The sequence below is a fragment of the Mycoplana rhizolycopersici genome, assembly GCF_013378445.1.
Classification (GTDB): Bacteria; Pseudomonadota; Alphaproteobacteria; order Rhizobiales; family Rhizobiaceae; genus Mycoplana; species Mycoplana rhizolycopersici.
This window is the reverse complement of sequence record NZ_JABXYK010000001.1, coordinates 510,847-564,467: the sequence shown is the minus strand read 5'-3', so window position 1 is coordinate 564,467 and position 53,621 is coordinate 510,847. Positions and strand designations below refer to the sequence as shown.

The window sequence follows — 53,621 nt, the reverse complement described above, 5'->3', positions numbered from 1 at the left end:
CCTGTCGGCTTCAATGTGCCCGCATCTCCTAGAAGAACCTTAGAGCGAGTTCGTCGGTCGCCAGCAGCGCCGCCGCCCTCGTTGGTGAGGCGGTTTCTACGGCCCAACACAAAACAAGTCAACAGCCGATTTCGAGAAAAATGATATTTCTCATAACAGACTGATCTTACAGGGAAAATTGTTAGTCATGCCGCAAGGGGTACCTTTTCGGACAATCGAGAATTGCATTCGGCTTCAAAATGGAAAACGGATCAACCATGGCGGGCAGGCCTGCCCCGGACAGGCCTGCGGACGCTTTCGCCAACCCGGACAGCAGGCTATTGAAGCTGCAGTAGACGTGAACAACGGAGACGGCATGGCTGCCCGACGATATGCCAGCGAGATCGCCTGCATGCCTATGCGCGCGTATGCGAGGAGGCCCGTGCAGTGAGCGAGCCCAGCTTCACTGGCGCGACTCGCATTTCACCAGGGGCATTGCCGAGGCTCCCGGTCAGCGAGGTGCTGCCGCAACTCTCCCAGGCGCTTGTGGACGGCAACCGTGCCATACTGGCGGCGCCGCCCGGGGCCGGCAAGACCACGCTCGTGCCGCTGCACCTCCTGAATGCCCCGTGGCGCGGCAGCGACGGCCGCATCATCCTGCTGGAACCGCGCCGGCTGGCGGCACGGGCGGCAGCCGGACGGATGGCGGAGCTGCTGGGTGAGAACATCGGGGACACCGTAGGGTACCGGATGCGGCTGGAAAGCCGGATCTCGGCCCGCACGCGCATCGAAGTCGTGACCGAAGGCGTGTTTGCGCGCATGATCATCGAGGATCCGGAACTTTCGGGCATCGCTGCGGTCCTCTTCGACGAGTTTCACGAACGCTCGCTTGACGCCGATCTCGGACTGGCGCTGGCGCTGGACGCGCAGTCGGCATTGCGCGAGGACCTGCGCATCGTGGTGATGTCGGCAACCCTCGATGTCGACCGCGTCTCACGCCTGATGCACGCGCCTGTGATTGAAAGCGCGGGACGAAGTTTTCCGATCGATGTTCGCCACGCCGACCGCCCGGCAGGGGAGCGGATCGAGGACACGATGGCGCGCGCGATCCGCGAGGCCCATTCGGGTGAAACCGGATCGATCCTTGCCTTCCTGCCGGGACAGGCCGAGATCCGCAGAACGATGGAACGTCTCGTAGGACGCTTCGACGAGAACACGGCACTGATGCCACTCTATGGCAACCTGACGCAGAAGGAACAGGACGAGGCCATCCGTCCGACAGCGCCGGGCCGACGCAAGATCGTGCTCGCTACCTCGATTGCGGAAACGTCGATCACCATCGACGGCGTGCGCGTGGTGATCGACAGCGGCCTGCAGCGCCTTCCGGTGTTCGAGGCGTCGACCGGCATCACCCGGCTCGAGACGGTGCGGGTCTCGCGCGCGTCTGCCGAGCAGCGCGCCGGCCGCGCGGGCCGGACCGAACCCGGCATTGCCATTCGCCTGTGGCATGCCGGGCAGACGGCGGCACTCCCCGCCTTCACGCCGCCGCAGATTCTTGCCAGCGACCTCTCCGGCTTCGTGCTCGACCTGGCGCAATGGGGCGTGACGGATCCATCGAGCCTCGGGCTGATCGACCAGCCGCCCCCGGCCAGTCTCGAGGAGGCGCGCACACTGCTGCGCCTCCTCGGGGCGATCGACGCCTCCGCTAGCCTCACGGCGATCGGAAGGCGGATGCGTTCGATGGCGCTGCCGCCGCGACTGGCGGCGATGGTCATCCATGCCGCCCGGGACAATGCTGCACTGGAGGCGGCGTTGCTGGCGGTCCTCCTGACCGAACAGGGCCTGGGTGGGCCTTCCATCGATCTCGAGGAGCGGCTGCGGCGCTTCAAGAGCGAACGCGGCGAGCGGGCCGAAGCCTCGTGCCGGCTGGCCGGCCGCATGGCAGCGGCGGCGGGAGGGAAGGCTGCGGCGGCAGCGGTTCAGCCCGGCGCTTTGCTGATGCACGCTTTCCCGGACCGTATCGCGCTGCAAAGGGGCGGGCGTGGCCGGTTCGTCATGGCGAACGGACGGGGCGCGGAACTTCCCGAGACAGAAGGCCTTGCTGCAAGCCCCATGCTGGTCGTGGCGGACCTGACCGGCCAGGCAGGCAGACAGCGGATCCTCGCTGCCGCCGCGGTGAGCCGGGCGGATGTCGAGGCGGAAATGGCCGACAGCATCGTGCGCGAGGACCAGTGCCTGTTCGATCCCGAAAGCCGCCAGGTGCGCGCGCGCCGCGTCACGCGCCTTGGCGCCATCATATTCGAGGAAACGCCCCTGCCGCGGCCGACAGGAGCGAACGCCGCGCGCGCGCTCGCCGAGGGCGTTCGGCAGTTGGGGCTGCAGGCCCTGCCGTTTTCCAGGTCCGGCGGCCAGCTGCGCGAGCGGATCGGCTTCCTTCACCGCAGCGTCGGCGCTCCCTGGCCGGACATGGGCGACGAGGCGCTGCTCTCCCGCCTGGACGAATGGTTCACACCCTTCCAGGAGCAGACGCGCGGGCTCGACGACGTCACGCCGGCAAGCCTTTCGGAAGGGCTGATGGGGCTGGTCCCCTACGAGTTGCAGCGGGACCTCGATCGGCTCGTTCCCACCCACTTCGAGGCCCCGACGGGCCAGCGCCATCCGATCCGATACGACGGAAACGAGCCGACCCTGCCGATCCGCGTCCAGGAGCTGTACGGGCTGCGCGCGCATCCCGCCCTCGCCGGCGGCCGTTTGCCGCTCCTGCTGGAGCTTCTTTCGCCGGCGCACCGGCCGATCCAGACGACCCGCGATCTTCCCGGTTTCTGGGCGGGCTCGTGGAAGGACGTGCGTGCCGAAATGAGAGGCCGCTATCCGCGCCATCCCTGGCCGGAGGATCCCGCCAACGCCGCCCCGACGACACGAGCGAAGCCACGTGGTACATGACGAACTGCGGGAAAGTGGCCGGCTGGCGCAGACGCGCAGCCGCAGGCAAGACGCAAGCATCAGGAGTCCCGATGGCCGGAAAGACCATACCGACGTACCACGACATCACCGAGATCAGCCATAGCCGGCAATTGCGGCTGGAAACACTGATCCGGCTCAGGTGGCTTGCGGTGGTTGGCCAATCCATCGCGGTCATCGTCGTCGCATTCTGGCTCGGCTTTCCCTTGCCCTTCGCTGCCTGCTGCGTGCTGATCGCGCTGTTGGCCGCAGCGAACTTCTATCTGACGTTCCGTTATCCACCGGCGCACAGGCTGACGCCGGCCGCCTCGCTCGTGCTGCTCGGTTTCGACCTCAGCCAGCTGATGGCGCTGCTTTTCATCACCGGCGGGCTCGCGAACCCCTTCGCGCCGCTGGTCTGTGTCCCGGTGATTATCTCGTCGTCGGCCCAGCCGATCCGCCACAGCATGGCGCTCGGCATCCTTGCCGTGGCGGGGATCACCGCGCTCGCCTTCACCCCCTTTCCGCTGCCGTGGTATTCGGGCTCGATCCTCGTCATGCCGCCGATCCTGATCGCAGGCGTGTGGTTCGCCATCTGCTCCACCACCGGCTTCGCCGCTTTCTATTCCTACCGCGTTTCGCTGGAGGCCTCCGAGCTTTCGGATGCGCTGGCGGCGACGGAACTGGTGCTCCAGCGCGAAAAGCACCTGTCCCAGCTGGACGGGCTCGCGGCGGCGGCGGCGCACGAACTGGGAACTCCACTCGCCACCATCAGCGTCGTCGCCAAGGAAATGGAGCGCGAACTCGGCAAGGACCCCCGCTTCGGCGAGGACGTACAGCTGCTGCGCAGCCAGAGCGAGCGATGCCGCGATATCCTTCGCCGGCTGACGACGCTTTCTGCCGAGGACGAGGCGCACATGCGCCATCTGCCGCTTTCCTCCCTGCTGGAAGAGGTGATGGCGCCGCATCGCGAGTTCGGCATCAAACTAACCCTGAACGAGGAAAACGAGCGCGACGGCGAGCCGATCGGCCAGCGCAACGCGGGCATCCTCTATGGGCTTGGCAACCTGCTGGAGAACGCGGTCGACCATGCGAGGTCGGAGGTGCGGGTCACCGCCAGCCACAACGCCGAGAAGGTGAAGATCGTGATCGAAGACGACGGAGACGGCTATGCGCCGGACATCCTGCTGCGGATCGGCGAGCCCTATGTGACGAAGCGGCAGCGGGACGATCGCGCCGGCGGCCTTGGCCTCGGCCTGTTCATCGCCAAGACCCTGCTCGAGCGCTCCGGGGCGCGCCTGACCTTCGGCAACCGCCAGAACGGCGTGCCCGGCGCCCGGGTGGAGGTCGAATGGCCGCGGCATCGGATGGACATCAATCTTTCGATTTGACTTTACCCGCCGCGCTCGAGCGGTCATAAGAAATTCATCTGAAAGCAGGAAATACAGCGCGGAATTGCAAGATGGCCGACAACACCGATGCCACTCAAACCGATCCCGGATTTAGTGATGCCGACTATATCGGCGCGGATCCATCGCTTCTGCTGGTCGATGACGACGGCCCGTTCCTGCGCCGCCTGGCACGCGCCATGGAAACACGCGGCTTCGTCGTCGATATCGCCGAATCGGTTGCCGAAGGCATTGCAAAGGCCAAAAACACGCCGCCCAAATATGCCGTCATCGATCTGCGGCTCGGCGACGGCAGCGGCCTCGACGTGATTGCCGCCATCAGGCAGCGCCGCGACGACACCCGCATCATCATGCTCACCGGTTACGGCAACATCGCAACGGCCGTGAACGCCGTCAAACTCGGAGCCGTGGACTATCTGGCCAAGCCGGCGGACGCCGACGACATCTTCGCCGCGCTGACGCAAAAGCCCGGCGAAAAGGCGGAGCTACCCGAAAACCCGATGTCGGCGGACCGGGTCCGCTGGGAGCATATCCAGCGGGTTTACGAAATGTGCGAACGCAACGTGTCGGAGACGGCACGCCGGCTGAACATGCACAGGCGCACGCTTCAGCGCATCCTGGCCAAGCGGGCACCGAAGTAAGAGACATTCCTGATGCAGGAAGCCGGCAGGCTGCGGCTTTGCCGCGTTAGGTCTTTGTTTTCGCGCATGTCGTTCTGCAAAACCGCGGCACACTTTTGCGCGCCATGCTTTGGGCGACACAAGCGCTGTGAAGTCAGTCGCGGGCGCCGGAAACGATGGCGGCCATCTCCGAGCCCTCCCCCGCCTTGTCGGTCAGCAACTCGGCCTGAAGCAGGCGGCCTGCCGCAACCCTTGCGAAGGAGAAGGTCACGGACTTCCGGGTCGGCGGCGCAAGCTTGTGTTCCGGCGCCTCGCGCAGGATGTGGGCGCCGTAGCCGTCGGAGACGATGAGACCGCAGTCTTCCGGAAAAATGTCCAGCGGAACGCCCCTGTGCGTGGCGAAGAAGAGCCGGTCGCAGTGCAGCCGATAGTCGGGCCATTTCCTGTCGACGCGGAAATCCTCGATCGACGTCTTGATCTCGATGATCCAGATCTCGCCCTTAGGCGAAAGGCTGATCAGGTCGGCCCGCCTGCCGCTCGCCAGAGTCAGTTCCGCCAGCACCGCATGACTGAGTTCGCTGAACAGGCGTTGCACGCCGCGCCGCACCATCATGGCACGCTCCGACTGCCGTCCGTCGAGGAGCGGATTGTCATTGTGCAGCGACAGGATCGTCATCGTCGAATCTCCAGGTGGACGCGATCGCGCCACCTTATCAGCTTTCCGGAAAAGGAACCGCAACCGCCTGCGGCATCGGGAAATGTTGCAAAAAAGCAAGCCGCCGCCTTTTTGCTTCTGCGCAACCGCGCAGAACCGCCGACCCACTTGCAATGCGCCGGCGAAGGAAAATAAACGTGGTTGCAGACGTCCGGAATGACCGGCACGCCACCTCCCGAGTCGAAGAGAATTAGATGCGCCTCCGCACTGCCCTTTTTCTATGCGGCCTTGCAGCGTCCGCGACGCTTGCCGGTTGTTCTTCCGTTCCCACGTCCACGCCGATCATCGGCGAGAAGGTGGCCACCAACCAGATCTTCACCTCCGAATACGGCTCGGTCGAGGATCACGGCTACGCACTGCCGGCCATTCCGATCCAGCGCGTCGATCCGAAGTATCACCGCCAGATTGTCGATTATAAGACCGACCAGAAGCCGGGCACGATCGTGGTCAACACGCCGACCCGCTTCCTCTATTTCGTGCTGCCCGGCGGCAAGGCCGTGCGCTACGGCATCGGTGTCGGCAAGCAGGGTTTCGCATGGGAAGGCGAGGCCTATATCGCCTGGAAGCAGGAATGGCCGATGTGGCATCCGCCGGAAGAAATGGCCCAGCGCAAACCTGAAGTGGCAAAGTATGTAAAGGAAGGCATGCAGCCGGGCCTGACCAACCCGCTCGGCGCCCGCGCCCTCTACCTCTTCAACGCCAAGGGCCAGGATACGCTGTTCCGCCTGCACGGCACGCCGGAGTGGAGCTCCATCGGTACGGCTGCCTCCTCGGGCTGCATCCGTCTGATGAACCAGGACATCATCGACCTTTATTCGCGGGTTCGTCCCGGCAAGGGCGCGCGCGTCGTCGTCCAGCAGTAAGCTTAAAGCCACCAGCAAAGAGGAAGAAAGCCGCCGGTCTCCCGGCGGCTTTCTTCATTTGTGTGGCAGCAGGCTGGAGCCCGGCCAGGTGATCGAGACACGCTCAGACCGGCGATCAGGATGCCGATCAGCGGGCGCGGGCAGCCTTGAGTTCGCGACGGCGGCGATGCAGGACCGGTTCGGTATAGCCGTTCGGCTGCTCGCGTCCCTTCAGCACCAGCTCGCAGGCCGCCTGGAACGCGATGGAACCGTCGAAGTCCGTCGCCATCGGCGTATAGAGCGGGTCGCCGGCGTTCTGGGCGTCGACGATTGCAGCCATCCGCTTCATCGTCTCTACGATCTGCGCCTGGGTCACCACGCCGTGGTGCAGCCAGTTCGCCATGTGCTGGGCGGAGATGCGCAGGGTGGCACGGTCTTCCATCAGGCCGACATTGTTGATGTCCGGGACCTTGGAGCAGCCGACGCCCTGATCGACCCAGCGCACGACATAGCCGAGGATACCCTGGGCATTGTTGTCGAGTTCCTTCTGGATCTCGTCTGCCGTCCAGTTCGGGCGCGTCGCGACAGGTACCGACAGGATATCGGAGAGCTTGGCGCGGGGGCGGCTTTTCAGCGCTGCCTGCAGGGCGGCCACCGAGACTCGGTGGTAGTGCGTCGCATGCAGCGTCGCCGCCGTCGGCGACGGCACCCAGGCGGTGTTGGCGCCGGCTTTCGGGTGGCCGATCTTCTGCTCGAGCATCGCCGCCATCAGGTCCGGCATCGCCCACATGCCCTTGCCGATCTGCGCGTGGCCGGAAAGGCCGCATTCCAGACCAATATCGACGTTGGCGTTTTCGTAGGCGCCGATCCAGGCGGACTGCTTCATGTCGCCCTTGCGGATCATCGGGCCAGCCTCCATCGAGGTATGGATCTCATCGCCGGTCCGGTCGAGGAAGCCGGTATTGATAAAGAAGACCCGGTCCTTCGCAGCCCTGATCGCCTCCTTGAGGTTGACGGTCGTGCGCCGCTCCTCGTCCATGATGCCCATCTTGATCGTGTTCGGCGCCATTCCGAGCGCTTGCTCGACGAGACCGAAGATCTTGCTGGCAAAGGCGACCTCTTCCGGGCCGTGCATCTTCGGCTTGACGATATAGATCGAGCCGGCGCGGGAATTCTTGCGGCGACCGTTCGGGCCGACGTCGTGCAGCGCGATCAGCGCCGTGACCAGCGCATCCATGATTCCTTCGGGGACTTCGTTCCCCTCTGCGTCGAGGATCGCCGGATTGGTCATCAGGTGGCCGACATTGCGCACCAGCATCAGCGAACGGCCGGGCAAGGTGATGGTCGAGCCGTCCGGCGCGGTATAGGACGCATCGGCATGGAGCTTGCGGGTGAAGGTCTTCCCCGCCTTCTCGACCTGCTCTTCCAGGTCTGCCTTCATGAGACCCAGCCAGTTCCGATAGACGACGACCTTGTCGGCTGCATCGACCGCGGCGACAGAATCCTCGCAGTCCATGATCGTCGTCAGCGCCGCCTCGATGCGGACATCGGAGACGTGCGCGGAATCGCCGCCGCCGATTTCGGTCATGGGATCGATGACGATCTCGATGTGAAGGCCGTTATTGCGGAGCAGGATCGCGGTCGGCGCCGCAGCTTCCCCAAGATAGCCGGCGAACTTTTCGGGCGATTTCAGACCCACGGCCTCGCCATCGGATACGACAACCTGCAGCGCACCGTTCCTGACGCTGAAAGACCTCGCCTCGCTCCACAGTGCGCCGACGAGCGGCACGCTATCGTCGAGGAAACCGCGTACCCAGGCGATCACCTTCTCGCCGCGCTTGGGATTGTACCCCTTGCCGCGCGCAGCCCCGTCGTCCTCCGCAATGGCGTCGGTTCCGTACAGCGCATCGTAGAGCGAGCCCCAGCGGGCATTGGCCGCGTTCAGCGCATATCGGGCATTCATGACGGGAACGACGAGCTGCGGCCCCGCAACAGTAGAAATCTCCGGATCGACATTGGCGGTCGTCACGGCGAAGTCCGAGCCTTCGGGTACGATGTATCCGATCTCGCGCAGATAGGCTTCATAGGCAGCAAGGTCTACCGGGGCGCCGTTCTTCTTGTACCAATCGTCCAGCTTCGCCTGCAGCCCGTCGCGCTTTTCAAGAAGGGCGCGGTTCTCCGGCGCAAGCTCCGTAACGATCGAGGCAAAGGCTGCGAAATAAGCATCGGCATCGACGCCGGTGCCTGGCAGGGCTTCCCTGACGAGGAACTCCAGCAACTCGTTGTCGTAGGAAAGCCCGTTCTTCTCGGTGTAATTCATCGTGATGCGCTCCGCGGCTGCGAGGACGTTCAGGTCCGTGATGCTGCCACTTTCTGCAAGCTTTCATTGCCAGTCAATTCAGCAATGGTACAAAGAATTTATTCCGCCAGAGAACAAATCGCCGGCTATTGATCGATAGCGATCCTAGGGCGCCCCGTCGCCGTCGCGGTGAAGCGCGCTTCCACCAGTTTTCGCTGGCCCTCGATCTCCGGCGCCTCGATCAATTCTGCCAGGGTCACGGCGGGTTCATCGGCACCGCTGAGGTGCGCCGCATGCAGGGCCGCGCCGATCGCGCGTTCGCGCGCCAGCGAGAAGGCCTCCTCCTCCGCCAGCAGCCGCACGCTTTCGCCCGATCCGCCGACAATGAAGATGCCCTCTTCCGGCACCGTGACGAAGACGGTCGCGCTTGCCCGCACCTGGCCGACGACGGCACCGATCGCGTTGGCCACGTCGGCGTCGAACGGGATGGCCTGCTCGGTGTCGAGCATGTTCGCGATGGCCGGATAGTAGACCGGCGCGGAAGCGCCGAGGCCGATCAGCGGGCGATCGAGATGGATGCGGAACTGGACGATCCCCGGTCGACGCAGCAGGGCGCGGTCGACGGGTAAGGATTCTGCCGGGTCAATCGCGCCTACCCCGTCCTCGGCAAGGCAAGCGCCCATGATGGCGTCGCAGGACTGCCGCGCCAGCCGGTCGACGATCATGCGCGCCAACCGTTCGGCCGAATCCGCGATGGGCCTGCCCGACCCGTCCTTCGCCCGAGCCGCTAACTCGAGCCCCAGCCGGGCTGCCTCGCGGTCCCACTGGTCCTGTCGGCCGAGGACATGCATGGCGTCCGATGGCGTAATTGCGCTGATATGCACGAGACCGCGACCGACGAGCCGGTCGAGGGTCGCCTTCTGCAATGTGCTGGCCAGGAGCTGGTCCAGCGGCAGCGGCACGCCGGTTATGCGGTCGTAGAGTGCCTGCTCCTGCGACTGCAAGCCGCTCGCAAGGTGGTCCGGCAGGCCGGTGCGCACGGCAAAACGACCGTCGTACCGCCCGACATGCGATGCCCGGAGCTGTCGTTCCAGCGCAGTGCGAACGACGTCGCCGTGAAGCGTGGACGCAAGGCTGAGGGGCAGGAAGCGCCGCGGGCCGAGATCGAGCCGGGCGGTCAGGCCGCGGTCGTTGATGCGCACTTCGGAATCGCCGCCGAGGCCGTAGGTCCGCATGGCGACCGCCTCGACCATGGTGCGGTAGCCCCCGACAACCGCCCCCTCGGCGTCGAGCCGCGGGCGCCCCTTGTCCAGTATCGCCACGTCGGTGGTCGTGCCGCCGATGTCGGAGACCACTGCGTCGTCCATACCGGTCAGGTGGCGGGCGCCGACAAGGCTCGCCGCCGGTCCGGAGAGGATCGTCTCGATCGGCCGCAGCCTCGCCTCGGCCGCCGAAATCAGCGCGCCGTCGCCGCGCACGACCATCATCGGCACATGGATACCGCGCCGGTCCAGATAGCCCTCGCAGGCGCCGATGAGGCGGTCGATCATCGAGACCAGCCGCGCATTCAGCAGCGTGGTCAGTGCCCGCCGCGGACCGCCGAGCTTGGAGGAAAGTTCGTGGCTGCAGGTCACGGGCAGATGCGAGACCTCCCGGATCCGGTCGCGCACGCGCTGTTCGTGGGCGGGATTGCGCACGGCGAAATAACCGGCGACCGCAAAGGAGGAAACACTCTGCGCCAGATTCGGCAACGCCGCATCGAGTGGCGACATGTCGAGCGGGGTTTCGTGTCCATGCACGTTGTGGCCGCCGGGCAGGAACAGGACAGGGTCGTTGCCGAGCGCCTCGCCGAGCCCGTCGCGCTTCAAGTCCTCCGGCCCGAATCCGATCATGACCAGGCCGGCACGGCCCCCCTGCCCCTCGACAAGCGCATTGGTGGCAAGCGTCGTTGACAGCGACACGAGGCTGATGGCGGAGACGGGCGCCTTCGCCTGCTCCAGCACCGCCTCGACCGCCCCGGATATGCCGACCACCAGGTCGTGCCGCGTCGTCAGCGCCTTGGCCTTCGCCACGACGCCGCTCTCCTCGCTGAAGAGGACCGCATCGGTATAGGTTCCGCCGGTATCGATGCCGAGTAACAAATGGTCCGCCACGTGATCCACCCGGATTGCCGCGTGCCCTGCAGACACGCCAAATAAGGTTGCCGAAGGTGTTATTGCATCTTGGCCGGGATTGCCACAGCTCCGCGCGCGACAGGCTGCACCGAGAATTGATTGACCGGACCGGCCCGCGCCGCATCGCCGCCAGATCGGATCGAAACGATCGGTGGCGATAATTCAGGCGGCGCGGGCGGTGACCGTCATGGGGAGTCCCCCGGCCGGCTGGGTGGTCAGGCGCTGCACCGGCCACGGTCGGGTCTGCGGCGTCAGGTCGAATCGATAGCGGCTCATCAGCACCGCCAGCGCGATGACGGCTTCCTGAAGCGCAAAGGTGGCGCCGATGCAGATGCGCGGGCCGGCACCGAAGGGGAGGAACTGGAAGCGGTCGATGCGGTCGCGGTTCTCCGGAAGAAAGCGCTCGGGAACGAAGGCGCGCGGCTTGTCCCAATAAAGCTCGTGGCGATGCAGCGTCCAGGGCATGATGAGAACGGTGATCCCTGCCGGGATCTCGACGATCTCTCCGCCCGGGCTGGTCCAGCGATCCGCCGCGATCGCGGCGCGATTGATCGAGGGGGCCGGCGGATAAAGCCGGAGCGCCTCCTCGAAGGCGGCGCGCGTCCAGGGCATCAGCTCCAGCCATTCGACGGGCTCGGCGCCGGACGCCATCACCCGATCGACTTCCTCCTCCATAGCCGCGCGCGCATGCGGCACGTTGGCCACGCAGTAGAGCGTCCAGGCAAGCGCGCGGGCCGTCGTCTCATGCCCGGCGCCGATGAACGTCAGTATGTTGTCCTCGATCTCCTCGTTGGTAAGCCCGTCGGGGCCCGCCTGCTGCAGAAGCAGCGTGAGGAAATCCCGCGGTGCTGCGTCGGGCTCGGCGCGCATGCGCTCCAGCCGGAGGTTCATGGTGTTGCGGACGATTAACCGGAATTTCTCCAGGACCTTCTGGCCACCGATCCGCGTCAGGCGCGGCACCCAGGAAGGCGCCTTCAAGAGATCGAACGGATCGACCCGGCCCATCCGATGCAGCAGCGCGTTGACGTCGTCGGCAAAGTTTCCGCTCGAAGAGACGATCTCGCCGGAAAAAAGCGTGTCTGCGAGAATGGCGAACGTCAGCTCGGTCATGTCGTTGGCGATGTCGAAGACCGTGCCGTCCCTGCCCGCGTCCACATATTTCGCAGCGTAAAGTTCGGACTGGCCCAGCATCTGGCCGGCGAAGCCGCGAGCGTGGCGAGGGGTGAAGATCGGCGCAACCGCCTTGCGCGAGCGCTTCCAGACAGCCCCTTCCGCCGTCAGCAGACCATCACGCAGGATCGGGCGCAGAACCAGCTGGCGCACGTCGCCCATCCGATAGTTCTGGGCGTTGTCGACCAGGACATGCCTTATCAGGCCGGGGTCGTTGACGATCAGCGTGTGTTCGCGAAAGAAGCGCGTCTCGATCCAGGGCAGCGTATAGGACGGCTCGCCCCAGAGTTCGAGCGGATTACGCAGGATCGTGCGGATGATTTCCAGCCGCGACGGCGGCACGGTCCGTGGGAGCGGTGCCGGGGGTTCGAACGGCTGCGGTCGCATATCCATGGCGCTCCCTCGCACGTTACACATTCTCGCTCGGGCGGAGATCTCCACCCGCATTCATTCTAGACTAGAGCAGCCCCTGCAATTCGGCCAGCTTGTCGTTCACGAGCCAGCCGTAATAGTTTTCCTCCGGCCAGGGAGAAGTGCCCTCGGCCCGGCGCCGGGCGAAATCCGCGGCGCGCGCATCGGGGTTGCCGACGTTGTAGAGCGTTGCCGTGATACCCGGATTCCTGGAGATATCGACGTCGGCAAGCTGCTTGTAGACATCGATCGAATGGCGGATCGATGCTGCCATGTAGGCCAGCGAGATATCCGGGTCCATGATCGCCTGGTAGACGCCAGCTGCATCCTTTTCGTCCAGCCGCTCGTAGCCCGAAACACGTACGACGGCATCCGTCAGCATCAGCGCCGTAAGCGGATTGATCTGGCCGAGGCCGAACGTCTGGCCGGCATAGAAGGGCTGGAAGAACACGGCGCTGAAACGGTTGTTCGGATAAGCGACGCCCCCGACGGTCTTGCCCTTGAACTGGCGGCTCCAGACGGATTCGCGGCACGACCAGACCGCATAGGAGCCCTTCTTGCCCTCGCAGGCCGAAAACTCGGGACGATCTACGAACGTGTCCACGCGCTCGCCATTGTAGGCGAAGCGAAAGCTGTCGCCGGCATAGGACGCGGCCTTGATGTAGTAGCTCTGGAGACGATCGTAGGCGTCGACGTTGTAGGTATGCTCACCGACGATCGCGCCGACCATGTGGATCGGGGCGATGCCATATTGTGCCGCCACCGACTTGATCTTGGAGACGAGTTCGCGGTCGCTGGCCAAAAGGTCGCGCACCTTGTCGTACTTGGCGTCGAAGCTCGTCTTGCCGGCCTTCGTGCGGCGAACCGAAGCGCCGGGCACGTCCGGCTGCTCGGCATTGCGATTGCCGGGCGGCACCACTTCCATCGCCGAAGCGGGTGCTGCGGCAAGAAGGGTGGTGGCAATGGCAAGCAATGTCAGCAGATGTCGCACGATCCGGTTTCTCCGACCTTCGGACAGGGTCACTTCCAGCATATGTTGATTTTCGCGGCACCCATGCAGGCCAATCGTGTCGGAATGATGCCGCACGGACGCACGAAAACGCCGCGTTTCTAGAGCGAAGCGCGGCGCGTGTCGAGGAGACGGCGATCAAAATCGCGGGACCGGCGGGCTGGCCGCCGGCCGCGCTGTCAGAGGATATAGCGGGACAGGTCGGTGTTGGACGCCAGCGCACCGACGTGCTTGCGCACGTATTCGGCGTCGATCGACACGGTGCTGCCGGCCGAATCCGGCGCCTCGAACGAGATCTCGTCGAGGACCCGCTCCATCACCGTCTGCAGGCGCCGCGCGCCGATATTCTCGACACTGGCGTTCAGCTGGACGGCGACATCGGCGAGCGCGTCGAGCGCGTCCTCGGTGAAGTCGAGCGAAACCTGCTCGGTTTCCATCAGCGCCTTGTACTGGCGGATCAGGCTCGCCTCCGTCTCCGTCAGGATCCGGCGGAAGTCTTCCTTCGTCAGGGCGCGGAGCTCGACGCGGATCGGCAGACGGCCCTGCAGCTCCGGCAGCAGATCCGAGGGCTTTGACACGTGGAAGGCACCGGAGGCGATGAAGAGAATGTGGTCGGTCTTCACCGGCCCGTACTTCGTCGCCACGGTCGTTCCTTCTACGAGCGGCAACAGGTCGCGCTGCACGCCTTCGCGCGACACGCCCGCACCGATGCCGCCATCACGGGCTGCGATCTTGTCGATCTCGTCCAGGAAGACGATGCCGTCGTTCTCGACAGAACGCACAGCCTCGCGCTGGATCTGCTCGTTGTCGATCAGCTTGTCGGACTCGTCGTCGATCAGGAGCTTGTAAGAGTCCTTGACCGTCGTCTTGACCTTCTTGGTGCGACCGCCCATCGCCTTGCCGAACATTTCGGAAAGGTTGAGGACGCCGACATTGGCGCCGGGCATGCCCGGGATCTCGAAGCCGGGCATGCCCGAACTGCTGTCGGCGATGTCGACCTCGATTTCCTTGTCATCCAGCTCGTTGTTGCGCAGCTTCTTGCGGAAGCTGTCGCGCGTGGCTGGCGAGGCGGTGGCGCCAACCAGCGCATCGAGCACCCGCTCCTCGGCATTCAGATGCGCCTTGGCGACGACCTCGGCGCGCTTCTTCTCACGCACGAGGCCGATACCGACCTCGACGAGGTCGCGCACGATCTGTTCGACATCACGGCCGACATAGCCGACCTCGGTGAACTTGGTGGCCTCGACCTTCACGAAAGGCGCGCCGGCGAGCTTGGCCAGGCGGCGAGAAATCTCCGTCTTGCCGACGCCCGTCGGGCCGATCATCAGGATGTTCTTCGGCATCACCTCGTCGCGCAGGTCGTCACCGAGCTGCTGGCGACGCCAGCGGTTGCGCAGGGCGATCGCGACGGCGCGCTTGGCGTCCTTCTGGCCGATGATGTAGCGGTCCAGTTCGGAAACGATCTCTCGGGGGGAAAAATTACTCATCTCGCTCTCACTTTCGGCGACGGTCCCGAGCCATCATCAGCGCCGGTCCGTCCTCTGTGCGTCGTTCATCGAATGCGTGGAAACCCGCCTTCTCGTAAGCCCGGATCGCCCGCCTGTTATCGGGGTGCGGATCGATGACGACCCGCCGGACCCCCTGTTCGAAAAGCCCTGTGACAAAGGCTTCAATCATTTGCGGCCCGAGGCCCTTTCCGATGAGCGAAGGTTCGCCGATGAACTGGTCGATGCCGACCGTTCCTGCCGGCTGGTCTCCATAGGGATGCCCGGGTCCGTCGACCAAATAGCTCTGGAGATAACCGATCGGCCGGCCATCGAGAAAAACCAGATAAGGCTCAACCGTGGGATCGCCGAAATGATCTCTGATCCCTGCTGCCTCCGTTTCCGGCTCACCCCACCATCGCCGCACATGCGGCTCTCCCAGCCAGCGCAGGAGCAGCGGCATGTCCGCCTCCGTGACCGGCTGGAAGGCGATCACCTCCTAGCGCTCGGCATCCAGCGTCTCCACCACCACGTTGTGATTGGTGTAGACGCAGATATCGCCGGCGATCTGCATCGCTCGGCGCGCAACTTCCTCGGCCGACTTGTCGCTGTCCATCAAAGCGCGTGCGGCCGCGAATGCGTAGTTGCCGCCGGACCCGATCGCGAGCGTGCCGTGCTCCGGCTCCAGTACGTCGCCGTTACCCGTGATTGCCAGCGTGATGTTCTTGTCGGCGACAAGCATCATAGCCTCCAGATTGCGCAGATACTTGTTGGTTCGCCAGTCCTTGGCGAGCTCGACCGCAGCCCGCATCAGTTGGTCGGGGTACTGCTCGAGCTTTTCCTCGAGCCTTTCGAGAAGGGTGAAGGCGTCCGCCGTCGCCCCTGCAAAACCGGCGATGACATCGCCCTTGCCGAGCCTGCGTACCTTGCGCGCATTGCCCTTCATGACCGTCTGGCCGAGGCTCACCTGGCCATCGCCCGCAATGACCACCTTGCCGTCCTTGCGCACCGTGATGATCGTGGTGGCGTGCATCGTTCCGTAGGGATCGTGTTCACTCATATGAATACACCTGAATAATCCGCACCCGCCGAAGCCGGGCGCGCGCCGCCCGAGATGGGCCGGCTCACTCGCTTCCTATGTAGGGGGCGAAATGCCGATTGCAATCGGCACCGAAAGCGGCAAGGCAAGCGATCCGGGAATGCTGGCATTTTGCCCGTGCGCCTGATATGGGGACGGCGAAGACCTTCTGCGAATACCAGGGTACGCACGTCCATGAGCCGCACAGCCAGCATTTCCCGCAAGACCAACGAGACGGCCGTTTCCGTGACAGTCGACATCGACGGCACGGGCACCTCGAAAATTTCGACCGGCGTCGGCTTCTTCGACCACATGCTGGACCAGCTGTCGCGCCATTCGCTGATCGACATGGAGATCGAGACGACGGGCGACCTGCACGTCGACGACCACCATGCGGTCGAGGATACCGGGATCGCGATCGGCCAGGCCATCGCCAAGGCGCTGGGAGACCGGCGCGGCATCACCCGCTATGCCTCTCTCGACCTCGCCATGGACGAGACAATGACGCGGGCGGCCGTCGACGTCTCCGGCCGGCCCTTCCTCGTCTGGAACGTGGCGTTCTCGGCGCCGAAGATCGGCACCTTCGATACAGAACTGGTGCGGGAATTCTTCCAGGCACTGGCGCAGAACGCCGGTATCACCCTGCACATCCAGAATATCTACGGCGCCAATAACCATCATATCGCCGAGACCTGCTTCAAATCCGTCGCCCGGGTGCTGCGTACGGCAACCGAAATCGATCCCCGCCAGCAAGGCCGCATTCCCTCGACGAAGGGTTCGCTGGCCTGACCGGCAGACCGGCAGGACAAACCACGGTGACCACCGCGAGCTACCTGATCCTGACCCCGCCGGGCGCTCCAGCCGCGACCGAGAAGGCAGCGTTCATTCGTGACGGATTCCGCTGGACCGCCTTCTTCTTTCCGGCCATCTGGCTGTTCGTGCACCGGCTGTGGTTCTGGGGCGTCGTAGCGATCGTGCTGCAGATCGCCGCCACCAGCCTTTCCGGCATGCCGGATTTCGCGCTTGCCGGCCTGGTCCTTGGCATCGCCGTCTCCCTGCTGACGGCCCTGGAAGGCCCGCAGGCGATCGTGCGGGCGCTGGAGGCGCGCGACTGGACGCTGCGGAGAGCCGTCCAGGCACGCGATCTGGCAACCGCCGAGCAGCTCTACTTCAGCGACGTGCCGACGACGGAAACCCCATCCGCTGCGGCCCTGCTGCCACCGACGGACAAGACAACCGGAGCCGCCCGACCTCCCGCGCTCGGCCTCCTCGGCTATGACGGAGAATGACCATGCGCGTGGCAATCATCGACTACGGATCGGGCAACCTGCGCTCCGCCACCAAGGCTTTTGAACGTGCAGCGCGTGAAGCGGGCATTTCCGCCGAGATCGACCTTACCGACCGCCCCGAGCGCGTGGCGACCGCCGATCGCATCGTTTTGCCCGGCGTCGGGGCCTATGCCGACTGCCGGCGCGGACTGGACGCCGTCGAAGGCATGACGGACGCCCTTCGCGAAGCGGTGGAACTCGGCGGCCGCCCCTTCCTCGGCATCTGCGTCGGCATGCAGCTGATGTCGTCGCGGGGGCTGGAGAAGACGGTGACGGAAGGGCTGAACTGGATTGCCGGCGACGTCACGCTGATGAAACCCGCCGATCCCAACCTGAAGATTCCGCAGATTGGCTGGAATACGCTGACGCTGAAACGCGAGCATCCGCTGTTTTCGGGCATTCCCACCGGCGATAGCGGCCTGCACGCCTATTTCGTCCATTCCTACCACCTGCAGGCCGAAAATCCGGACGACGTGGTCGCGACGGTCGACTATGGCGGGGCGATGACCGCCTTCGTCGCCCGCGGCAACAAGGCCGGCGCGCAGTTCCATCCGGAAAAGAGCCAGTCGCTCGGACTGGCCCTGATCACCAATTTCCTGCGCTGGAAGCCCTGAGCCCGCGCAACCGAACGGACAAAGACAAGATGATCCTCTTTCCCGCCATCGACCTCAAGGACGGCCAGTGCGTTCGCCTCAAGCTTGGCGACATGGACCAGGCGACCGTCTACAACCCCGATCCGGCCGCCCAAGCACGCGCCTTCGAGGAGCAGGGCTTCGAGTGGCTGCATGTGGTCGACCTGAACGGCGCGTTTGCGGGCGAAACGGTCAACGGCGCTGCCGTTGACGCGATCCTGAAGGCGACGAAGAATCCGGTGCAGCTCGGTGGCGGCATCCGCACGCTCGACCACATCGAGAACTGGCTGTCGCGCGGTCTGGCGCGGGTGATCCTCGGCACGGTCGCGGTGCGCGATCCGGCGCTCGTTATCGAGGCCTGCAAGCGCTTCCCCGGAAAGGTCGCCGTCGGCATCGACGCCAAGGGCGGCAAGGTCGCCGTCGAGGGCTGGGCGGAGGCGTCCGAACTCGGCGTGATCGAGCTTGCTAAGAAGTTCGAGGGGGCCGGTGTCGCCGCGATCATCTACACCGACATCGACCGTGACGGCATCCTGACCGGCATCAACTGGGCCTCCACGCTCGAGCTTGCCGACGCCGTCTCCATTCCCGTCATCGCGTCGGGCGGCCTTGCGTCGATCGAGGACATCCGGCGGATGCTCGAGCCCGATTCCGCCAAACTCGAGGGTGCGATCTCCGGCCGCGCGCTCTATGATGGCCGGATCGATCCAAAGGAAGCGCTGGCACTGATCCGCGCGGCGAAAGGAAAGACGGCATGACCCTCACGCCTCGCGTCATCCCCTGCCTGGACGCCAAGGACATGCCGCGACGCCCGCAGCCGCATTGCGGCGAGGACGCGCAGGCAAACAAGAAGGAGGCCGTCATTTGACCCTCAAGGCCCGCGTCATCCCCTGCCTGGACGTCAAGGACGGCCGCGTCGTCAAGGGCGTCAGCTTCGTCAATCTGGTAGACGCCGGCGACCCGGTGGAATCAGCCAGGGCCTATGATGCGGCTGGCGCCGACGAGCTGTGCTTTCTCGATATCACCGCCTCCTCCGACAACCGCGACACGATCTTCGACGTCGTCGCGCGCACGGCCGAGCACTGCTTCATGCCGCTGACGGTCGGCGGCGGCGTCCGTTCCGTCGCCGATATCCGGAAGCTGCTCCTTGCCGGTGCGGACAAGGTCTCGATCAACTCTGCAGCGGTAAAGAACCCTGATTTCGTGGCGGAGGCCGCAGACAAGTTCGGCAACCAGTGCATCGTCGTCTCGATCGACTCCAAGAAGGTGTCGAAGGAGGGCGAGGCGGACCGCTGGGAGATCTTCACCCATGGCGGCCGGCAGGCTACCGGCATCGATGCCGTCGCCTTTGCCGAGAAGATGGTCGAGCGCGGGGCCGGCGAACTGCTTTTGACATCGATGGACCGCGACGGCCAGAAGGGCGGCTACGACATCGCCTTGACGCGCACGATCGCCGACCGCGTCCCGGTGCCGGTGATCGCCTCGGGCGGTGTCGGCAACCTCGACCATCTGGTCGAGGGTATTCGCGACGGGCACGCGACGGCGGTGCTGGCCGCCTCGATCTTCCACTTCGGCACCTACACGGTCGGCGAAGCCAAGCGCTACATGGCCGAACACGGCATTGCCATGCGGCTCGACTGAACGTCAGGACAGGAACCTCCGATGAGCGAATTCACCCTTGCCGATCTGGAACGCATCGTCGCCACGCGGGCGGCGGCGTCTGCGGACGAATCGTGGACGGCAAAGCTTGTCGCCGCCGGCCAGCCGAAGGCGGCGAAGAAGTTGGGCGAAGAGGCCGTGGAAACGGTGATCGCGGCGATCGAGGGGGACCGCACCGCATTGGTAAGCGAGAGCGCCGACCTGCTTTATCACCTGATGGTGGTCCTGAAGATCGGCGGCGTCGAACTTGCCGACATCATGAACGAACTGGAGCGGCGGACCGGCAAGTCCGGCATCGCCGAGAAGGCGGGCCGGACGAAATGATCACGCAGCCTCTGCATGGCATGAATCGGGCGGACATTCCCGACGACTACGGCAACCATCATTATTCGCCCTACCGCTTCTTCTCCGCCGAGGAATGGTCGCAGTTCCGCGCCGACACGCCGTTGACGCTGACGGCCGACGAGGTACAGCGGCTGCGTTCGCTGAACGACCCGATCGACCTTGACGAAGTGCGGCGCATCTACCTATCGCTGTCTCGCCTGCTTTCCGCCCATGTGGAGTCGTCGCACCTGCTGTTCCAGCAGCGCAAGCGCTTCCTGAGCCTGTCGGACGAATCGAAGACGCCGTTCGTGATCGGTATCGCCGGATCGGTCGCGGTCGGCAAATCGACCACCGCCCGCATCCTTGCCGAACTGCTGTCGCGCTGGCCCTCCAGCCCGAAGGTCGATCTCGTCACCACGGACGGCTTCCTGCATCCGAACGCGGTGCTGAAGCGCGAAAACATGATGGATCGCAAGGGTTTTCCCGAAAGCTACGACATGGGAGCGCTGCTGCGCTTCCTGTCGGCGATCAAGGCCGGGCAGCCGAACGTCAAGGCGCCGACCTACTCGCATCTGACCTACGACGTGCTGCCGGACCAGTTCCAGGTCATCCACCGGCCGGATATCCTGATCTTCGAGGGAATCAACGTGCTGCAATCGCGCAGCCTGCCGGCCGACGGCAAGGTGGTGCCGATGGTGTCGGACTTCTTCGACTTCTCGATCTACATCGACGCCGAGGAGGCACTGATCCACAACTGGTACGTGGAGCGCTTCATGCGGCTGCGCGAGACCGCCTTCAAGAACCCGGATTCCTACTTCAACCGCTATTCGCAGGTCAGCGAGGAAGAGGCGCTGTCGATCGCCGAAGGGCTCTGGCAGAACACCAACCTGAAGAACCTGCGCCAGAACATCCTGCCGAGCCGGCCGCGCGCCGACCTCATCCTGCAGAAGGGCCAGAATCACCTCGTCGAAACCGTCGGCCTGCGCAAGATCTGAGCATCCTTCCGCCGGTCGCGCACGCCAAGACGTCTCGCGTGAAAGAGGATTTACGCGACACGTCACACCTGTGTGCGACGTGCTTTATGGCTCGACGCGACGGAGTGTGAGGTTGATGCGCCCGCCGTCTTTCAGAAGCGTGGACGTACCCGGATAGATCCGGTCCACCCCATGGAAGCTGAGCCGACTGTCACCGCCCAGAACCACCACGTCGCCGCTTGAAAGCCGCAGCGATCGTGTCGGATCGCCCCGCTCGGTGCCGCCGATGCGAAAGAGGCACTGGTCCCCCAGCGAAACGGAAACGACCGGCGCCTCGAAGTTCCGCTCGTCGCGGTCCTGATGGAGGCCCATCTTTGCCTGTCCGTCGTAGAAATTGACCAGGCAGGCCTGCGGCGGCTTCGCATAGCCGGCCACGTCGCCCCACAACTGCAGCAGCGACGCCGGGATGGCAGGCCAGGGGGCACCGCTCACCGGGTGCCGGTCCTGATAACGATAGCCGCGCTCGCGATCCGTTACCCAGCCGAGATCACCGCAATTCGTCATGCGGACGGACATCGGCCGACCGGTCTTCGGCATGGTCGGAACGAAGAGCGGTGCCGCGGCGGCAACGGCACGGATCTCCCCCAGGAGCGCCTCCTGCGCCGGCCGGTCGAAATAGCCGGGCAGGTAGCGGAAACCGGAGAGAGACGCGTGCGCTGCCATTGCCTGCCTTGTGCCGATGTCAGGCTTCGCTGAGGTCCGGTATGCGCAACACCTGTCCCGGATAGATCTTGTCGGGATGGCTCAGCATCGGGCGGTTGGCGTCGAAGATGATGGTGTGCTTGGCGCCCTTGCCCTTGCCGTAGGCGGCCTCGGCAATCTTCCAGAGGTTCTCGCCCTTCTTGACGGTGTGGAACACGGGTTCCCTTGCCGGTGTCGCCGCCATGACGAGGGCGGTCATGTCGGCCTCTGCGAGCTTCAGGCCGGAATCAGGCGGGACGATCTTCAGTTCCGCCGCTTCGACCTTGGAGATGCCAAGCGTATTGCCGACGGCGACCACGACCTTTTCGAAGACGCTCTGGTCAGCAACTACGCCCTTCAGAACGCACTTGTCGCCGTCAACCGAGACTTCGACCTTGTCCGTGCCGAGTGCGAAGGAATCGAGTTCCTTCTTGACGTCCTCGGACTTCGGCGTCTCTTCCTCGCCGCCGATGCCGAGCTTTTTTCCCGCATTCTTGATAAAACTGAATAGGCCCATCACTTCCTCCTGAAAATCCGGCAGCCGGCCGGAAGCGCAACTGCTAAAATACCAGAGAAAAGCTAGGCCATTTCCGGCATTCTTCAAGGCGTCTTTCGCCGCTGCCGTCAATCTCCGGACGGCTTGGCGCGCATCTTCTTCACTCCGGAGCGCCCGGCTTTCTCCTTGAGCCGCCGCTCGACCGCCCCCTTCGAGGGCCGTGTCTTTTTCCGCGGAGGCGGCGGCGGTTCCGCCGCTTCGAGAATGAGCGCCTTCAGCCGCTCGCGCGCATCCTCCCGGTTGCGCTCCTGGCTGCGGAACCGGTTGGCCTCGATCATCAGAACGCCGTCCTTCGATAGCCGGCGACCGGCGAGGCCTGCGGCATTGGCCTTGATCCGGTCATTGAGCGAGGGGGAACTGCGCAGGTCGAAGAACAGCTGGACGGCGGTGGAAACCTTGTTCACGTTCTGGCCGCCGGGACCGCCGGCCAGAACGAACTGCTCGGTCAGTTCCCAGCCGGCAATGACAATGGATCCCTTGATATGAAGCGGGTCGCTGGCCACGGATATTTCCTCGATTGGCCTCCTGCATAGCGCATGCAGGTCCGTGGCGAAATCCCGTGCGCGCGGCAATTGCGGCCACCGGCATCCTTCCCGCGGGCAGATGCGAAAAACCCGGCCAAAGCCGGGTTTCACGTGAATCATGCTCGGTTTCAGAGCCTGACAGGCGGTCTTATTCGGCGGCCACCCGGATGCCGGGTGCTGCGTCACGCACGCCACCGTCGACATGGTCCTCGAACTTGGCGAAGTTCGTGACGAACATGTCGACCAGCTTGCGAGCCTGGCGGTCATAGGCCGAGCCGTCCGCCCAGGTCGAGCGCGGATCGAGGATCTTCGTATCGACGCCGGGCACCGAGACGGGAACTTCGAAGCCGAAATTGTCGTCGCGGCGGAAGAGCGCGCCGTTCAGCGAACCGTCGAGTGCTGCGGCCAGCAGCGCGCGGGTCGCCTTGATCGGCATGCGGCGGCCTTCGCCATAGGCACCGCCCGTCCAGCCGGTGTTGACGAGCCAGCAGTCGACGCCATGCTCGGCGATGAGCGCCTTCAGCAGGTTGCCGTACTCGGTCGGGTGGCGCGGCATGAAGGGGGCGCCGAAGCAGGTGGAGAAGGTCGCTTCGGGTTCGGTAACGCCGCGCTCGGTGCCAGCCACCTTGGCGGTGTAGCCGGACAGGAAGTGGTACATGGCCTGATCAGGCGTCAGACGTGCGATCGGCGGCATGACGCCAAACGCGTCCGCGGTGAGCATGATGATCGTCTTGGGATGCCCGGAGCGACCCGTTTCGCTGGCATTCGGGATGAAGTGCAGCGGATAGGCGCAACGGGTATTCTCCGTCAGCGATCCGTCGTTGAAGTCCGGCACGCCGTTGGCATCGAGCACGACATTTTCGAGAACCGTGCCGAAACGCTGCGTGGTGGCATAGATCTCCGGCTCGGCCTCGGCCGAAAGACGGATCGTCTTGGCATAGCAGCCGCCTTCGAAGTTGAAGATGCCGTTCTCGCCCCAGCCGTGTTCGTCGTCGCCGATCAGCGTACGCGTCGGATCGGCCGAGAGCGTGGTCTTCCCGGTGCCCGACAGGCCGAAGAAGACTGCCGCATCGCCATCCGGCCCGACATTGGCGGAGCAGTGCATCGGCATGACGTTCTTCGCCGGCAGGATATAGTTCAGCGCGGTGAAGACCGACTTTTTCATCTCACCGGCATAGAACGTTCCCGCGATCAGGATCAGGCCGTTGGTCAGGTCGCAGGCGATCATCGTTTCCGTGCGGGCGCCGTGACGCGCCGGATCCGCCTTGAAGGTGGGCAGGTCGATGATGGTCAGCTTCGGCAAGAAGCTATTAAGAGCTTCCTTCGCCGGGCGGATCAGCAGATTGCGAATGAAGAGCGAGTGCCAGGCGAGCTCGGTCACGACGCGCGTCGGCAGGGCGTACTCGCTGTCTGCGCCGCCGATCAGGTCCTGGACGAACAGATCCTTGCCGGCGGCATGCGCCAGCATGTCCTGCCTGAGCGTCTCGAAATGCGCGGGCGACAGTTCCTTGTTGTTGTCCCACCAGATCTGGCCGGTCGTGTTCTCATCCCGAACGACGAACTTGTCCTTCGGAGAGCGACCGGTGTGCTGTCCGGTCAGGGCGCGCAAGGCGCCGTGGGCAGTCTTGACGGCTTCGCCGCGAGCCAACGCCTCATCGTACAGTTCCTCTTCGGCAAGGTTGTAGCGGACAGCCGCCACATCCTTGAAACCGATCGCATCGAGGCCGCACGAGGGGTTGCGAATGCCCAGTTCCTTCATGGCCGAGTTTTCCTTCGCGATTTAAGGGGAGAGAGTGAATTTGACTGCAAGCTAATCTTTGCCGCGGAGAAAGGCAAGCCGTCACTCAAAATAAGTCAATGATATCAGTATATTAATCGATTTAATAATATGTACGACTTTTTAAATCGTTTAGAAAATCGATTTAAATGGCCCCTGTGCGGACTATCTTTCCATGCACCTCTTGTCGCACCGAAGCGATTGCCACAATTTGTTCCACGTTTACCCCCAAGGAAGCGCACCATAACGATCGCCCGGGCCAGGCCCCTAAGCAAATCAGTGAGGCGCACATGACGATGGAGACGAGCAGGATGCAGACGATCGCACTAGTGGACGACGACAGGAACATTCTGACGTCCGTGTCGATCGCACTGGAGGCCGAGGGCTACCGCGTCGAAACCTACACGGATGGTGCCTCCGCGCTCGACGGGCTGCTGGCCCGCCCGCCGCAACTGGCGATCTTCGACATCAAGATGCCACGCATGGACGGGATGGAGCTGCTGCGACGGCTGCGGCAGAAGTCCGACCTGCCGGTGATCTTTCTCACGTCCAAGGACGAGGAAATCGACGAGCTCTTCGGGTTGAAGATGGGCGCGGACGACTTCATCACCAAGCCCTTCTCCCAGCGGCTTCTGGTCGAACGGGTCAAGGCGGTGCTCCGGCGCGCCTCAAGCCGCGAGGCCGCAGCCGCAGGCGTCGTCACTCCGGCAAAGCCGGGCGACGCGCAGGCGCGCTCGCTGGAGCGCGGCCAGCTGGTGATGGACCAGGAGCGCCATACCTGCACCTGGAAGGGCGAGCCGGTCACGCTCACGGTGACCGAGTTCCTGATCCTGCACGCGCTGGCGCAGCGGCCCGGCGTCGTCAAGAGCCGCGATTCACTGATGGATGCCGCCTATGACGAGCAGGTCTACGTCGACGACCGCACAATCGACAGCCACATCAAGCGGCTGCGCAAGAAGTTCAAGATGGTCGATGGCGAGTTCGACATGATCGAAACGCTCTACGGCGTCGGCTACCGGTTCCGCGAATCGGCCTGAACGCCACCTAGAGGGGCCGACAGGCCGGAAAGCCGCGGTCACGGTTCGAATTTTCTTGCATCGGCATGGGCGGCGGTGGCATCCCAGCCGGGATGGAGGCGGCCAGGGGCCGGTCGAATGAATTGACTGCAGTAGCGCAAAACTCGCTGGACAAGGAGCTGGACGACCAGGACGGCCGCCCGGACCCGCGGCCCGTGCGTTCCTACTGGACCTATCCGTTCAAGCTCATTCGTCGCATTTTCGGCAATGCGGTCTTCTCCAGCCTGACGCGACGGATCCTGTTCTTCAATCTCGTCGCGCTCGTTGTGCTGGTCGCCGGCATTCTTTATCTCAACCAGTTCCGCGAGGGCCTGATAGATGCCCGCGTCGAAAGCCTGCTGACGCAGGGCGAAATCATCGCCGGCGCCATATCCGCTTCGGCATCCGTCGACACCAACTCGATCACCGTCGATCCGGAAAAGCTGCTTGAGCTGCAGGCCGGCCAGAGCATCACACCGCTTCCCAACGACGAGGATCTCGACTTTCCGATCAATCCGGAGCGCGTGGCCCCGGTGCTGCGGCGACTGATCTCGCCGGCGCGGGTGCGGGCACGCATCTACGACACGGACGCCAACCTGCTGCTCGATTCGCGCCATCTCTACACCCAGGGACAGGTGCTGCGTTTCGACCTGCCGCCGATGGAACCGGAGGAAAGCTCGTTCTTTGACCGGTTCAGCGCGTGGTTCAACCGGGTGCTGCAGCCGGGCAATCTCCCCGAGTACAAGGAAGCACCTGGCGGCGACGGTTCCATCTACCCCGAGGTTATGAACGCGCTGACCGGCGTTCGCGGCGCCGTCGTGCGCGTCACCGACAAGGGCGAGCTGATCGTTTCGGTCGCCGTCCCCGTCCAGCGCTTCCGCGCCGTGCTCGGCGTGCTGCTGCTTTCGACGCAGGCCGGCGACATCGACAAGATCGTTCACGCCGAGCGCCTTGCGATCATGCGTGTCTTCGGCGTGGCGGCACTCGGCAACGTGTTCCTGTCGCTGCTTCTTTCCAGCACCATCGCCAATCCGCTGCGTCGTCTGTCGGCGGCAGCGATCCGCGTCCGCCGCGGCGGCGCCAAGGAGCGCGAGGAAATTCCCGATTTCTCGTCGCGGCAGGACGAGATCGGCAATCTCTCGGTCGCCATCCGCGAGATGACGACTGCGCTGTACGACCGCATTGACGCGATCGAGAGCTTTGCCGCCGACGTCAGCCACGAACTGAAAAATCCGCTCACGTCGCTGCGCAGTGCCGTCGAGACGCTGCCGCTGGCGCGCACCGAAGAGTCAAAGAAGCGCCTGATGGATGTCATCCAGCACGACGTCCGCCGCCTCGACCGCCTCATCAGCGACATCTCCGACGCCTCGCGCCTCGATGCAGAACTGGCTCGTAGCGACGCCAAGACGGTGGATCTCGAAAAGCTGCTGGGCGACCTCGTCGACATTTCGCGCCAGGTGCGCAGCAACAAGAAGCCCGTCATCCTCGACTTCGTCGTCGATCGCAACGACAACCCGAAGGCGCGCTTCGACATTAGCGGCTACGAGCTGCGCATCGGCCAGATCATCACGAACCTGATCGAGAACGCGCGCTCCTTCGTTCCCGATCAGGGCGGGCGGATCGTCGTGCGGCTTTCGAACGGGCGCAACGGCCGCCGTATCGTGCGCATCGAGGACAACGGTCCGGGCATCCAGGCCGAGGATATCGACCGCATCTTCGAGCGCTTCTACACCGACCGCCCGGCGAGCGAGGGCTTCGGGCAGAATTCCGGCCTCGGCCTGTCGATCTCGCGGCAGATCGCCGAAGCGCACGGCGGTACGCTGAAGGCCGAAAACATCGTCGACCGCGGCACCGGTGAGATCAAGGGTGCGCGCTTCATCCTCTCACTGCCAGCGGGCCGCGGTAAATGAGCCGGACAGTCAACGTCCACGGCACGGCGATCGTCATCGGTACAACAGGACTCATATTCGTCGGCCCTTCAGGCTCAGGGAAGACGGCCGCCGCATTGCACTGCATCGGCAGGGCCGGCTCGCGCGGCCTCTTTTCCGCGCTCGTCGCCGACGACCAGGTCATGGTGTCGCTCGCAGACACCTCCGTCATCGCCCGCCACCCTTCCACCATTGCCGGCCTTGCCGAGGTGCGCGGGGCTGCGATCGTCAGCGTTCCGAGCATCTCCGGCGCCATCCTATCGCATGCGATCGGCCTCGTCCGGCCGCCGTTTTCGGAGCGTCTCGCGCCCGAAGGGGAGGAGTACGAACTGATGCCCGGACAACGCCTCCCCCTCACTCGCCTGCCTATCGACGACGGGTTCGACTGCTTCGAGAGATTGCTGCATTTGTTGCCCATTCTCGCGCAAAATTGACATGCACGCGTCGCGAATTGCCGGGTCCGGGGCATTTTTAACTTGCGCTCGGCCTATTCATCGACAAGATGACCTCCCCAACGGTGGACGTCTTTTTCGCAGTGCGGTATGTACGGCTGCCGATAATTTGGGCAATTGGAGCGGTGCATATGATCGGACTGGTGCTTGTCACCCACGGCAAGCTGGCGGAAGAGTTCCGCCTGGCACTTGAACATGTCGTGGGGCCGCAAGAGGCGATCGAAACCGTTTGCATCGGCCCTGAAGACGACATGGACCAGCGCCGGCAGGATGTTCTCGAAGCGGCGCAGCGTGCGGATCGCGGTCAGGGCGTCATCATCCTGACCGACATGTTCGGCGGCACGCCGTCCAACCTCGCCATATCCGTGATGAGCAGCGGCTCGGTCGAAGTCATCGCCGGGGTGAACCTGCCGATGCTGATCAAGCTTGCCGGCGTGCGCAATGACGGAAACATGGAACGCGCGCTTCTGGAGGCGTCCGAAGCGGGACGGAAATACATCAACGTCGCAAGCCGCGTCCTCAGCGGCAAGTGAACGACGCCCACTCCACTCACGGTTCGACCATGTCCGTCACGAAAGAACTCCTCATCATCAACAAGCGCGGCCTCCATGCCCGTGCCTCGGCGAAATTCGTGCAGACCGTCGACGGCTACGACGCCGAGGTGACCGTCTCCAAGGACGGCATGACCGTCGGCGGCACGTCGATCATGGGCCTGATGATGCTGGCCGCCAGCCCGGGATGCTCCGTTCACGTCAGTGCCACCGGCCTGCAGGCCGCCGAAGTGGTTTCGGCGCTGGAGGCACTCGTTGCCAACCGCTTCGGCGAGGAAATGTAACGCTTTCAGCCGATATAAAGATATAAAGACCTCTTTATATGCGTGTTGCCTGTCCCCACAAATCCTGATAAGCATGCGCGCAGCTACGAGCGGGCGCATTCCGCCCCTTCTCCGCGGCCGCGCACCCGATGCGGCCGGCGCCTCCGTGCGCCGCAACAGGACCAATTCAGTCTGGAGACCCGCATGAGCAACACCAAGGACTACATCGTCGCCGATATCGGCCTGGCCGACTTCGGACGCAAAGAAATTGCGATCGCAGAAACCGAAATGCCGGGCCTGATGGCCTGCCGGGAAGAATTCGGCGCGGCAAAGCCGCTCAAGGGCGCGCGCATCACCGGCTCGCTGCACATGACCATCCAGACCGCAGTCCTGATCGAGACCCTGGTGGCGCTCGGTGCCGAAGTGCGCTGGGCCTCGTGCAACATCTTTTCCACCCAGGACCACGCCGCTGCCGCGATCGCCGCTGCCGGCATCCCGGTCTATGCGGTCAAGGGCGAAACGCTTGAGGAATACTGGACCTACACCGACCAGATCTTCCAGTGGGCCGATGGCGGCCTGTCCAACATGATCCTCGACGACGGCGGCGACGCGACGATGTATATCCTGCTCGGCGCACGCGCCGAAGCCGGCGAGGACGTGCTTTCCAATCCAGGCTCCGAAGAGGAAGAGATCCTCTTTGCGCAGATCAAGAAGCGACTGAAGGCCTCGCCCGGCTGGTTCACCAAGCAGCGCGACGCCATCAAGGGCGTGACGGAAGAGACGACCACCGGCGTCAACCGCCTCTACCAGCTGCAGCAGAAGGGCCTGCTGCCCTTCCCCGCGATCAACGTCAACGACAGCGTCACCAAGTCGAAGTTCGACAACAAGTACGGCTGCAAGGAATCGCTCGTCGACGGTATTCGCCGCGGCACCGACGTGATGATGGCGGGCAAGGTCGCCGTGGTCTGCGGCTATGGCGACGTCGGCAAGGGATCGGCTGCCTCGCTGCGCGGTGCCGGCGCCCGCGTCAAGGTCACCGAAATCGATCCGATCTGCGCGCTGCAGGCGGCAATGGACGGTTTCGAGGTCGTGCAATTGGAAGACGTGGTCGGCAGCGCCGACATCTTCATCACCACGACCGGCAACAAGGACGTCATCCGCATCGAGCACATGCGCGAGATGAAGGACATGGCGATCGTCGGCAACATCGGCCACTTCGACAACGAGATCCAGGTCGCGTCCCTTCGCAACATGAAGTGGACCAATATCAAGCCGCAGGTCGACATGATCGAACTGCCGAAGGGCAACCGGATCATCCTTCTGTCGGAGGGCCGCCTGCTGAACCTCGGCAATGCTACCGGCCACCCCTCCTTTGTCATGTCCGCCTCGTTCTCCAACCAGGTACTGGCGCAGATCGAGCTGTTCGCCAACACCGGCAAGTACAACAACGAGGTCTACGTCCTGCCCAAACAGCTCGACGAGAAGGTCGCGCGGCTGCATCTTGCCAAGCTGGGCGCCAGGCTGACGGAACTTTCCGGCGAGCAGGCCGCCTATATCGGCGTGACGCAGCAGGGTCCTTACAAGGCCGAGCACTATCGCTACTAATCGTTACCCGACTTATCCACAATATGTTGTGTGCCGCCGCCTTGACAGGGCGGCGGTTTCTTTTTTGCCAGCGCGGCTTCCCGGAGATTCTGGATGGAAGTATGGTTATGTTGTTGATTCGACGCTGAGATGCGGAGCCGGTGCGCCGCACGTCACAAGCGACGTGTGCGCCCGCTATGATCCCGCTTCAGCCGCCTGGCTTCCCCTTGGGGTGAGGCCACGCGGAGGCGTCGGATCGGGGATGTCTTGTCGATCAGGCGGCAAACGGACGGAGACATACCGGGGATGATGTCGGAACGAAAACGAGGCCTCTTTGGGCCGGGCGCAGACGCGTCCACAAGACTTGCCACGCAGATCAGGACGGCCTGCGTCACCCGCCTGTCGGCGATCGGAAACCACGCATGGCGGCTCAGGGCGCTGGCAGCCGGCTCTGCGCTTTCCGCCTTTGCCGTTCCTGCGCATGCACAGCAGGAAGCCGCGGCGCGATTGCTCGGCTCTTCCGAAGTCATCACGTTTTCCGTACTCCTCGGCGTCGTCTCGGCCGCCCTGTTTTCCGCCATCTGGATGATCCGCCAGCGTGGCCGGCTCGAAGAGGAGATCGGCGGACTGCGCGCCACCGTTTCCGATGCCAAGCACCGCAATGCCCGTCTGCAGGCGCTGATCAGCGACAAGAACCGGCGCATTATCGTCTGGGACGGCCTGTCCCAGCGACCGGAAGTGCTGGGCCAGCTTCCGCCGGAGACCGGCGCCCCCGCCGCCGACTCTGAATTTCTGGCTCTCGGCCGCTGGCTGAAACCGGCGTCAGCCGCCGAAGCCGAGCGCGCGATCGAAACGTTGCGCTCCCAGGCGCAAAGCTTCGACCTTGTCGTGGAGACCGGCCGCAACGAAATCGTCGAGGTACAGGGCCGCGTTTCGGGCGGTCAGGCTTTCGTCCGCTTCGTCGCCCTCAACAATCTGCGCCGCGAGGTGGCGGAGCTGCAGCTTGAGCGCGATCGCCTCGAACAGTCGCTTACCGTCTTCCAGAACCTGCTCGATACGATCGACCTGCCCGTCTGGCAGCGCTCCCGTGAAGGGGCACTCGTCTGGGCCAACACGGCTTATGGCGAGGCCGTCGAGGCGCGAGACGCTCAGGAGGCCGTTCGCGAAAATCGCGAACTTCTGCCGGCAGTGACCCGCGAAAAGATCCGCGCGGTCAGCACCTTCGACACGCCCTTCCGCGACAAGGTCTCCACCGTTGTGCAAGGCAGGCGCAATTTCTTCGAGGTCGTGGATGCCCTTTGCGCTTCCGGTTCTGCCGGGATCGCCCTCGACGTATCGGAGACGGAGGCTGTCCGCGAAGAGCTCCAGCGCACGCTGAAGAGCCACGCCGAAACGCTGGACCATCTCGCCACCCCCGTCGCGATCTTCGACGGGACGCAGCGGCTGCAATTCTACAACCAGGCTTTCCAGAGCCTGTGGGACCTTGATACCGCCTTCCTTGAGAGGCACCCCGATCACGGCGAGATGCTCGACCGGCTACGGGCGGCCGCAAAGCTGCCGGAGCAGCTCAACTGGCGCCAGTGGAAGGAAAATGCCCTTTCGGTCTATCGCGCGATCGACACGCAGTCCGATCTCTGGCACTTGCCCAACGGCCAGACGCTGCGCGTGTTCGCCACCGCGAGGCCCCAGGGCGGCGCCACCTGGGTATTCGAGAACCTGACGGAAAAGGTCGACCTCGAAACGCGCTACAACACGTTGCTGCAGGTGCAGGGCGAAACCATCGACCACCTCTCGGAAGGGGTCGCCGTGTTCGGTCCGGACGGGCGGATACGCCTGTCCAATCCCGCGTTCCGCGCGCTTTGGGGTATCACCGAAGCCCAAGTCGAGCCGGGCACGCATATCCGCGCGATCGAACAGGTTTGCGCACCGTCCTATGACGGGGCGGACGGCTGGAAGCGGTTCGGCCAGATCATCACCAGCTTCGACGACGAGCGCCCCTCTTATCGCGGCGTTCTGGAGCTTCACACCGGCCTCGTGCTCGATTTCGCCGTCACACCGCTTTCCAACGCCCAGACGATGCTGACCTTCGTCAACATCACCGACAGCGTGCGCGTCGAGCGGGCCCTGACGGAGAAGAACGATGCGCTGCGCAAGGCCGACGCACTGAAAAACGACTTCGTTCAGCACGTTTCCTATGAACTGCGCTCGCCGCTGACCAACATCATCGGCTTCGCCGACCTGCTCAAGACGCCGTCGATGGGATCATTGAGCGAGCGGCAGGCGGAATATGTCGACCACATCGCCACCTCTTCGGCAGTCCTTCTGACCATCGTCAATGACATTCTGGACCTTGCGACCGTCGATGCCGGGATCATGGAACTTGACCTGTCGGAAGTGAGCCTCGCCGATCTGCTCGACGACGTTTCAATGGAGTTCGCCGAACGGCTGAAGGACAACCACGTCTCGCTGGATATCGTGGCGCCGCCGTCGCTTGGCACGATCGTCGCCGATCACCAGCGCCTGAAGCAGATCCTCATCAAGCTCCTCGCAAATGCGGCGAACTTCGCACCCGAAGGCACGGCGATCGAGCTGAAATGCTGGCGCGAGGAACGCGATTTCGTCTTCAGCGTCTCAGACAGCGGCCCCGGCATCCCGCAGGATGTGCTGCGCACCGTTTTCAACCGTTTCGAGAGCCATGGCCGACGCGGCGGCGCGGGGCTCGGGCTCTCCATCGTCGAGAGCTTCGTCAGCCTGCACAGCGGCACCGTGACGATCGACAGCCGCGAAGGCGAAGGGACGCGCGTCACCTGCCGCATTCCCGGGGCTTCGCTGCCGGCCATCGCCGCGGCGGAATAAGTCAATGTCCGTCGCCACGGTCCACCTCGCCGACGAAGCCGAAACGATCCGCTTCGGCGAAGACATGGCGCGCGCCGTCCGGCCGGGCGACCTGATCGCCCTGTCCGGAGATCTCGGCGCCGGCAAGTCCACCTTCGCCCGCGCGCTGATCCGTGCCATGGCCGACGACGAGTTCATGGAAGTGCCGAGCCCGACCTTCACGCTGGTTCAGAGCTACGCGCTGCGGATACCAATCGCACATTTCGACCTATACCGCGTTGCCGATGCGGCCGAACTGGACGAACTGGGGCTGGAGGAAGCGCTTGAGGACGGCGTCTGTCTGGTCGAATGGCCGGAGCGGGCGGAAGACGCGCTGCCTGCGCAACGGCTGACCCTGCGTTTCCTGCATCACGGCGACGGAAGGCTGGTGGAAATCGACGGGCCTGAACCGCTGGCCGCACGCGTGCGCCGCACGCTGGAAATCCGCGCCTTTCTTGCAGGCGCCGGCTTAGCAGACGCCCGGCGCCGGCACCTGACGGGCGATGCTTCGATCCGCGCCTACGAGCATGTCTATGCGGGCGGCCAGCGCTACGTCCTGATGGATTCGCCGCGACACACGCCGGGGCCGATCCTCGCCCATGGCAAGTATTACCAGCAGATCGCGCATATAGCGGAGGACGTCCGCCCCTTCGTCGCCGTTGCGGCGCATCTCGGCGCGCGCGGCCTTGCGGCCCCCGCCGTGTTCGAAAAGGACCTCGACCGCGGCATCCTGCTGATCGAGGATCTGGGGCATGACGGCGTACTTGACGCAGAGGGGCGCCCCATTGCGGAGCGCTATCTGGAAAGCGTGGCCACACTCGCCGAGTTGCACCGGCAGCCAGTACAGGAGACGATTCCGGTCGGCGACGGAAGCGACTACCGCATTCCCGACTTCGACCTCGACGCGATGCAGATCGAGGTCAGCCTGCTCACCGACTGGTACCTTCCCTGGAAGACCGGTGCTGCGGCAGACACGGCGACGCGCGATGCCTACAGAGGGATCTGGAGTGATCTCGTCGCCGGGCTCGAAACGGCGGAAAGGAACCTGCTTCTTCGCGATTTCCATTCGCCCAACATCATCTGGCGTCCGCAGGCAAGCGGGATCGATTGCGTCGGCATCATCGATTTCCAGGATGCGATGATCGGGCCGACCGCCTACGATGTCGCTTCGCTTGTGCAGGATGCGCGCGTCGACGTGCCACCGGAACTGGCTTCGCAGATGCTGGAGCACTATCTTGGCCTGCGGGAAACGCAAGGTTCGGGCTTCGATCGCAACGCCTTCATGGCCGCCTGGCACGTCATGGCAGCGCAGCGCAATTGCAAGCTCGTCGGCATCTGGGTGCGACTGATGCAGCGCGACGGCAAGCCGGCCTATATGAAACATATGCCGCGCACGCTCGAAAACCTGCGCATGGCGCTCTCGCATCCGCGCCTCGCCCCCTTGCGCGAATGGTGTGGAAAGGCTGGAATCCTGTCCGACGAATCATAGGACGGATGCCCCGATGAAGATCGAAAACGCCATGGTGCTCGCGGCCGGGCTCGGGACGCGCCTTAGGCCCGTCACGAACACCATGCCAAAGCCGCTGGTTCGGATCGCCGGCAAGCCGATGATCGACTACGGTCTCGACGCCCTGGAAGCGGCGGGGGTCACGAAGGCGGTGGTGAACGTCCATCATTTTGCCGATCAGATGATCGCGCATCTGTCCCGCCGCGCGCGTCCGCAGATCCTGATATCCGACGAGACGGAAGCGTTGATGAATTCCGGCGGCGGGCTGGCGAAGGGGCTGAAGCTGCTGGGGGCCGAACCCGTATTCGTTCTAAACGCGGACCTTTTCTGGGTGGGGGAAAAGCCCGGCGAGCAGAGCAACCTGCGACGGCTTTCCACCTTCTTTGATCCCGAGCAGATGGACATGGCGATGCTCTGCGTCCGGCTGGAAGACACGACCGGTCATAACGGCCGAAACGACTTCTCGATGGATGGCGACGGACGCCTGAAACGCCACGATCCCCACCGCGGGCAACCAGTCGTCTATGCCGGAGCGATTGCCATGATGCCGGCACTTCTGCAAGACGCGCCGGACGACGCCTTCAACCTGAACATCTACTTCGACCGTGCAATTGCGGCCGGTCGGCTCTTCGGGCTCGTTCTCGACGGCCAGTGGATCACGGTCGGAACGCCCGAAGCCATCTCCGAGGCGGAAGCCGTGGTCGGCGGGCAGGCAGGGGCGGCATGACCGCGCGGCCGGACGGCGCCGGAAACGTCTTCTCGATCCATCCCGGTCTGCCATTCCTTCGCACGCTGGCGCGGCACCTTTGCGACGGCTCGCTCGTGCCCGGCTTCCGCTACGATGCCGACGATCCGTTGTCGCTTGCCGACGTCACGATCTACGTACCAACCCGTCGTTCGGCGCGCACGCTGCGCTCCGAATTCGTCGATCTCCTCGGCGGCCGCTCCGCCATCCTGCCTGTCATTCGCCCTCTAGGCGAGACCGACGACGACAGCGGCTTCTTCGACGAGGCCGCCCCGGTCGCGCTCGATATGGCCGAGCCGCTCGGCGGGCCGGCGCGGTTGCTGGAACTTGCACGGCTCGTGCTCGCCTGGCGCAACAGCCTGCCGGCGGCGATCACCGCAGTTCACGCCGAGAGCCCGCTCGTCGCACCCGCCAGCCCCGCCGACGCAATCTGGCTCGCCCGCGAACTGGCGGACCTCATCGATGCGATGGAAACGGAAGAACGCGACTGGGCGGCGCTGCAGAACATCCAGGCGGCCGACCATGCGCAGTGGTGGCAGCTGACCCTCGCCTTCCTGACGATCGCCAGCGAATTCTGGCCGGCGCGACTTGAGGAACTGAACCGCTCCTCCCCTTCGATCCGGCGAAACGCCACCTTGCACGCGGAAGCGGAGCGCTATGTGGCATCGCCGCCGCCGGACCCGGTGATCATCGCCGGCTCCACCGGCTCCATCCCCGCTACCGCCAGGCTGATCGAAGCCGTGGCCGGCGTTGCGGGCGGCGTTATCGTGCTGCCGGGCCTTGACTTCTCGATGTCCAGCGAGGAGTGGCAGCTGATCACGCATGATCCATTATCCGGCGAACCCTCGCGCGACGCTTCCAACCGCAGCCATCCCCAGTACGGTCTCAAGCGGCTGCTGGAGCGTCTCGGCATCGAACGGGCCGAGGTGGCGGAACTCGGCACGCCGCAGCCCGAACTGGCCGAACGGGCGCGTGTTCTCTCCCGCGCGCTTTTGCCCGTGCACGCCACGGCGGGCTGGGAGCATCAGCGCCAGACCACGGACGCGCGTTCCCTTCGCGATGCCTTCGCCAACGTGTCGCTGGTCGAGACAGGGAACGAGCGCGAGGAGGCTACTGCGATTGCGATTGCCCTTCGCCTTGCGCTCGAGGGCGGGGCCGACAGCCAGGCGGCGCTGATTACGCCCGATCGCAAGCTCGCCCGCCGCGTCACCGCAGAACTCGCCCGCTTCGGGATCGAGGCCGACGATTCCGCGGGCACGCCGCTTCTTTCCACCGCTCAGGGCACGCTGATGCGTCTTCTGCTGGAAGCGACACTGCGGCCCGGCGACCCGGTCGCGCTGGTGTCCCTGCTGAAACACCCACTGGCCCGCTTCGGGCTGTCGAGCGAAGACAAGACGGCTGCGGCCTCAACGCTCGAACTTTTTGCCCTACGCGGCGGAACGGCCGAGGTCGACATTTGCGCATTGGAACCTCTGCTGGACGCCGCCATCGTCCGCCATGCCTCCGACAGGAAGCCGCCGGAATGGCGGGCGGCAATTGCGGAAGATGCGGTGGGCAAGGCGCGCGATCTTGCCCGCCGGATCTCCGCGGCTGCAGAACCGCTTGCAGGCGTCATGGTGCGCCACGGCCGCACGGGGCGGCGCTTCACCACCGCACTCCCCTTCTCCGACTGGGCCGAGCGCACGGGCCGGGCACTCGAGGCCGCTGCGATCGACGAACGCGGCAATCTCGCAAGCCTTTGGTCGGGCGAGGCCGGCGAAGGGCTCGCTACCCTGTTGAAAGGCGTGATGGAGGCCGAGGGACAATTGGACGCCGACGGGGGGCAATGGTGCGACGCGCTCGAAGCGCTGGGCGCGAGCGAGACGGTGAAGCCGCGCTCGATGCGGCACCCGCGGGTCTTCATCTTCGGCGCGCTGGAATCGCGCCTGCAGAGCGTCGATACGATGGTGATCGGCGGGCTCAACGAAGGTTCCTGGCCGGGCCAGACGACGAACGATGCATTCCTTTCGCGGGTCATGAAGGCGAATATCGGCCTGGAGCCGCCGGAGCGGCGCATTGGCCAACTGGCGCACGATTTCCAGATGGCGTGCGCCGCAAAGCGGGTGGTGCTGACGCGAGCGATGCGCAGCGGCACGTCGCCCACCGTTCCCTCGCGCTGGCTGCAGCGCTTGCTGGCGATCGGCGGTCCGACGCTGGCGGACGAGTTGCGAGGCCGCGGATCTGACCTGGTGCACTGGGGATCGCTTCTGGACCAGCGGCCGACGCAACCTTCTGCCAGGCGACCGGAACCCCGGCCGCCTGCGGACCTTCAGCCCCGCAGCTACTCCTTCAGCGAGGTCGGACGCCTCCGGCGCGACCCTTACGCAATCTATGCGCGGCGGATCCTGCGGCTGCACCCGATCGCGCCGTTCAACGTCGATCCCGGCGCGGCCGAACGTGGCACGCTCTATCACAGGATCGTCGACCGCTATGTCCGCGAGAAAGCCGCGGGCGCGATGGACGCGCAACTGATGAGCCGGATAACCGAGGAGGAATTCGACCTGATGGCTCTGCCGGTCCATATCGATGCCGTCTGGCGTCCGCGGTTCCGGGGCGTCGCGCAGGCCTTCCTGAACTGGGACGGCCGGCGGACGCTGAGCGTCGAAAAAACGTTGACGGAAGTACCGGCTTCCCTCGACCTTTCGATTGCGGGCATGCGGCTCACCGGCGTCGCTGATCGCATCGACCTTCGCGCCGACGGTCGGGCGGACCTGATCGACTACAAGACCGGCAGTTCGCCCTCGCCGAAGATCGCCCGCGCCCTTCTCGATCCGCAGCTGGCACTCGAGGCCGCGGCCTTGAAGCGCGGTGCGTTCCGCCGCCTTCAGGCGACGCCAGCCGGCGATCTGCTCTATGTACGGCTGAAGCCGGGCGAGCGCTTCAATGACGAGATCGTCAACAACGAGCACTCGGCGCCGCGGGCGAACTCCCATCCGAAGTCGGCGGATGACCTGGCCGACGAGGCGCTGGCGGAGCTGGAAAAGCTTCTCACCCAGCTTCTGGCCGGGCGTTACGGCTTTGCCTCCCGCGTAATACCGGAAGCGGAGCGGGATTTCGGCGGGGAATACGACCATCTGGCCCGCGTCGCGGAGTGGTCGACGGCGGAAGGCGGGGAAGGAGAAGACGATGGTTGAAGACGACCGGCCGTCGTCCGACGATCCGGGCGCATGGCTCAGCTGGACCAGCCGCAAGCAGTCGATGGCATCCGATCCGTCCGGATCGGCCTGGGTTTCGGCCAATGCGGGCTCCGGCAAGACGCATGTGCTCACCCAGCGTGTGATCCGACTGCTGCTGGCTGGCTGCCGGCCGTCGGCGATCCTCTGCCTGACCTATACCAAGGCCGCGGCGTCGGAAATGTCGAACCGCGTCTTCGAGCGCCTGGCCGAATGGGCCGTTCTGCCCGACGAAGATCTAGCCCGGCGCGTCGCCCAGATCGAGGGCGCGCAACCGGACCGGATCAAGCTGCAGGAAGCCCGCCGGCTGTTTGCGCGGGCGCTGGAAACGCCGGGCGGCCTGAAGATCCAGACGATCCACGCCTTCTGCGAAGCGCTGCTCCATCAGTTTCCGTTGGAAGCGAACGTAGCCGGCCATTTCTCTGTCCTCGACGACCGCGCGGCAGCGGTGCTGCTGGCCGATGCGCGCAGATCGCTTCTCACCGCCACATCGGCCGAGGACGACGGGGATCTGGCTTCGGCCTTTGCAACAGTGCTCGACATTGCCGACGATACCGGCCTCGACAGGCTAATCGGCGATATCGTCGCCAATCGCGGGGCGCTCCGCACCTTCATCGAGGAAGCGGCCGACCATGGCGGAACGACCGCGCTGCTACGGGCTCGGCTGGGCTTCGGGCCGGAAGAAGATGCTCAGAGCCTGACCGAGGCCTTCTGGCCGCCGCCCGGCTTCGACGCTGCCCTTTTCCGCCGCTATCTGGAGACCGCGCTGCAGATCGGCTCGGACACGGTCAAAGGGAACGCCGCCGGCCTCTCCACCGTGCCCGATCTTGCCGCGGCGGAAGAGCGGCGCCAGTCGCTGTGCGCAGTCTTCTTCAACAAAACCGGAGGGCCCGCCAGCCTCGATCGCGCCTTCCTGTCGAAGAAGATCAAGGACAGCGATCCGGCCTTCGCCACTTTCTTCGTTGACCTTCAGGCTCATGTCGTTGCCTGCGAGGACAGGCTTTGCCGGTTTCGCATGTTCGAGGCGACGCGGGCGGCGCTTGTCATCGCCGAAAGGCTGATCGGCGACTACGAGGATCTCAAGCGTGGCCACAGCCTGCTTGACTTCGACGACCTGATCGATCGCGCAGCGAATCTTTTGACCCGGAGCGACGCGGGCGCCTGGATTCACTACAAGCTGGACCAGGGCATCGACCACGTGCTGGTGGATGAGGCGCAGGACACAAGCCCGCGCCAATGGCAAATCATCGGGGCGCTGACCGGGGATTTCTTTGCCGGATTCTCGGCCAGGAATGCCGCTCGGACCGTCTTTTCCGTCGGTGACGAAAAGCAGTCGATCTATTCGTTCCAGGGCGCGCGACCCGAGCGCTTCGCGGAAGAAGGAAGAGCGACGCGACGCCGGGCGACCGAGGCCGGAGCGATATTCGAGACGATCCGGCTGCTGCTTTCCTTCCGCTCCGCCCGTGACGTCCTCTCCGCCGTGGATCGCGTGTTCTCGATTCCCGAAAACGCCAGAGGCCTTTCGCCGGCGAATGACGATATCGTGCATGTGTCGAACCGCGGGCATGACCCGGGCGTTGTCGATCTCTGGGATGTGATCGTCCCGACCGAGACGGTCGACGAGCAGGACTGGATTGCACCGTTCGACGCGGTCCCGGAAAAGGCGCCGGTCAACGTCCTTGCGCGCCGCATTGCCGATACGCTCGCGGACTGGATCGGCCGAGAGACGGTGACGGAGAAGGGCGTCGTTCGCCCGATGCGCCCCGGCGACGTGATCGTTCTGGTCAGGAAGCGCGATGCTTTCGTCAACGCACTGACCCGGGCGCTGAAGCAACCGCACGGCATTCCCGTCGGCGGTGCCGACCGGCTCGTGCTGACCGGGCACATCGCCGTCCAGGACCTTGTGGCGCTCGGGCGGTTTGCCCTGCTGCCGGCCGACGACCTTTCGCTTGCAGCGCTTTTGAAGAGCCCGCTGTTTGGGATGTCCGAAGACATGCTCTTCGAACTTTCCGCCCGGCGGCCCGAGAAGACCGGGCTTTGGGAGCATCTGCGCCTGCAGGCGCAGGATGATCTGCTGGTGGCCCCGTTGGTGCGGCGGCTCGAGGCCCTTGCCGGGCTTGCCCGCGATCTCCCGGTTCACGACTTCTATGCGCGCGTGATCGGCATGCTCGGCGGACGTGCCGCCTTCCTCGCCCGGCTCGGGCAGGAGGCGGGCGAAATCATTGACGAGTTCCTTTCCTTCGCGCTGGAGCAGGAAGAAAACGGCCTGCCGGGCCTACAGGCGTTCATCTCGACGCTCGAGCTTGAGGCACCGACGGTCAAGCGCGAGCAGGACAAGGGCCGCAACGAGGTCCGCATCATGACTGTACATGCCGCGAAGGGCCTGGAGGCACCGGTGGTCTTCCTCGTCGATGGCGGCGGCGCCCCGTTCACGCACACGCATGTGCCGAAGCTCCGCCTTCTCTCCAGCCTCGACGGCGGCGACGGCCTGCCTGCGTGGCTGCCGACGAAAGGGCTCGGCAACGCGCTGAGCGATGCCGATGCCGCGCGCCTGCGGATACAGGCGGAAGAGGAGTATCGCCGGCTGCTCTACGTTGCCATGACGCGGGCTGCCGATCGTCTGGTCGTTTGCGGCTATCGTGGTAGGAAGGAGACGAAGGGCACGTGGCACGAGATGGTGCGCGACAGCCTTTCCAGCGACGAGCGCAGCGCCGAGACGACGTTTTCGGCAGGATCAGACAGCTGGAACGGCCTTGCCTGGCGCGAGGCCGGCGCACGCGCCGGCACGGCCCAGGATGCTCCGGCAGAGGTTTCCGATCTTGCCGCGCCACTGCCGGCGGCACTCGGCCGGCCACTTCCGCCGCAACGGCAGTTGCCCCGTCCGCTCAGCCCATCGGGCGCTGCGGCCGTAATCGACACGTCGCAATCCGACCTGATGGTGGGATCGGCGCTATTTGCCTCGCACGTTCCGACGGGAAGCGGCCGCTCGCTGGAGCGCGGGAAGATCCTGCACCGCCTTCTGCAAGTTCTGCCGGCGTTTCCCCCACCGGAGCGGCGCGGCGCAGCTCAACGCTATCTCGAGCGGGCAACCCGCCACTGGACCGGACCGGAACGCGAGCGGCTTCTCGCCGCCGTCATTGCGATCATGGGCGAGGCGTCGCTTGACGCGATCTTCTCGCCCCGTGCCCGCGCCGAAGTATCAATCATGGGCACCTTGACGCTGGGGCGGACAGACTATGCCGTCTCCGGCCGCATCGACCGCATGGTGGTCACGGAAGGCCATGTGGAGATCGTCGATTTCAAGACGAACCGGCAGCCGCCAAGAACCAGCAGCGACATTGCCTTCGAGCACGTCGCACAGCTTGCGATCTACCGCGCCATCCTCGGCCCGCTCTATCCCGGTCGACCGATCCGGTGCGGACTGGTCTATACGGAAACGCCGGTGGCCTACTGGCTCGATGAGGAAGCTATGGCGGGAAGCCTTGCCCAGCTTGCGACAAAGTGAGATACCATCCATTGAAATGGCGCCTGCCGTGCATCACATAAAGTGCAACCTCAATTCGCCAAGGAGCAGCCCCTGATGGCTACCGTGAAAGTCGACAATTCCAACTTCCAGGCCGAAGTCCTCAACTCCGCCGAACCGGTGGTGGTGGATTTCTGGGCCGAATGGTGCGGTCCGTGCAAGATGATCGCCCCGGCACTGGAGGAAATCTCCGCCGAGCTCGCCGGCAAGGTGAAGGTTGCCAAACTCAATATCGACGAGAATCCCGAGCTTGCCGCCCAGTTCGGCGTCCGCTCGATTCCGACGCTTGCAGTCTTCAAGGGCGGCGAAGTTGCCGACATCAAGGTCGGCGCTGCCCCGAAGACGGCCCTGTCGTCCTGGATTTCGTCCGCAGCCGCCTAAACTGCTGCTGACCTCGTGAACGAAAGGACCCGGTTCATCCGGGTCTTTTTTTGCCGATTTTTCCGTTTCGCTTCGTTCCGTTTTCTGACGCCTGCCCGGGTCAGGCGGGCGGCGTGCCGTTGTCGGCCAGCACGTCGCCGACCAGGTAGAGCGAGCCTCCGATCAGGATGCGCGGAGCGACCGCGTCCTCTTCGACGATGCGGCCGATCGCGTGCAGCGCATCGGCGACGGAGGACAGGGGCTCCGCCTCAAGCCCGGCATCCATGGCGTCGCTGGCGAGCGCCACCGGATCGATGCCGGCGTCGGAACCGCGGATCGGCACGGTGAAGACGCGTTCGGCAATGCCGCGGAAGGCATCGAAATAGCCGCGCGGATCCTTGGTGTTGATCATTCCGGTCACGAGAAACAGCGGCCGCGGGTCGCTTTCCTCGAAGTTCGCCATGGTTTCCGCGATGACGACGCCGGCGCCTGGGTTGTGCCCGCCATCGACCCAGATCTCCGACAGAGGAGGAGCCAGTTTCGCCAGCGTCCCGACGGTGAGCCGCTGCAAGCGTCCGGGCCATTCGACGGTCACCAGCCCGCGCTCGAAGTCGTACTCCTTCACCGGCAGGCCGCTCGCCTTGACGGCGCGGATTGCGGCGGCCGCGTTGGCATATTGATGGCGGCCGGGCAACTTTGGCGGCGGCAGGTCCATCAGTCCGAATTCGTCCTGGTAGACCAGGCGGCCGAACTCGCCATAGGCAAGGAAATCCTGTCCGTAGACAGTGCAGGGGCAGGACAGCCGCTCTGCGGTCGCGATGAGCACCTCGCGCGCCGCATCCTCCTCCTGATAGCCGATCACGACGGGGACGCCGCTCTTCATGATGCCGGCCTTTTCGGCCGCGATCAGTTCCACCCGATCGCCCAGATAGGCCTGATGGTCCAGCGAGATCGGCATAATGACCGAGACCGCCGGCCGTTCGATGACGTTGGTTGCGTCAAAACGGCCGCCGAGCCCCACCTCGATGATGGCGACGTCGGCAGGGTGTTCGGCAAACAGCAGGAAAGTGACGGCCGTCAGGATCTCGAAGACCGTGATCTTCTGGCCGCCATTGGCTTCGGCGACGCGGCGAACGGCATCGGCAAGCACCGGATCGGACACGTAGGCGCCACGACCGCCCTTTTTGCCGAGGCGATAGCGCTCATGCCAGTTGACGAGATGCGGCGAGGTGTGGACGTGGACCGAAAGCCCCGCCGCCTCCAGGATCGCCCGGCTGAAAGCCGACACGGAGCCCTTGCCGTTGGTGCCGGCGACGTGGATCACCGGCGGGAGGCGTTTGTGCGGATCGCCGAGCGCCGCCAGAAGGCGGGTGATGCGATCAAGCGACAGGTCGAAGCCCTTGGGATGCAGGGCCAGGAGCTTTTCAATCTCCCGTCCCGCCTCGGTGGTGTCCGCCGCCTCCATCACCCCGCCCGCCTGCGTGGATCAGGCGCTGGCAGCGATGGCGACGACGCCCGCGGCCTTGGTGGTTTCGGTAACCGGCTTTTTCGTGAGAATCCGGAGAACGCGTGCCAGCGTGTCGGGAATGTCGTGACGCTTGACGACCATGTCGACCATGCCGTGTTCCAGCAGGTACTCCGACGTCTGGAAGCCTTCCGGCAGCTTTTCACGAATGGTCTGCTCGATGACGCGCTTGCCGGCGAAGCAGATTTCGGCGCCGGGCTCCGCCATGTGGATGTCGCCCAGCATCGCGTATGACGCCGTGACGCCGCCCGTGGTGGGGTTCGTCAGGACGACCACATAGGGCTGCCCTGCTTCCTTCAGCATTTCGACGGCGACCGTCGTGCGCGGCAGCTGCATCAGCGACAGGATGCCTTCCTGCATCCGCGCGCCGCCCGAAGCGGGGAACATGACCAGCGGGCACTTCTCGGTGATCGCGCGCTCGAATGCCTTCACGATCGCCTCGCCGGCGGCCATGCCGAGCGATCCGCCCATGAAGTTGAACTCGTGCACGACGGCGACGAGCTTGACGCCGCGCACCTTGCCGACGCCGGCCAGGATCGTGTCTTCCTGATCGGTCTTGATGCGGCTGTCCTTCAGACGGTCGGCATACTTCTTCGAATCGCGAAATTTCAGCGGATCCTGCGCGACCTTCGGTTGCGGCAGTGCCTCATAGGCGCCGTCGTCGAAGAGGTCCTTCAGGCGCGCCTTCGCCGGCATCTTCATATGATAGCCGGAGGCCGGGATGACCCACTTGTTCTCTTCCAGATCGCGATGGAAAACCATCTCGCCCGTCTCGGGGCACTTGATCCAGAGGTTCTCCGGAACCTCCCTGCGGCCCAGCATCGAATTGATCTTCGGCCGAACGTAGTTTGTGATCCAGTTCACTGAGGCTACTCCTGAATTTTTCGTCCCCTATGTGGGGATTTACTCCGCCGCCGCAAGCTTGGCGCTGCGCACGCCCGATGCCAGGCTGCGCACGAGCGCCTCGACGCCGGCGACGGTCGCTTCCGTGGCGGCTCCATCGGCCGTCAGGCTGGAAGCGATCTGATTGACGATGGCGCTGCCAACGACGACGCCGTCAGCGGATGCGCCGATGGCGCGCGCGTGTTCTGCAGTCTTGACGCCGAACCCGACGCAAACCGGAAGCGTCGTATGCTCCTTGATCCGCCGGACGGCCGCACCGACCAGCGAAGGATCCGGCAGCGCCGAACCGGTGATACCGTTCATCGACACGTAGTAGACGAAACCCGAGGTATTCTCCAGCACGCGCGGCAGGCGCTTGGCATCCGTCGTCGGCGTTGCCAGACGAATGAAGTTGATGCCGCGCTCGACTGCGGGAACACACAGTTCGTCATCCATCTCCGGCGGCAGATCGACGACGATCAATCCGTCGATGCCGGCTTCCAGCGCGTCGTTCAGGAAGCGGTCCACGCCGTAGATGTAGATCGGGTTGTAGTAGCCCATCAGCACGATCGGGGTATCGGCATCCTCGAGGCGGAAGTCGCGCGCCATCTGAAGGGTCTTCGCCAGCGTCTGGCCGGCCCTCAGCGCACGCTGGCCGGCAAGCTGGATGGCCGGGCCGTCGGCCATCGGATCCGAGAACGGCATTCCGAGCTCGATCACGTCGGACCCCGCCTTCGGCAGCGCCTTCATGATGGCGAGCGAGGAGGCATAGTCCGGATCACCGCCCATGAAATAGGTTACGAGTGCCGGGCGGCCTTCGGCGGCGAGGTCGGCAAAACGTCTGTCCATACGCGCGGTCATCTTAGAGCTCCATGCCGAGGATTTTGCCGACGGTGAAGATGTCCTTGTCGCCGCGGCCGGAGAGGTTCATCAGGATGATTTCGTCCTTGCCCATCTTGGGCGCGCGCTTGATCACCTCGGCGAGCGCGTGGCTCGGCTCCAGCGCCGGGATGATGCCTTCGATGCGGGTCAGAAGCTGGAAAGCCTCCAGCGCCTCATGGTCCATGATCGGCACGTATTCCGCGCGGCCGACGTCGTTCAGCCAGGAGTGCTCGGGGCCGATGCCCGGATAGTCGAGGCCTGCGGAAATCGAATGGCCTTCCTTGATCTGGCCGTCACCGTCCTGCAGCAGGTAGGTGCGGTTGCCGTGCAGGACCCCGGGAGAACCGGCGGTGATCGAGGCGCAGTGCTCCTCGCCATCAAGGCCCTTGCCGCCGGCTTCGACGCCGACGATCCTGACTTCCTTGTCATCCAGGAAGGGGTGGAAGATACCGATCGCATTCGAGCCGCCGCCGACGGCAGCGATGACGACGTCGGGCAGGCGTCCTTCGGCGGCGAGGATCTGTTCGCGCGCCTCGCGGCCGATCACGGCCTGAAAGTCACGGACCATTTCCGGATAGGGATGCGGACCGGCAGCGGTGCCGATCAGGTAGTAGGTATCCTCGACATTGGTGACCCAGTCGCGCAGCGCCTCGTTCATGGCGTCCTTGAGCGTGCCGTGACCGGCGGTCACGGGTTTCACCTCGGCACCAAGCAGCTTCATGCGGAAGACGTTCGGTGCCTGGCGCTCGACGTCGGTGGCGCCCATATAGACCACGCAAGGCAGACCGAAGCGGGCGGCGACGGTGGCGGACGCCACGCCATGCTGGCCGGCACCGGTCTCGGCGATGATGCGCGTCTTGCCCATGCGCTTGGCGAGCAGAATCTGTCCGATGCAGTTGTTGATCTTGTGGGATCCGGTGTGGTTCAGCTCTTCACGCTTGAAATAGATCTTCGCCCCGCCGAGATGCTCGGTCAGGCGTTCGGCGAAATAGAGCGGCGACGGGCGGCCGATATAGTGGGCGCCCAGGGAAGCCAGCTCCTTCTGGAATTCCGGGTCGTCCTTCGCTTCATCCCATTTTTCCTGCAGTTCCAGGATCAGGGGCATCAGCGTCTCGGCGACGAAACGGCCGCCGTAGATGCCGAAACGGCCGTCCTCGTCGGGACCGCCGCGAAACGAATTCAAACTGGGTGACTGGTTCACATCCTGCTCCCTGCGGCCGCGACCCGGCCGGTTGCCCGCCGCACTGCCTCGAAAAATTCTTCCATCCTGCCGATGTCCTTGACGCCCGGCGCGCTCTCGACGCCGGACGATACATCGATGCCGGGAGCGCGCGTCACCGCAACCGCCTCCCCGACATTGTCCTTGTTCAATCCACCGGAAAGCATGTAATCGACGCTGCCGTCAAGCGCATCCATCAGCGTCCAGTCAAACGAGACGCCATTGCCACCGGGCAGATCGGAGCCTGCGGGCGGCTTGGCGTCGAAGAGAAAACGATCGGCGATGCCGATATAGGCGTCGACCTTCTCCAGGTCCGCCGCCTCGCGCACCGAAAACGCCTTCATGACCGGCAAACCGTAGACCGCCTTGACCGTCAGGACGCGTTCGGGACTTTCGCTACCATGCAGTTGCAGGATGTCCGGCCTGAGCAGGGAGACGATCTCGTCCAGATCATCGTTGTCGGCATTCACGGTTACGGCCACGATCTTGGCGCGACCGCGCACGAGGTCGGCCAGTTCGGCAGCGTCCGCCGGCTCGATGTTGCGCGGGCTCTTCGGAAAGAAGATGAAACCGACATGGCTGGCGCCGAGATCGACGGCGCGCTGCACCGTGTCGGGCGTCTTCAGGCCGCAAATCTTGATGTCGAAATTCTTCCTGGCGTCGCTGTTCATGGGCAATGGACCTCGCATGAAACGGCCGCAGAGTCGAGGGCAATCGCGCCCATGAATCGGCCTGTCAATCGAAGTCGAGCGCGTGAAGCATCGTGCCGTTGCGCTTCAACCAGCGCTTTGCTTCTTCCACGCGCGGACACAACTTCGCGCAGAGCGTCCAGAACTCCGGACCGTGGTTCATTTCGCGCAGGTGCGCGACCTCGTGCGCCGCCAGATAGTCTAGCACAAAGGGGGGTGCCATGACGATGCGCCAGGAAAAACTCAACGCCCCGTCCGCCGAGCACGAACCCCAGCGGCTGCGGGTGTCGCGCAAGGTCAGCGACCGCACCTTGCGGCCGACTTTCGGTGCATGCACCCCTACCCGCTCCTGCAGGTCCCCTCGCGCTTCCTTCTTGAGATAATCGGCGATGCGCCGCGGCACGTGTTCGCTCAGGCCGCTGACCCGCAGCACCGGCTCGCCGTCGATCATCACCGTTTCCGTCAGGCCGCGCAGCATGCCGGTCTCCTCGATACGATGGGCGACCCCGCGAACGAAGATGTGATGACCATCGGAGAGGGAGCTTCGCGCGGAAAAGCGCGCAAGCTTGGTCATCAGCCAGGCATGGTGCCGGTCGAGAAAGTCGCGGATATCGCGCTCCGGGAGGCCGGTCGGCACGGTCATTCTCAGCGCTCGTCCGCCGGGCTCGATGCGCAAGGTCAAACGCGTCGCCTGCGCATTGCGGCGGATCGTCAGTGGAACGGTCCTGCCATTCACCTCGACCTGTCGGGTCTCCGGCGGAGGCGGCGTCCTCGGTGCGCTACGAGGCTTGAGGATGGTCGAGAACATTGGTCCCTTAATAACCGATTCGCGGGGTGTTTGAACCAAACAAAACCGGCGCCACTGGGGCGCCGGCTTGTTATTGGCGGGACTTCAGCCACGTCAGGCTTTCGAAACGTCCGGTACGCTTCCACCGTTACCGGACCGGCGCTCGCGCATGAAACGTTCGAACTCTTCCCTGTCCTTCGCCATCCGCAGCTCGCGCATGTAGGCGTCGAATTCCTCGCGCATCTCGTCGAGCTTGCGACGCTCTTCCTCGATGCGGTTCAATTCGGCTTCGCGCCATTCGTCGAAGGCAACGTTGCCGGACCCGAAACCGGGACCGCGATACGCGCGGAAACCCCTGCCGCGTCCGCGGCATGCTGCGAAGAAGCCGTCGGCCGCTCCATTGGCATCCTTCTTGAAGTTCCTCAGCCGCTCACCGAAGATGATATAGGCAAGCATGGCCAGGCCGAGGGGCCAGAAGACCATAAAACCAAGCACCATCAGTGCGACCGTCGCAGGCGTCCAATCCGGACGCAGCAATGCAGACTGGTTCATTTGCAATCTTCCTCACATTCGCCGGACCGCCACCGTGGCGACCGATATTTTCGATGTGGTAAGAGCATGAACACGCTTCAAGACGTCGCCCGTCGGAATCGGACAAACGCCTGAAACCCCCACGAAAAATCGAACGCCGGACTATTTTCCGGCGGACTTTCCGCCCTTGATCACCCGCGGAGCGACGTTCTTCGCACGCCCGTTGGCCTCGATGAAGGACAGGATCCGCGGCGCGATCTCGCGACGGAAGCGCGAGCCGTTGAAGACGCCGTAGTGGCCGACGTCCGGCTGCATGTAGTGCATCCGCCTGGCGTCGGGGATGTTCGGGCAGATCGTCTGTGCCGCCTTGGTCTGGCCGACGCCGGAGATATCGTCATTCTCGCCTTCGACCGTCAGGAGCGCCACATTGCGGATGGCTGCCGTATCGACGCGACGATTGCGATGCATCATCTCGCCCTTCGGCAAAGCGTGTTGTATGAAGACGGTTTCGACCGTCTGCAAGTAGAACTCCGCCGTCATGTCCATGACCGCCAGGTATTCGTCATAGAAGTCGCGATGCTTCTCGGCCGCATCGCCGTCGTTCTTGACCAGGTGGTCATAGAATTCGCGGTGCGCAACCAGATGGCGGTCGAGGTTCATCGACATGAAACCGGACAGCTGCAGGAAACCGGGATAGACCATCCGCATGAAACCGGGCTGGGGCCACGGCACCGGCATGATCACGTTGTCGCGGAACCAGTCGATCGGCCGCTCTTCGGCCAATCGGTTAACCGCCGTCGGATTGACGCGGGTATCGATCGGCCCCCCCATCAGGGTCATCGAGGCGGGTGCGAACGCGTCACCGTCCTCTTCCATCACCGCGACCGCCGCCAGAACCGGCACCGACGGCTGGCAGACCGCGATTACATGCGTATCCGGACCCAGCGCGTGCAGCATCTCGATCACATAGTCGATGAAGTCGTCGAGATCGAAGGAACCGTCCGACAGCGGCACCATGCGCGCGTCGATCCAGTCGGTGATGTAGATTTCGGCATTCGGCAGCAAAGTTTCCACGGTACCGCGAAGCAACGTCGCATAATGGCCCGACATCGGCGCGACCATCAGGATCTTCGGATCCTTGCGGTGACCACTCGGCAGGCAACGCTCGAAATGGACGAGGTTGCAGAAGGGGCGCTGCCAGACGATCTTCTCGTGCACCGAGACTGTCTGACCGTCGACCACCGTTTCATTCAGCCCGAAGGCCGGCTTGCCATAACGGCGCGTGGCGCGCTCCAACACTTCCAGGCCGGCAGCCATGGTGCGCCCGAAACAGGTGTGGGACAACGGATTCAGCGGGTTCGTGTAGGCAAGCCGCATCTGGTCGGCGACGGCACGCCACGGTGCCATCATCGCATGGTTCAACTCGTAAAGCTGGTAATACATAAAAGTGATCACCCCGTCGTGAACTCGTTTAAGCTGTTCCCTTCGGGCGCACCGCGCTCGGACGAAATCCTGCCTTCTGCATTTCCTAACAGGCTATCACTTTTTCGTTGCGGCGCAACAGAGCTTACGGGCGCCTTCGCAGCGCAAACGGCGCTTTCCCGGCGGGACTGTCGCAATTCTATGCCGTCCAGCCGCCGTCGATGACATAGGCCTGGCCGGTCGTATAGGTGGCGCCGGCGAGATGAACGGCGAGCGCCGCAATCTCCTCGGGCGCGCCGAGCCGCCCCATCGGCTGCCTTGCGATGAAGGCGGCGCGTGCGGCATCGTAGTCGCCGCCGGCTCGCATGCGTTCCTGCAGGGACGGGCTTTCGACGGTGCCGGGGCAGATGGCATTGCAACGGATGCCCTGCCCCACATAGTCGGCCGCAATCGACTTCGTCAGGCCGATGACCGCGGCCTTGGTGACCGTATAGGCGAAGCGGTTCGGCACCCCCTTCACGCTGCTCGCCACCGACGCCATGTTGACAATCGCACCACCGCCGCGGGCAAGCATGCCGGGCAGAACCGCGCGTGCCGTTCGCGCCATGGAGCGAACGTTCAGGTCCCAGGCGAAATCCAGTTCCTCGTCCTTGACGTCGAGAACGGTGCCGGCATGGACGACGCCGGCGCAGTTGAAGAGGATATCGACAGGACCGACCGCGGCGATGACATCGCGCACCGACTGATCGGAACGGACATCCAGCACGTGGGTCGCGATGCCTTCGGTGGCCAGCGTCTCCAATGCCTCGGCATTGATGTCGGTCGCAATGACGGTCGCGCCGGCAGCCTTATAGGCCAGCGCAGAGGCCCGCCCGATTCCCTGGCCGGCCGCCGTAACCAGTGCCGTCTTTCCTCCGAGGTCTCCGCTCATCTGCTCGTCCTTGCGTTTCGCGTATCAGAATTCAATCGCATGTGCGCACTCAGCCGCCGATCTCGACCACCGCCTTGATCAGACCCTCTTTATGATGCGCCCAGTGCGCCAGGTCCACTGGCAGCGCTTCCAGCGTCGTTCGATGCGTGATCAGCGCCTGAACCGGTATCTTGCCGGATTCGATGCAGGAAACAACATGTCGAAAGTCCTCTTCCGTCGCATTGCGACTGCCGACGAGGGTCATTTCACGTTTATGGAACTCGGGATCAGAAAAGCGGATCTCATCCTTGACGACGCTCACGAGGACAAGCGTGCCGCCATGCGCGACATAGCCGAACGCCGATTCCATCGACCTGGCGTAGCCGGTTGCGTCGAAGACGACATCGAAGCCATCGCCGTCGGTCAAGGGCGCGAGGACGGAGGCAACATCGTTGCCGGCCTCGACAGTCCTTTCGAAGCCGAACCTTGTGCGGGCCATCTCCAGCCGCTCCGCCGAGGCATCGAGCAGCGTCACCTCGTGGCCGGCGATGCGGGAAAACAGCGCAGTCCCGAGGCCGATCGGACCGGCACCGATGACAAGCGAACGCGCGCCTTCGCACACGCGGGCGCGGCGCACGGCGTGGGCACCGATGGCGAGAAACTCCACGGTCGCGGCAGACTCTGGCGTCAGCTTACCTGCCGGATAAAGATTTTGAGCCGGCAGCACGATTTCCTCACAGAGCGCGCCGTCGGTGTGAACGCCGAGAACCTTGATCGCCGTGCAGCAGTTCGGCTTTCCCTGACGGCAGGCGATGCAGGAGCCACAGGACAGATATGGATTGACGATGACCCTTTGGCCCGCCTGCAATCCGCTGTCCGCCGGCGCTTCGACCACCGTGGCGCTGACCTCGTGCCCCATTACACGCGGATATTCGAGGAAGGGATGCTTGCCCTCGAAGATATGATAGTCGGTGCCGCAGATACCGACATGGCCGACTGCAACGCGTGCCCATCCCGGCGGGACGGTTGACGGGGTCGGTCTCTCGACCAGTTCGAGCCGCCCGGGCTCCTGGCAGACAATGGCGCGCATTTCCAAGCTCCTCAGCCTGAGCCGGCCGACACGCCGCCGGCCCGTTTGTAATGACTGTCCAAGTGCTAGCGGCTGCCGCGACGACGGAGCTGGTCGAAATAGACGATCACGATGATCAGTAAGCCGGTGATGATGCGCTGCCAGAAGGAGTTGACGTTGAGCAGGTTGGCACCGTTATTGATCGTCGCCAGAATGAAGGCCCCGATCAGCGGACCGTGCACAGAGCCGACGGCGCCGAAAAGGCTCGTTCCGCCGATGACGGACGAGGCGATCGCCTGCAATTCCCAACCCTCGGCCTGGGTGGCATTGCCGATGCCGATGCGGGACGCCAGCAGCACGCCGACGAAGGCAGCGCACGAGGCGGAGAGGATATAGGCCGTATAGATCGTGCGATTGACGTTCACGCCGGAAAGGCGCGCGGCCTCGCTGTTCGACCCCACGGCGAAGAGATAGCGGCCCCACCGGCTCAGATGCAGGAAGACATAGGCCGGCACGGCGACGAGGATCACCATCCAGAAGAGGCTCGGAATGCCGAGGAAATCCGCACGCGCGAAATTGGTGAACGCCTCGTTGGTGATCGAGATCGTCGAGCCGTTGGTGATCAGCAGGCCGACACCACGCAACGATGTCAGGGTGGCGAGCGTGATGATGAAAGGCGGCAGCCCCATTCGGACGATACCGAAGCCATGGAAGGCGCCGATGGCGACCCCCATCAACAGCGTGGCGAGGATCGCGACCCAGAGCGGAAAGCCCGCCTGCAGCAGCCAGGCCATGACGACGGTGGAAAATCCGACGATCGCGCCCACCGAAAGATCGATGCCGGCGGTAATGATGACGAAGGTCTGCCCGACCGCAAGGATCGCCGTCATGGCGCCCTGGCGCAGAAGGTTGGAAATATTCAGCGGTGTCCAGAAGCTTGCGGTGCCGATGCCGAGCGCGATCCAGAGAGCGAGCAGCAGACCGATCAGCGTCAGGCTGAAGAGAACGT

At 64.3% G+C, this 53,621-nt stretch carries 46 protein-coding genes (1 of these 46 running past the window's edge); 23 read left to right on the top strand and 23 right to left on the bottom strand.

The annotated features are described in order from the left end of the window. Positions 1-459 precede the first annotated feature (459 nt). From hrpB to HV823_RS02495, 3 genes are all read left to right on the top strand, one after another. The gene (gene hrpB / locus HV823_RS02505; RefSeq protein WP_176948188.1) at positions 460-2,922 is read left to right on the top strand and encodes an ATP-dependent helicase HrpB; all 2,463 of its coding nucleotides are present in this window, start codon (positions 460-462) and stop codon (positions 2,920-2,922) included. Positions 2,923-2,993: 71 nt separating this feature from the next. Further along, positions 2,994-4,310, top strand: a complete 1,317-nt coding sequence (locus HV823_RS02500) for an ActS/PrrB/RegB family redox-sensitive histidine kinase (protein ID WP_176948158.1) — start codon at positions 2,994-2,996, stop codon at positions 4,308-4,310. Positions 4,311-4,381: 71 nt separating this feature from the next. Continuing rightward, entirely contained in the window at positions 4,382-4,969 is a 588-nt protein-coding gene (locus tag HV823_RS02495; RefSeq protein ID WP_176948157.1) for an ActR/PrrA/RegA family redox response regulator transcription factor, read from the top strand. A gap of 133 nt (positions 4,970-5,102) precedes the next feature. Here the strand turns inward: HV823_RS02495 and HV823_RS02490 are convergent, their stop codons facing one another. Beyond that, positions 5,103-5,624 carry an MmcB family DNA repair protein gene (locus HV823_RS02490; protein WP_176948156.1) on the bottom strand — a complete coding sequence of 174 codons (522 nt, stop codon included), beginning with the start codon at positions 5,622-5,624 and terminating at the stop codon, positions 5,103-5,105. Between the two features lie 233 nt (positions 5,625-5,857). Here HV823_RS02490 and HV823_RS02485 point away from each other — a divergent pair, with 233 nt between their 5' ends. Then, positions 5,858-6,526: a L,D-transpeptidase gene (locus HV823_RS02485; protein WP_176948155.1), complete on the top strand. Its 669-nt coding sequence runs from the start codon at positions 5,858-5,860 to the stop codon at positions 6,524-6,526. 127 nt (positions 6,527-6,653) lie between these two features. Here the strand turns inward: HV823_RS02485 and HV823_RS02480 are convergent, their stop codons facing one another. From HV823_RS02480 to hslV, 7 genes are all read right to left on the bottom strand, one after another. Continuing rightward, entirely contained in the window at positions 6,654-8,825 is a 2,172-nt protein-coding gene (locus HV823_RS02480) for a malate synthase G (protein ID WP_176948154.1), read from the bottom strand. Positions 8,826-8,950: 125 nt separating this feature from the next. Then, positions 8,951-10,957 (bottom strand): hydantoinase/oxoprolinase N-terminal domain-containing protein, encoded by a 2,007-nt coding sequence (locus HV823_RS02475; RefSeq protein WP_176948153.1) that lies wholly within the window; start codon positions 10,955-10,957, stop codon positions 8,951-8,953. A 183-nt stretch (positions 10,958-11,140) separates the two neighbouring features. Further along, positions 11,141-12,541, bottom strand: coding sequence for a cytochrome P450 (locus HV823_RS02470; RefSeq protein ID WP_176948152.1), 1,401 nt, complete (start codon positions 12,539-12,541; stop codon positions 11,141-11,143). Positions 12,542-12,605: 64 nt separating this feature from the next. Further along, positions 12,606-13,592 (bottom strand): DUF1402 family protein, encoded by a 987-nt coding sequence (locus tag HV823_RS02465; RefSeq protein WP_176948151.1) that lies wholly within the window; start codon positions 13,590-13,592, stop codon positions 12,606-12,608. Positions 13,593-13,747: 155 nt separating this feature from the next. Further along, on the bottom strand, positions 13,748-15,055 hold the full coding sequence (hslU, locus tag HV823_RS02460) for an ATP-dependent protease ATPase subunit HslU (protein WP_176948150.1): 1,308 nt from the start codon (positions 15,053-15,055) through the stop codon (positions 13,748-13,750). A gap of 7 nt (positions 15,056-15,062) precedes the next feature. Next, a complete protein-coding gene (locus tag HV823_RS02455) occupies positions 15,063-15,548 on the bottom strand; it encodes a GNAT family N-acetyltransferase (protein WP_343051706.1) in 486 nt (161 codons plus the stop codon). A 3-nt stretch (positions 15,549-15,551) separates the two neighbouring features. Further along, on the bottom strand, positions 15,552-16,112 hold the full coding sequence (gene hslV / locus HV823_RS02450; RefSeq protein ID WP_176948148.1) for an ATP-dependent protease subunit HslV: 561 nt from the start codon (positions 16,110-16,112) through the stop codon (positions 15,552-15,554). A gap of 213 nt (positions 16,113-16,325) precedes the next feature. Between hslV and hisB the strand changes: the two genes are divergently transcribed. The 7 genes from hisB (at position 16,326) to coaA (ending at position 21,065) form a co-directional block, all read left to right on the top strand. Then, positions 16,326-16,919, top strand: coding sequence for an imidazoleglycerol-phosphate dehydratase HisB (hisB, locus tag HV823_RS02445; protein ID WP_176948147.1), 594 nt, complete (start codon positions 16,326-16,328; stop codon positions 16,917-16,919). 26 nt (positions 16,920-16,945) lie between these two features. Further along, a complete protein-coding gene (locus tag HV823_RS02440; RefSeq protein ID WP_176948146.1) occupies positions 16,946-17,419 on the top strand; it encodes a DUF2628 domain-containing protein in 474 nt (157 codons plus the stop codon). A 2-nt stretch (positions 17,420-17,421) separates the two neighbouring features. Then, positions 17,422-18,072 (top strand): imidazole glycerol phosphate synthase subunit HisH, encoded by a 651-nt coding sequence (gene hisH / locus HV823_RS02435; RefSeq protein WP_176948145.1) that lies wholly within the window; start codon positions 17,422-17,424, stop codon positions 18,070-18,072. Between the two features lie 29 nt (positions 18,073-18,101). Then, on the top strand, positions 18,102-18,845 hold the full coding sequence (gene hisA / locus HV823_RS02430; protein WP_176948144.1) for a 1-(5-phosphoribosyl)-5-[(5-phosphoribosylamino)methylideneamino]imidazole-4-carboxamide isomerase: 744 nt from the start codon (positions 18,102-18,104) through the stop codon (positions 18,843-18,845). 106 nt (positions 18,846-18,951) lie between these two features. Continuing rightward, positions 18,952-19,728, top strand: coding sequence for an imidazole glycerol phosphate synthase subunit HisF (gene hisF / locus HV823_RS02425; protein WP_176948143.1), 777 nt, complete (start codon positions 18,952-18,954; stop codon positions 19,726-19,728). A gap of 21 nt (positions 19,729-19,749) precedes the next feature. Continuing rightward, positions 19,750-20,070, top strand: a complete 321-nt coding sequence (locus tag HV823_RS02420) for a phosphoribosyl-ATP diphosphatase (protein WP_176948142.1) — start codon at positions 19,750-19,752, stop codon at positions 20,068-20,070. A gap of 20 nt (positions 20,071-20,090) precedes the next feature. After that, positions 20,091-21,065, top strand: a complete 975-nt coding sequence (gene coaA / locus HV823_RS02415; RefSeq protein ID WP_176948187.1) for a type I pantothenate kinase — start codon at positions 20,091-20,093, stop codon at positions 21,063-21,065. A gap of 84 nt (positions 21,066-21,149) precedes the next feature. Here coaA and HV823_RS02410 read toward each other — a convergent pair whose 3' ends face one another. From HV823_RS02410 to HV823_RS02395, 4 genes are all read right to left on the bottom strand, one after another. Next, positions 21,150-21,767: an alpha-ketoglutarate-dependent dioxygenase AlkB family protein gene (locus tag HV823_RS02410; protein ID WP_176948141.1), complete on the bottom strand. Its 618-nt coding sequence runs from the start codon at positions 21,765-21,767 to the stop codon at positions 21,150-21,152. A gap of 19 nt (positions 21,768-21,786) precedes the next feature. Further along, a complete protein-coding gene (lysM, locus tag HV823_RS02405; protein WP_176948140.1) occupies positions 21,787-22,302 on the bottom strand; it encodes a peptidoglycan-binding protein LysM in 516 nt (171 codons plus the stop codon). Positions 22,303-22,409: 107 nt separating this feature from the next. Next, positions 22,410-22,844 carry an alternative ribosome rescue aminoacyl-tRNA hydrolase ArfB gene (gene arfB, locus HV823_RS02400; RefSeq protein ID WP_176948139.1) on the bottom strand — a complete coding sequence of 145 codons (435 nt, stop codon included), beginning with the start codon at positions 22,842-22,844 and terminating at the stop codon, positions 22,410-22,412. A gap of 169 nt (positions 22,845-23,013) precedes the next feature. Next, entirely contained in the window at positions 23,014-24,624 is a 1,611-nt protein-coding gene (locus HV823_RS02395) for a phosphoenolpyruvate carboxykinase (protein ID WP_176948138.1), read from the bottom strand. A gap of 329 nt (positions 24,625-24,953) precedes the next feature. Between HV823_RS02395 and HV823_RS02390 the strand changes: the two genes are divergently transcribed. From HV823_RS02390 to trxA, 12 genes are all read left to right on the top strand, one after another. Further along, positions 24,954-25,679 carry a response regulator transcription factor gene (locus tag HV823_RS02390; protein ID WP_210270681.1) on the top strand — a complete coding sequence of 242 codons (726 nt, stop codon included), beginning with the start codon at positions 24,954-24,956 and terminating at the stop codon, positions 25,677-25,679. A 194-nt stretch (positions 25,680-25,873) separates the two neighbouring features. Continuing rightward, positions 25,874-27,607 carry a stimulus-sensing domain-containing protein gene (locus tag HV823_RS02385; RefSeq protein WP_425487627.1) on the top strand — a complete coding sequence of 578 codons (1,734 nt, stop codon included), beginning with the start codon at positions 25,874-25,876 and terminating at the stop codon, positions 27,605-27,607. After that, on the top strand, positions 27,604-28,059 hold the full coding sequence (locus HV823_RS02380; RefSeq protein ID WP_176948135.1) for an HPr kinase/phosphorylase: 456 nt from the start codon (positions 27,604-27,606) through the stop codon (positions 28,057-28,059). Before HV823_RS02385 ends, HV823_RS02380 begins: the two co-directional genes overlap by 4 nt. A 149-nt stretch (positions 28,060-28,208) precedes the next feature. After that, on the top strand, positions 28,209-28,610 hold the full coding sequence (locus tag HV823_RS02375; RefSeq protein ID WP_097137572.1) for a PTS sugar transporter subunit IIA: 402 nt from the start codon (positions 28,209-28,211) through the stop codon (positions 28,608-28,610). A gap of 29 nt (positions 28,611-28,639) precedes the next feature. Beyond that, positions 28,640-28,912, top strand: coding sequence for an HPr family phosphocarrier protein (locus tag HV823_RS02370; protein ID WP_097138035.1), 273 nt, complete (start codon positions 28,640-28,642; stop codon positions 28,910-28,912). 183 nt (positions 28,913-29,095) lie between these two features. Next, on the top strand, positions 29,096-30,496 hold the full coding sequence (gene ahcY / locus HV823_RS02365) for an adenosylhomocysteinase (RefSeq protein WP_176948134.1): 1,401 nt from the start codon (positions 29,096-29,098) through the stop codon (positions 30,494-30,496). A 288-nt stretch (positions 30,497-30,784) separates the two neighbouring features. Next, positions 30,785-33,331, top strand: a complete 2,547-nt coding sequence (locus HV823_RS02360) for an ATP-binding protein (protein WP_176948133.1) — start codon at positions 30,785-30,787, stop codon at positions 33,329-33,331. 4 nt (positions 33,332-33,335) lie between these two features. Next, positions 33,336-34,838, top strand: coding sequence for a tRNA (adenosine(37)-N6)-threonylcarbamoyltransferase complex ATPase subunit type 1 TsaE (gene tsaE / locus HV823_RS02355; protein ID WP_176948132.1), 1,503 nt, complete (start codon positions 33,336-33,338; stop codon positions 34,836-34,838). A gap of 13 nt (positions 34,839-34,851) precedes the next feature. After that, positions 34,852-35,583, top strand: a complete 732-nt coding sequence (locus tag HV823_RS02350; protein WP_176948131.1) for a nucleotidyltransferase family protein — start codon at positions 34,852-34,854, stop codon at positions 35,581-35,583. Next, positions 35,580-38,774, top strand: a complete 3,195-nt coding sequence (addB, locus tag HV823_RS02345) for a double-strand break repair protein AddB (protein ID WP_176948130.1) — start codon at positions 35,580-35,582, stop codon at positions 38,772-38,774. The genes HV823_RS02350 and addB overlap by 4 nt, the downstream gene beginning before the upstream one ends. After that, on the top strand, positions 38,767-42,318 hold the full coding sequence (gene addA / locus HV823_RS02340) for a double-strand break repair helicase AddA (RefSeq protein ID WP_176948129.1): 3,552 nt from the start codon (positions 38,767-38,769) through the stop codon (positions 42,316-42,318). The genes addB and addA overlap by 8 nt, the downstream gene beginning before the upstream one ends. Positions 42,319-42,393: 75 nt before the next feature. Further along, the gene (trxA, locus tag HV823_RS02335) at positions 42,394-42,717 is read left to right on the top strand and encodes a thioredoxin (protein WP_176948128.1); all 324 of its coding nucleotides are present in this window, start codon (positions 42,394-42,396) and stop codon (positions 42,715-42,717) included. A 100-nt stretch (positions 42,718-42,817) separates the two neighbouring features. Here trxA and HV823_RS02330 read toward each other — a convergent pair whose 3' ends face one another. The 11 genes from HV823_RS02330 to HV823_RS02280 all read right to left on the bottom strand — a co-directional run. Further along, entirely contained in the window at positions 42,818-44,161 is a 1,344-nt protein-coding gene (locus HV823_RS02330) for a bifunctional folylpolyglutamate synthase/dihydrofolate synthase (RefSeq protein ID WP_176948127.1), read from the bottom strand. Positions 44,162-44,182: 21 nt separating this feature from the next. After that, entirely contained in the window at positions 44,183-45,085 is a 903-nt protein-coding gene (accD, locus tag HV823_RS02325) for an acetyl-CoA carboxylase, carboxyltransferase subunit beta (RefSeq protein WP_176948126.1), read from the bottom strand. Positions 45,086-45,124: 39 nt separating this feature from the next. Beyond that, positions 45,125-45,964 carry a tryptophan synthase subunit alpha gene (trpA, locus tag HV823_RS02320; protein WP_176948125.1) on the bottom strand — a complete coding sequence of 280 codons (840 nt, stop codon included), beginning with the start codon at positions 45,962-45,964 and terminating at the stop codon, positions 45,125-45,127. 1 nt (position 45,965) lies between these two features. After that, positions 45,966-47,186 carry a tryptophan synthase subunit beta gene (gene trpB / locus HV823_RS02315; RefSeq protein WP_176948124.1) on the bottom strand — a complete coding sequence of 407 codons (1,221 nt, stop codon included), beginning with the start codon at positions 47,184-47,186 and terminating at the stop codon, positions 45,966-45,968. Beyond that, complete coding sequence (locus HV823_RS02310) at positions 47,183-47,875, bottom strand: phosphoribosylanthranilate isomerase (RefSeq protein WP_176948123.1); 693 nt, start codon at positions 47,873-47,875, stop codon at positions 47,183-47,185. Before HV823_RS02310 ends, trpB begins: the two co-directional genes overlap by 4 nt. Positions 47,876-47,939: 64 nt before the next feature. Then, on the bottom strand, positions 47,940-48,701 hold the full coding sequence (locus HV823_RS02305) for a M48 family metallopeptidase (RefSeq protein WP_176948122.1): 762 nt from the start codon (positions 48,699-48,701) through the stop codon (positions 47,940-47,942). 93 nt (positions 48,702-48,794) lie between these two features. Beyond that, positions 48,795-49,232, bottom strand: a complete 438-nt coding sequence (locus tag HV823_RS02300) for a DUF2852 domain-containing protein (RefSeq protein ID WP_176948121.1) — start codon at positions 49,230-49,232, stop codon at positions 48,795-48,797. Between the two features lie 141 nt (positions 49,233-49,373). Continuing rightward, positions 49,374-50,654, bottom strand: a complete 1,281-nt coding sequence (locus HV823_RS02295; RefSeq protein WP_176948186.1) for a polyhydroxyalkanoate depolymerase — start codon at positions 50,652-50,654, stop codon at positions 49,374-49,376. A 178-nt stretch (positions 50,655-50,832) separates the two neighbouring features. Beyond that, positions 50,833-51,564 carry an SDR family oxidoreductase gene (locus HV823_RS02290; protein ID WP_176948120.1) on the bottom strand — a complete coding sequence of 244 codons (732 nt, stop codon included), beginning with the start codon at positions 51,562-51,564 and terminating at the stop codon, positions 50,833-50,835. A 49-nt stretch (positions 51,565-51,613) separates the two neighbouring features. Then, positions 51,614-52,633, bottom strand: a complete 1,020-nt coding sequence (locus HV823_RS02285) for a zinc-binding alcohol dehydrogenase family protein (RefSeq protein WP_176948119.1) — start codon at positions 52,631-52,633, stop codon at positions 51,614-51,616. Between the two features lie 65 nt (positions 52,634-52,698). Beyond that, positions 52,699-53,621, bottom strand: the 3' portion of a protein-coding gene (locus HV823_RS02280) for an ABC transporter permease (RefSeq protein WP_176948118.1). It continues 52 nt past the right edge of the window; only the last 923 of its 975 coding nucleotides appear in the window; its start codon lies off the right edge, out of view; its stop codon occupies positions 52,699-52,701.

Excerpts from the sequence above, each read along its gene's own strand:
- hisA (WP_176948144.1), top strand. The coding sequence starts at position 18,102 with ATGATCCTCTTTCCCGCCATCGACCTCAAGGACGGCCAGTGCGTTCGC.
- HV823_RS02305 (WP_176948122.1), bottom strand. The coding sequence starts at position 48,701 with ATGTTCTCGACCATCCTCAAGCCTCGTAGCGCACCGAGGACGCCGCCT.
- HV823_RS02310 (WP_176948123.1), bottom strand. The coding sequence starts at position 47,875 with ATGAACAGCGACGCCAGGAAGAATTTCGACATCAAGATTTGCGGCCTG.
- HV823_RS02495 (WP_176948157.1), top strand. The coding sequence starts at position 4,382 with ATGGCCGACAACACCGATGCCACTCAAACCGATCCCGGATTTAGTGAT.
- addA (WP_176948129.1), top strand. The coding sequence starts at position 38,767 with ATGGTTGAAGACGACCGGCCGTCGTCCGACGATCCGGGCGCATGGCTC.
- lysM (WP_176948140.1), bottom strand. The coding sequence starts at position 22,302 with ATGGGCCTATTCAGTTTTATCAAGAATGCGGGAAAAAAGCTCGGCATC.
- addB (WP_176948130.1), top strand. The coding sequence starts at position 35,580 with ATGACCGCGCGGCCGGACGGCGCCGGAAACGTCTTCTCGATCCATCCC.
- HV823_RS02480 (WP_176948154.1), bottom strand. The coding sequence starts at position 8,825 with ATGAATTACACCGAGAAGAACGGGCTTTCCTACGACAACGAGTTGCTG.
- HV823_RS02500 (WP_176948158.1), top strand. The coding sequence starts at position 2,994 with ATGGCCGGAAAGACCATACCGACGTACCACGACATCACCGAGATCAGC.
- HV823_RS02390 (WP_210270681.1), top strand. The coding sequence starts at position 24,954 with ATGCAGACGATCGCACTAGTGGACGACGACAGGAACATTCTGACGTCC.
- HV823_RS02420 (WP_176948142.1), top strand. The coding sequence starts at position 19,750 with ATGAGCGAATTCACCCTTGCCGATCTGGAACGCATCGTCGCCACGCGG.
- HV823_RS02380 (WP_176948135.1), top strand. The coding sequence starts at position 27,604 with ATGAGCCGGACAGTCAACGTCCACGGCACGGCGATCGTCATCGGTACA.
- trxA (WP_176948128.1), top strand. The coding sequence starts at position 42,394 with ATGGCTACCGTGAAAGTCGACAATTCCAACTTCCAGGCCGAAGTCCTC.
- HV823_RS02375 (WP_097137572.1), top strand. The coding sequence starts at position 28,209 with ATGATCGGACTGGTGCTTGTCACCCACGGCAAGCTGGCGGAAGAGTTC.
- HV823_RS02285 (WP_176948119.1), bottom strand. The coding sequence starts at position 52,633 with ATGCGCGCCATTGTCTGCCAGGAGCCCGGGCGGCTCGAACTGGTCGAG.
- hisB (WP_176948147.1), top strand. The coding sequence starts at position 16,326 with ATGAGCCGCACAGCCAGCATTTCCCGCAAGACCAACGAGACGGCCGTT.
- HV823_RS02485 (WP_176948155.1), top strand. The coding sequence starts at position 5,858 with ATGCGCCTCCGCACTGCCCTTTTTCTATGCGGCCTTGCAGCGTCCGCG.
- hisH (WP_176948145.1), top strand. The coding sequence starts at position 17,422 with ATGCGCGTGGCAATCATCGACTACGGATCGGGCAACCTGCGCTCCGCC.
- coaA (WP_176948187.1), top strand. The coding sequence starts at position 20,091 with ATGAATCGGGCGGACATTCCCGACGACTACGGCAACCATCATTATTCG.
- hslV (WP_176948148.1), bottom strand. The coding sequence starts at position 16,112 with ATGAGTGAACACGATCCCTACGGAACGATGCACGCCACCACGATCATC.
- HV823_RS02490 (WP_176948156.1), bottom strand. The coding sequence starts at position 5,624 with ATGACGATCCTGTCGCTGCACAATGACAATCCGCTCCTCGACGGACGG.
- HV823_RS02350 (WP_176948131.1), top strand. The coding sequence starts at position 34,852 with ATGAAGATCGAAAACGCCATGGTGCTCGCGGCCGGGCTCGGGACGCGC.
- HV823_RS02360 (WP_176948133.1), top strand. The coding sequence starts at position 30,785 with ATGTCGGAACGAAAACGAGGCCTCTTTGGGCCGGGCGCAGACGCGTCC.
- trpA (WP_176948125.1), bottom strand. The coding sequence starts at position 45,964 with ATGACCGCGCGTATGGACAGACGTTTTGCCGACCTCGCCGCCGAAGGC.
- hslU (WP_176948150.1), bottom strand. The coding sequence starts at position 15,055 with ATGAGTAATTTTTCCCCCCGAGAGATCGTTTCCGAACTGGACCGCTAC.
- HV823_RS02290 (WP_176948120.1), bottom strand. The coding sequence starts at position 51,564 with ATGAGCGGAGACCTCGGAGGAAAGACGGCACTGGTTACGGCGGCCGGC.
- HV823_RS02300 (WP_176948121.1), bottom strand. The coding sequence starts at position 49,232 with ATGAACCAGTCTGCATTGCTGCGTCCGGATTGGACGCCTGCGACGGTC.
- HV823_RS02370 (WP_097138035.1), top strand. The coding sequence starts at position 28,640 with ATGTCCGTCACGAAAGAACTCCTCATCATCAACAAGCGCGGCCTCCAT.
- ahcY (WP_176948134.1), top strand. The coding sequence starts at position 29,096 with ATGAGCAACACCAAGGACTACATCGTCGCCGATATCGGCCTGGCCGAC.
- HV823_RS02465 (WP_176948151.1), bottom strand. The coding sequence starts at position 13,592 with ATGCTGGAAGTGACCCTGTCCGAAGGTCGGAGAAACCGGATCGTGCGA.
- HV823_RS02330 (WP_176948127.1), bottom strand. The coding sequence starts at position 44,161 with ATGGAGGCGGCGGACACCACCGAGGCGGGACGGGAGATTGAAAAGCTC.
- HV823_RS02295 (WP_176948186.1), bottom strand. The coding sequence starts at position 50,654 with ATGTATTACCAGCTTTACGAGTTGAACCATGCGATGATGGCACCGTGG.
- tsaE (WP_176948132.1), top strand. The coding sequence starts at position 33,336 with ATGTCCGTCGCCACGGTCCACCTCGCCGACGAAGCCGAAACGATCCGC.
- HV823_RS02470 (WP_176948152.1), bottom strand. The coding sequence starts at position 12,541 with ATGGATATGCGACCGCAGCCGTTCGAACCCCCGGCACCGCTCCCACGG.
- HV823_RS02410 (WP_176948141.1), bottom strand. The coding sequence starts at position 21,767 with ATGGCAGCGCACGCGTCTCTCTCCGGTTTCCGCTACCTGCCCGGCTAT.
- HV823_RS02395 (WP_176948138.1), bottom strand. The coding sequence starts at position 24,624 with ATGAAGGAACTGGGCATTCGCAACCCCTCGTGCGGCCTCGATGCGATC.